Below are 57,671 nucleotides of genomic sequence, written 5' to 3' on the forward strand. Positions count from 1 at the left end.
CCGGCATTGTAGTTGAGCTCGCTCAAATCATTGCTGCCGATGCCGCTTATCTTGCCGTCGATGCGCAGCTTTTCGGCTCGGCCGAACAGATTGCGGTGGCCCCAATAGCCTTCGAGGCCGAGCCCCTCGGTGTTGGAGAAGGTGCCGCCGACGCCGAAATAGCGCGGCTTGCGCTCGCTGACCTGGACGCCGATCGGGATGTTGCCGTCGGCGTCGAGAGCGTCGGCTTCCTTCAGCGTGACACTATTGAACACCTCCAGCCCGAGCAGCCGATCACGGGCGTCGTCGATCTCATCAGGCGAATATTGCCGGCCGCGTTTCAGCCCGGTCATGTATTCGGTGAACTCGCGATCGACCTTCTCGGTCCCCTCGACGGTGGTGTCGCCATAGCCGGCTACCGGCCCTGCAGCCACCGTCAGCGTCACGTCGAGCGTCGAGGTGTCGTGCTGGGCGACGACCTGCCGGTCGGTGATCCGGGCAAGCGGCCGCCCCTCCTGCTTCAGCGCCCGCACGATCAGCGCCTCGGCCTTGAGCACGGCGCCGGACCCGGCATCGCCGCCCGCAATCAGGCCGAAATCGGCGCTCGCCAGCCCGGCGGCATCGCCTTCCAGCCTAATGTTGCCGAGGGTGAATTTCGGCCCGCTGGCGATGCTGATCACCACCGGAATCGGCTGCGGACCGGCAAATTCGGCGTCCGGCGGCAGATCGTCGAGCGCCTTGCCCTGGATGGTGATGGTGACGACGCCTTCATAGCGGGCATCCGAATAGAGGGCGGCGACCAGCTGCTCGCGGTCGCTGCGCGCCTTGGCCAAAAGGCCGAGCGAACCGGAAACCGGGCGCTCCTCGTCGGCTTTCAGCGTGGAGGCGTTTTCGAGCTTCTTGACCAGGTCCTTGTCGGCATCCGGCGCCTCGATGCTGACGGAGTAGCGCAGCGGGTCGACAATATCGGCGTCCTCATCGTTCGATGAGCCCCACAATTTGATGCCGAAGATCTCGAAGGCGGCCGCCGACCCTGATTCCAAGACAAGCACGGTCAAGCACGCCAACGCCAAAAGCAGCGCGCGCGAAAGCACGCGCTGTGGCGCGCCTCCCCCTGACATGTGCCTTTCATACGCCGGCATTAAGACAACCTAGATGACAAAACTAAAATTGGAATGAAGTTTTGAAGTGCTCGTAAAGGGGCCACAATCCAATTGTCTGAAATAGGCAGGGCTTGGAATTCACACCTTCTGCGTTGCCGCAAGAAAGCGTGATCCCTTTCCCTGTGGATGAAACATCTCACATACTGGCCATCGGCCGGCATGGGAACCCGTTGGCAGGCGTTAACCTGTCCGTCCTCGTGTTGACAAGCTTGACTGAAGCTTGAACATGCCGCGGACGTAAGCAGTGTCTGGAGGGTGTTATGGCAATGCGCGCGGCTCGTGGTCTGTCTATCCTGATCCTTCTCTTTTTCGCCTGGGGGGCAGTCGCGCAAGCGGCCGAAGCCCGCCGGGTTGTGACCTCAAACAATTCCGACTATTTCGGCTTCGATCTCAGATCGGACCAGAATGTCAGCCTCGATCAGTGCAAGACCACATGCCTTGGCGACCCCGCCTGCCGCGCCTTCACCTACAATAACAAGGCCAAGTGGTGCTTCCTCAAATCCGACTACAACCAGCTGAAACCGTTCAGCGGCGCTATCGCGGGCAAGGTCGTCAATGTCGATGGCGACCCCGATATCGGCGCCCCGCCGGAACTCGCCTTCTTCCCCAACTGGATGGCCGACCAGGCCCAGCAATATCGCAACAAGCTGACCGATCCGGCCTATGACAAGCCGACCGATGGGCTGGAAGCGCTCCGCGCCGCGGCCGAACAGGCCGCACTGACCGGCGACCATGCCCAGGCCATGAACAAATATGAGGCTGCCGTTTCGGTCCTGCCCGATGACGCCCAGCTGTGGCTCGGCCTGGCCCGCGAAACGCTTGCCCAGCAGCCGGCTAATGGCAGCTCGGGAGCTTATAATTTGCCGGTCAAGGGTACGTCCGCAGCCTTCAATGCCTACAAATTGCTGCGCACCACCAAGACCCGCGCCGAGGTGCTGGCGCTGCTCGGCAACGGCCTCGACCGCCGCGATCTCTACCGTCCGGCCCTGCAGGCCTATGAGGCGAGCCTTGCTCTGGTCAGCTCGCCGGCGGTCAAGGCCGAATATGAGGACCTCAAGGCCCGCAAGGGCTTCCGCGTCATCGATCACTCGGTCGATGCCGATACCAGCGCGCCGCGCATTTGCGCGCAGTTTTCCGAGGAACTGGTCAAGACCGGCGTCGATTACGCCCAGTTCGTCACTGTCGACAACCAGCCGCCCAAGGGCGTCGAAGCCAAGGACAAGCAGGTCTGCGTCGAAGGTCTGGAGCATGGCCAGCATTACGAAGTAACCTTCCGCGCCGGCCTGCCGGCGGCGATCGGCGAAGTGACTGCCGCCCCGGTTGTGCTGTCGATCTATGTCCAGGATCGCGCACCGTCCGCCCGCTTCACCGGCGACAGCTTCGTGCTGCCGGCCGGCGCCCGCCGCGGTATTCCGGTCGTCACCGTCAACATGACCGCCGCGCAGATGAAGCTCTACCGCATCGGCGATCGTTCGCTGGCGCAGCTTCTGTCCGGCTACCAGTTCCTGAAGCAGCTCGACGGCTACGACATCTCAAGCATTTCCGACCAGATGGGCGAGCCTGTCTGGGAGGGCCAGCTCGACATCGCCAACGACCTCAACAAGGACGTCACGACGTCGTTCCCGGTCGACGAGGCCTTGCCGCAGCGCAAGCCCGGCGTCTACGTGCTGACCGCGGAACCGGTCAACGAGAATGATGACGACAATTACAATTCGCTTGCCACCCAGTGGTTCGTCGTCTCCGACATCGGCCTTTCGACCTATACCGGCCAGGACGGGCTGAATGTGTTCACCCGCTCACTCGGCACCGCCAAGCCGATCGCAGGCGCGGAACTGACGCTGCTGGCCAGGAACAATGAAATCCTCGGCACCGCGACGTCGGATGCCGAAGGCCACGCCGTCTTCAACCCAGGCCTGACACGCGGCGACGGCGGCATGGTGCCGGCCGTGTTGATGGCCAAGCAGGGCGACAACGACTTCGTCTTCCTCGACATGGGCCGCGCCGGCTTCGATCTTTCCGATCGCGGCGTCTCCGGACGTGCCGCACCTGGTGCGCTCGATGTCTATGCCTGGACCGAACGCGGCATCTACCGCGCAGGCGAGGACGTGCATGTTGCAGCCCTTGCCCGCGACGGCGCCTCCAAGGCGGTCGAGAACCTGCCGCTGACCTTCATCTTCACCCGTCCCGACGGCGTCGAGAACCGCCGCATTGTCGCCGACGGCGTGTCGGCCGGCGGCTATGCCGTCGACCTGCCGCTCGAAGCCAATGCCATGCGCGGCACCTGGACGGTGTCGATCTACACCGATCCCGAGCAGGCCGCCGTTTCCAGCCAGATGTTCCTGGTCGAAGACTTCGTGCCGGATCGCATCGAATTCGACATGAAGTCCGACAAGCAGGAGATCGCACAGGGCGAAACCGCCAACATCGACATTGACGGCCGCTTCCTCTATGGCGCGCCAGCTGCCGGTCTGGCGCTCGAAGGCGAACTGACGCTGTCGACAGCTCGCGACTGGGACCGTTTCGCCGGCTATTCGTTCGGCCTCGCCGACGAGCAGTCGGCCGAGCCCTCGGTCACGCCCTTCACCGGTCTTCCGGTGGTCGGTGACGACGGCAAGGCGACCTTCCCGGTCAGCGTCGACCAGCTGCCCGCGACCACCAAGCTGGTCGACGCCAAGGTCACGGTCCGCATGCGCGAAACCGGCGGTCGTGCCATCGAGCGCTCGCTCAACATCGGCATTCGCCCGCAAGGCCGCATGATCGGCATCCGTCCGGACTTTGCCGACAATGAGGTGCCACAGGGCGGCACCGCCAAATTCAGCCTGATCGCGGTCGATCCCGACGGCAAGCGCGAGACGCTGAAAGGCGCGCAATGGTCGCTGGTCAAGGTCGAACGCAATTACCAGTGGTACCGCAACAACAACTCCTGGAACTACGAACCGGTGACCTTCACCAAATCTATCGCCAACGGCCAGGTCGATCTCAGCGCCGATGCCGAGGCGACCGTGACGATGCCGGTCGACTGGGGCCAGTACCGGCTCGAGATCGAGACTGCCGATCCCGAGGGTCCGGCGACCAGCTATGAGTTCGACGCCGGCTGGTATGTCTCCTCGACTTCCACCGAAACGCCTGATGGCCTCGAGATCGCCCTCGACAAGGATGACTACGCCGCCGGCGAAGTGGCCAAGCTGAAAGTGTCGCCGCATTTTGCCGGCGAACTGCTGGTCACCATCGGCGCCGACAAGCTGCTCAAGACCGTCACCGCAACCGTACCCGCCGGTGGCAGCACGGTCGACATCCCGGTCGGCGACGACTGGGGCGCGGGCGCTTACATCACCGCAACCCTGTTCCGGCCCGGCGACGCGCAGGAAACCCGCATGCCGGCCCGCGCCATCGGCGTGAAATGGCTGACGGTCGATCCGGGTTCGAAAAAGCTCGCCGTCACGCTCACGCCGCCGGAAAAGACGATGCCGCGCCAGCAGCTGTCGATCCCCGTTTCGGTGGCCGGCGCTGCACCCGGCAGCAATGCCTATGTCACGGTCGCTGCCGTCGATGTCGGCATCCTGAACCTTACCAACTACAAGGCGCCGGATCCGGAGGATTGGTATTTCGGCCAGCGCATGCTGGGGCTTGAAGTCCGCGATATCTATGGCCGCCTGATCGACGGTTCGCTCGGCACCACCGGCAAGCTCAGGACCGGCGGCGACGGCGCCGCAATGCAGACGCAAGGCAGTCCGCCGACCGAAAAGCTGGTCGCCTTCTTCTCCGGCCCGATCCAGCTCGACGCCGACGGCAAGGCAAGGGTCGACTTCGACATTCCGCAGTTCAACGGCACCGTGCGCGTCATGGCCGTCGCCTGGACCAAAGATGCCGTCGGCCATTCCTCGACAGACGTCATCGTGCGTGATCCGGTGGTGATCACCGCCGGCCTGCCGCGCTTCCTGGCGCCTGGCGACAATGCCGTCATGCGGCTCGACGTCGCCGACACTGACGGCCCGGAGGGAGACTATGCCCTGTCGATCGACACCACGGGCGACCTCTCGACCGGCGACAAGCCGCTGCCCGAAAAGCTGACGCTGGCCAAGGGCAAGCGCCAGACGCTGACGGTGCCGCTGATCGCCAGGACGGCCGGCAACGCTTCACTGACCATCAAGCTCGCCCATGGCGACGGCACCTCCGTCGAGCAGACGCTCTATGTGCCGGTGCGTCCGGCGCAATTGCCGGTCACCACTCGGCTGGTGGTCGACCTCAAGGGCAATGGCGGTTCGCTGCGCGTCGACAAGGAACTGCTCGCGGCAAGCCTGCTCGACGGCGCCTCGGTCAGCGTCGGCGTTTCGCAAGCAGCCGCCTTCGACGTGCCGTCGCTGCTGATGACGCTCGACCGCTACCCCTATGGTTGCGCCGAGCAGACCACCAGCCGCGCCATGCCCCTGCTCTACGTCAACGATCTGGCGTCATCCGTCGGCATGCAAAGCGATCCCGATCTGCACGACCGCGTCCAGGCCGCCATCTACAAGGTACTGAGCTACCAGGCTTCCGCCGGCAGCTTCGGCCTGTGGGGTCCGGGCTCGGGCGATCTGTGGCTCGATTCCTATGTCACCGACTTCCTGACCCGGGCGCGCGAGCAGAACTACGACGTGCCGGCGCTCGCGATGAGCCAGGCGCTGAGCAATCTGCAGAACTCGGTCGGCTACGACCAGGACGTCCAGGACCGCGGCAGCGAAATTGCCTACGCGCTCTATGTTCTGGCCCGCAACAAGAAGGCCTCGGTCGGCGATCTGCGCTACTACGCTGACACCAAGCTCGAAGCCTTCTCGAGCCCGATGGCCGTCGCCCAGTTGGCGGCGAGCCTGGCGCTCTACGGCGATGCGCAGCGTTCGGAAGCCACCTTCCAGACGGCGCTGCAACTGGCCAAGTCGACCACCGACTATGATTACTACCGGTCCGACTACGGCTCGCGGCTGCGTGATGGCGCCGCGATCCTGGCGCTCGCCGCCGAATCGAAGCCGGTGCCGACCATCGTGCCGGAGTTGATCCGGCTGGTGGCGAGGGAACGCGCCGATGCCCGCTGGACCAGCACGCAGGACGAGTCCTGGATGCTGCTGGCGGCCCGGGCGCTGAAGTCGGGCAACGACTCGATCAAGCTGTCGGTCAACGGCGCGCCGCATGCCGGTGGGTACTCCACCCAGCTCAGCGGCACCGATATATCCGACAGCCCGCTGACCATCGCCAACACCGGCTCGGCGCCGCTGCAGGCGGTCGTCACAACGGTCGCCTCGCCGGTCGAGCCGCTGCCGGCCGGCGGTGACGGCTTCACCATCGATCGCACCTACTACAAGCTCGATGGCACCGAGGCCAACGTCACCGAGGCGACGCAGAACGAACGCTATGTGGTCGTGCTCAAGATCTATGAGCAGAACCGCTGGCCATCTCGCCTGCTGATCACCGACCTGTTGCCGGCCGGTTTCGAGATCGACAATCCGGGCCTGGTTTCCAGCGCCCAGCTGTCGAACTTCACCTGGCTGGCGCAGACCGACGCTGCCCATCTCGAATTCCGCGACGACCGTTTCGTCGCGGCATTCAACCCCAATGACGGCGACGGCGACCGCAACATCATGCTGGCCTACGTCGTACGCGCGGTGACGCCGGGCACCTATGCTCATCCGGCAGCCACGGTGGAGGACATGTACCGGCCGCAATACTCGGCCCGCACCGCCACCGGCATGATGGAGATCAAGGCGCCGTAGGGCGCCTTGGCGAAGATGAGCGCGCCGACGGCAGTGATAGCCTCCTTCTCCCCGTCACGACACGGGGAGGTGAGGAATGGTCCGCGCAGCGGACGAAAAGCCAATTGCTTGGCTTTTCGAATGACGAACGCCCGAAGGGCCGTCGGCCCGGCAGGCGGATGAGGGGCACCACCATGCTCTCCAGAAAATTTCTCCGTCGAACAGGCATCGCCGTGGCTTCCCTCGCGGGCTTTGCGGCAATCGCTGCTGCTTCTCTCTGGGAACTCGACCGCGCCTTCCCGCCGCCGCTGCCCGAAAAACTCACCGTCTCCACCGAAGTCCAGGATCGCGACGGCCAGCTGTTGCGCGCCTTCGCCACACCGGACGGCTACTGGCGGCTCGACACAAGGCTCGACCAGGTCGACAAGCAGTTCGTCGACATGCTGGTCACCTATGAAGACAAACGCTTCTGGGACCATGATGGCGTCGACGTGCTGGCGCTGGCACGCGCCGCCGGCCAGTTCGTCACCAACGGCCATATCGTCTCAGGCGGCTCGACACTGTCGATGCAACTCGCCCGGCTGATCGAGCCGCGCGAAAGCCGCAACCTCGGCTCCAAGGTCAAGCAGATGCTGCGCGCCATCCAGATCGAACGGCGTCTGTCCAAGCAGGAGATCCTTGAGCGCTATCTGACGCTGGCGCCGTATGGCGGCAATCTCGAAGGCGTGCGCGCCGCCTCGCTCGCCTATTTCGGCAAGGAACCTAAGCGGCTCACCGTTTCGGAAGCCGCCCTGCTGGTTGCACTCCCGCAATTGCCGGAAAAGCGCCGGCCCGACCGGAATCTCGGCATCGCGCATGCCGCCCGCGACCGCGTGCTGAACCGGATGGTTTCATCAGGCCTGCTTGGCGAGCGCGAGGCCGCGCGCGCCGCCCTGGACGATGTCTCGGGCCTGCGCCGCAAACTGCCGGCGCTGGCGCCGCACGCCGCCTATGCCATGCTGCCCAAGGCCGTGCCCGGCAAGCCGCTGCAGCTGACCATCCGTAAAAGCGTCCAGCAAGGGCTGGAACAGGTGGCCCGCGATGCCGCCATCAAGCTCGGCCCTCGCCTTTCCGTCGCCATGGTCATGGCCGATGCCCGCACTGGCGACATTCTGGGCGAAGTGGGCTCGGCCGACTTCTTCGATGTCAGCCGCTCCGGCTGGATCGATATGACCAAGATCGTGCGCTCGCCCGGTTCGACGCTGAAGCCGTTCATCTATGGCCTCGCCTTCGAGCAGGGTCTGGTGGCGCAGGAAATGCTGATCGAGGACAGTCCCGTCGATTTCGGCGGCTACCGGCCGAAGAATTTCGACATGGGCTATCAGGGCGATGTTTCGATCCGCCAGGCGCTGCAGCTGTCGCTCAATGTGCCGGCGATTCGTGTGCTTGATTCTGTCGGCCCGGCACGGCTGATGGCGCGCTTCCGCCAGGCCGGCGTCAGTCCCGTGCTGCCGGTCAACGAGGCGCCGGGCCTCGCCATCGGCCTCGGCGGCGTTGGCGTGACGCTGCGCGATCTCGTCCAGCTCTATACCGGGCTCGCCAATGGCGGCAAGGCGAACACGCTGCACGACGGCACCGAGCCGGCCAATGCCGAACGCACCACCGCCACCATTCTCGACGCCCAGGCGAACTGGCAGATCACCGACATATTGTCAGGCGTCAAGCCGCCCGAAGGCGCCTTGCAGCGCGGCATCGCCTACAAGACCGGGACGTCCTACGGCTATCGCGATGCGTGGTCGGTCGGCTTCGATGGCCGCTACGTGCTGGGCGTATGGGTCGGCCGCGCCGATGCCGGCGCGGTGCCCGGCTTGTCCGGCTATGTCTCGGCCGCGCCCATCCTGTTCGAGGGCTTCGTCCGCTCAGGCCTCGCCACGGTTCCGCTGCCCGGGCAGCCGGCCGGCGTTGTCAAGGCGAAGCGGGAGGATCTGCCGGTGACACTGGCGCGTTTCGGCGCCGGCGCCGACGGGTTGGTGCAGGCAACCCAGACCGAGCCGGCGCCAACGATCATATTCCCGCCCAACGGCGCCCGCGTCGATCTCGCCACCAACTCCGCCGAGGCCTCACCGCTGGTGCTCAAGCTGCAGGGCGGCCGCGCGCCATTCCGCTGGCTCGCCAACGGCAAGCCGCTCGTCGGCATCGACCGCCGCCGCACCGCCACCTGGCTGCCCGACGGCGCCGGCTATTCGACGCTGACGGTCATCGATGCCGTGGGCCGTGCGGCCAGCGTGAAGGTGTTCGTTGAATAGAGTGCGGCAGGCGATTCAAAGCATTGGACTTTGCGTCCTGCAGCTAGTCGTCTTCGTTCTCCCCGCCTCCGCCGACCCCCTGCCCGCCGGATTTGTTCGCCTAGCCGATGTCGATCCATCGATCCGCCAGGACATCCGCTATGCCGGCCTGGAAAATTTCCTACATCACAAGGCCGACGGCTATGACGCACCGGTCTGCATCCTCACCCGGCAAGCGGCGGAAGCGCTGTCCGGCGTGCAAAGGGCACTCGCCGCCGAGGGCCTGACTCTGGTCGTCTTCGACTGCTACCGACCGGCGCGCGCCGTCGCCGACATGGGCAAGTGGACCAGAGAAGGCGGACCACCCGATCCGCAATGGTATCCCCAGGTCAAGCGCGGCGACCTGATCGCCAAGGGCTATATCGGCGAACTGTCCACTCATTCACGCGGCTCGACCGTCGATGTCGCCATCGCCCGCAGCGACGGCACGAGCAATTCATTCGCCACTTGCGGTGCGACCGGCGCCGGGACCCTCGATTTCGGCACCAGCTTCGACTGCTTCGACCCGGCAAGCGAAACCGCCCACCGCCCGCTGGCACCAGAGGCGGCGGCAAACCGCAAAAGACTGCTCGATGCCATGCGCGCCGGCGGCTTCAAGAATTATGCGCGCGAGTGGTGGCACTACACGCTGGCGAACGAGCCGTTCCCAAAGCAGCGCTTCGACTTCTCCGTCACTGCGAAGTGAAGCCACCCAAAATGCTCCGACGAATCTCCACCGTAGCGGCCTTGCCTCCGCGCGGCCCGCTTCTAAATAGCGCCCCACCGGCCTGGAGGCGGCTTGGGCTAATATGAGGAAAATGTTTCCCCTGAGCGCGCAATATCGGCGATAATTTGCTTCAGAGGGCCAAAAAAGGCAACGTTGAATGCATCTAATTTCTATCAATTCGATAGAGTTCAGCCGTCATCAACGGAGGCGGAAATGACCAACCCTCATTTCAAGAAACTGCTCGGCGCACTGGTCGCCACATCTGTCCAGTTCGGCACGCTCGGTTTCGCGTTTGCCGATACCACCATTCTCAACGTGTCCTACGACCCGACACGCGAACTCTACAAGGCCTATGACGAGGCCTTCGCCGCCCACTGGAAGGCCGAGACCGGCGAAACCGTGACCATCCAGCAATCGCATGGCGGATCGGGTGCCCAGGCCCGCGCCGTGATCGATGGCCTCGACGCCGATGTGGTCACGCTGGCGCTCGAAGGCGACATCAACGCCATCGTCAACAAGTCGAAGAAGATCAATCCGGACTGGCGCAAAAAGTTCGAGAACAATTCGGCGCCCTACACGTCGACCATCATCTTCCTGGTCCGCAAGGGTAACCCTAAGGGGATCCATGACTGGAGCGATCTGGTCAAGGACGGCATCCAGGTGATCACGCCGAACCCGAAAACATCGGGCGGCGCGCGCTGGAACTACCTCGCCGCCTGGGCCTACGCCAGCGCCAACGACGGCGGCGACGAAGCCAAGACCAAGGAATTCGTCGGCAAGCTCTACGCCAATGCTCCGGTGCTCGACACCGGCGCGCGTGGCTCCACCGTCACCTTCGCGCAAAAGGGTCTCGGCGACGTGCTGATCGGCTGGGAAAACGACGCCTATCTGGCACTCAATGAATTCGGCGCCGACAATTTCGAGATCGTCTACCCCCCGACCTCGATCCTGGCCGAGCCGCCGGTCGCCGTGGTCGATGCCAATGTCGATGCCAAGGGTACGCGCAAGGTCGCCGAAGCCTACCTCGGCTGGCTCTATTCCAAGGAAGCTCAGACCATCATCGCCAAGAACCACTATCGTCCGGCCAAGCCCGAACTGGTGGATCCGGCGGATGTTCCGAAGACGCCGGAAATCAAGCTGATCTCCATCGACGATCCGCTTTTCGGCGGTTGGAAGAAGGCACAGCCTTATCATTTCGGCGATGGTGGTATATTCGACCAGATCTACAAGCCGGCCCAATGAGCTAAGACCCGCGAGTTAAGATCAGGACGACATGACCACAGCACCCGCCAAGGCGGGGTGGCGATTCAGGCAGCCGAGCGTCATTCCGGGTTTCGGATTGACGCTCGGCTTCTCGCTTGCCTACCTCACGCTCATCATTCTCATCCCCTTGTCGGGGCTCATCTGGCGTTCGGCTGCCCTCGGCTGGGCCGATTTCCTTGCAATCGCCACCGATCGCCGGACCCTCAACGCGCTTGAAATCAGCTTCGGAACCGCTTTTGTCGCTGCTGCCGTAAACGTCGTATTCGGCACGCTCGTTGCGTGGGTGCTGGTGCGCTACCGCTTCCCGGGCCGCCGCATCGTCGATGCCATGGTCGACCTGCCCTTCGCACTGCCCACAGCGGTCGCCGGCATTGCGCTCACCACCCTTTACGCGCCCAATGGCTGGATCGGCTCTCTTCTGGCGCCGCTCGGCATCAAGGTCGCCTATACCCCGCTCGGCATCGTCGTGGCGCTGGTCTTCATCGGCCTGCCTTTCGTCGTGCGCACGGTGCAGCCGATCATGGAGGAGATCGACAAGGAGGTGGAGGAGGCCGCCGCCACGCTTGGCGCCAACCGTTTCCAGATCATCACCCGCATCCTTTTCCCGGGCCTGGCGCCTGCCATCGTGACCGGCTTTTCGCTCGCTTTCGCGCGCGGCGTCGGAGAATACGGCTCGGTCATCTTCATCGCCGGCAACCTGCCCTACAAGTCGGAGATCGCGCCGCTTCTGATCGTCATCCGGCTGGAGGAGTATAATTACCCCGCAGCGACTGCGATCGCGGCGATCATGCTTCTGCTGTCGTTCCTGATGCTCCTGATCGTCAATCTCGCGCAGTCATGGAGTCGCAAACGCTATGGCTGATCCCGAAATCAAATCCTACGAGCCGCATCACGAGAGCCAGTCGGCGGCGGTGACCGAGAGCCTGCCGGTGCGGCTGCTGCTGATGGCGGTGGCCTTCGCCTTCCTCGCGATCTTTGTGCTCCTGCCGCTGATCATCGTCTTCCACGAAGCGCTGGCCAAAGGCGTGGGCGCTTACTCGGAAGCGCTGTCCAATCCCGACACACGCTCGGCAATCCGGCTGACGCTGCTGGTGGCGGCCATCGCCGTGCCGCTCAACGTCGTCTTCGGGATTTCGGCCGCCTGGGCGATCGCCAAGTTCGAGTTCAAGGGGAAGGCGTTTCTCACCACCCTGATCGACCTGCCCTTCTCGGTCTCGCCGGTCATCTCCGGCCTGGTCTATGTCCTGCTGTTCGGCGCGCAAGGGCTGCTTGGCGGCTGGCTGAAGGAGCACGGCATCCAGATTTTGTTCGCCGTGCCCGGCATCGTGCTCGCCACCGTCTTCGTCACCTTCCCCTTCGTGGCCCGCGAACTGATCCCGCTGATGCAGGAACAGGGCAATGGCGATGAGGAGGCCGCGCTCTCGCTCGGCGCTAATGGCTGGCAGACCTTCTGGTATGTGACGCTGCCCAACGTCAAATGGGGATTGCTCTACGGCGTGCTTCTGTGCAACGCACGCTCAATGGGCGAATTCGGCGCGGTTTCGGTCGTGTCCGGCCACATACGCGGGCTGACCAACACCATGCCGTTGCATGTCGAAATCCTCTACAACGAGTACAACGCCGTTGGCGCTTTTGCCGTCGCTTCGCTGCTTGCCGGCCTGGCACTGGTGACGCTGGTCTTGAAAACACTTCTCGAGATGCGCTACGGCGCCGAGATCGCCGCGACACGCGGGCATTGATTGAGGGATTTGCATGGAAGTTCGCGTTGCCAACGTGCGCAAGGAGTTTGACCGGTTTCCGGCCCTCCATGACGTATCGCTTGACATCAAGTCGGGTGAGCTGATCGCGCTGCTGGGGCCGTCCGGCTCCGGCAAGACGACGCTGCTGAGGCTGATCGCCGGGCTGGAGCGGCCGACGCTTGGAAAGATCTTCTTCGGCGACGAGGATGCCTCGCAGAAGTCGATCCAGGATCGCAATGTCGGCTTCGTCTTCCAGCACTATGCGCTGTTCCGGCACATGACGGTCGCCGCCAATATCGGCTTCGGGCTGAAGGTCCGGCATGGACCGTCGCGGCCGCCGGCAGCCGAAATCCGCCGCCGCGCCTCGGAGCTGCTTGACCTCGTCCAGCTTTCCGGCTTGGAAAAGCGCTACCCGGCGCAGCTTTCGGGCGGTCAGCGGCAGCGCGTGGCGCTGGCGCGCGCCATGGCGATCGAGCCCAAGGTGCTTCTGCTCGATGAGCCGTTCGGCGCGCTCGACGCGCAGGTGCGGCGCGAACTCCGCCGCTGGCTGCGCGAGATCCACGACCGCACCGGCCACACCACCGTCTTCGTCACCCACGACCAGGAAGAGGCGCTCGAGCTTGCCGACCGCGTCGTGGTGATGAGCCAGGGCCGCATCGAGCAGGTCGGTTCGGCCGATGAGATTTACGACACGCCGAACTCCCCCTTCGTCTACTCCTTCATCGGTGAATCGAGCTCGCTTCCGGTCAAGGTCGAAAATGGCGAGATCTGGCTTGCCGACCGTCCGATCGGCGTGTCGGCCCCGCATGCGCCAGAGGGCGATGCGACGTTGTACTTCCGTCCGCACGATATCGAACTGCTCGACGGCTGCAGCGGCTGCATCGCCGGCACGGTCGCCGCCAGCCGTCGCGTCGCCGGCACCAGGCGCGTCGAACTCGAAATCGGCGGCGAACGCCAGCGGGTCGAGATCGAACTACCCGTCGACCATCCGGCGGCGCAGAAGAGCCGGGTAGCGTTCAGACCGAGGCGCTGGAAGCTTTTCCCGGCGGCATAGACGTCATCCATCAACGGGCCGAAGCGATTCAACTTGGAAGGAAATCCTACCAACCGGCTGTTTCGGCAATACTATTTCTCACCACTGGACGGCAGGCCGCGTCTGCATGTCTGGTCGCGCTGGACGTGGTCCTATTATGTTGGCGCATTATATCGATGCATTCGAACCGGCATTCCCAAGGAGTCCCTTTTCATGAAGCGATTTTTGCTCAAGCTTGCCACCGCCGCCGGCCTGGTCCTCGCATCCTCCCAGGCATGGTCGGCCGACAAATTGCTCAACGCTTCCTACGATGTCGGCCGCGAACTGTTCGTGCAGGTGAACAAGGCTTTCATCGCCGGCCATCCCGGCGTCAGCATCGACCAGTCGCATGCCGGCACCTCGGCGCAGGCGCGCGCCATTGCCGAAGGCCTTGGCGCCGATGTCGTCACCTTCAACCAGGTCACCGACATCGACTTCCTGGTCAAGAAAGGCCTCGTCTCCGCCGACTGGCAGAAGGATTTTCCCGACAACGCCTCGCCCTTCTATTCCTTGCCTTCATTCCTCGTCCGCGCGGGCAATCCCAAGCACATCAAGGACTGGAATGACCTCGTGCGCGACGACGTGCAGGTGATCTTCCCCAATCCGAAAACCTCGGGCAATGCGCGCTACACCTATCTGGCGGCGACCGCCTACGCCAAAGAGGCCTTCAAGGGCGACGACACCAAAGTGAAGGAGTTTGTCACCAAGCTGTTCAACAACGTGCCGATCTTCGACACCGGCGGCCGCGCTGCCACCACCACCTTCGTGCAGCGCGAGATCGGCGACGTGCTGATCACCTTCGAGTCCGAGACGCGCGGCATCCGCAAGGAGTATGGCGACGACAAGTTCGAACAGGTCACCCCTACCGTCAGCCTGCTCGCCGAATTCCCGGTGGCTATTGTCGACAAGGTCGCCGACGAGCATGGCAGCCGTGACCTCGCCAAGAGCTATCTTGACTTCCTCTACACACCGGAGGGTCAGACCATCGCCGCCGAAAATGGCCTGCGCGCCCGCAACACTGAAATCGCCGCCAAATACAAGGCCGATTTCCCCGATGTCCGCCTGCTGACGGTGGAAGACGTCTTCGGCGGCTGGGACAAGGTGCAGAAGGAACACTTCGCCGCCGGCGGCCTGCTCGACCAGATCTACGGCAGCCGCTGATATCAGCAGCGTCCGGACTGAAAACTGAACAAGAAAGCCGGCTCTTTGCCGGCTTTTTTAGTTTGGCACAGACAAACTGCTTCCCCGAACGATCAGCGCTATCCGTGAAAAACGTTACAAAGAATCAACGCCTTTGTGCCTAACCTCTCAACCGGGCGGCTTGTTCTACGCGAAACCCGGTTGTTCAGGCGAAACGTCATGATTTGCACACAAACAACCGCCAGATGCGGGTGGTTGGGGTTTTCATGAACTGAATCGGGCATGCTTACCAAAAAAGGCAAATACGGCCTCAAGGCCCTCGTGCATCTTTCCGGCCTGCCGGTCGGCCAGCTTGCATTCGTCAACGACATTGCTGTCGCCAACAACATCCCGAAGAAATTCCTTGACGCCATTCTGGGTGAGTTGCGCAATGCCGGCTTCGTCCAGAGCCGCAAGGGCAAGGAAGGCGGCTATCGCCTCGCCAGGCCGGCTTCCGAGATCAAGATCGGCCATGTCGTACGCGTGCTCGACGGGCCGCTGGCGCCGATCCCTTGCGCCAGCCGGACGCAATACCAGCGCTGCGAGGATTGCGACGAGGCGACCTGCCAGGTCCGGCACATGATGCTGGAGGTGCGCCAGGCCATCGCCGAGGTGCTGGATAACAGAAGCCTCGCCGCCATGCGTGATGCCGACAATGACGATTTTCCGGTCGAACTGACGTCGCAGATCTAATCAATTCCAGGAAAAGTGTGAAGCGGTTTTCCGTCCGGAATTGCGTAAAAACAAAGAGATAGATCTGATCTCTCTCAGACCAGACCGAGCCTGCCGGCCAGGCCGACCCGCTGGATCTTGCCGGTCGGACCCTTGGGTATCTCCTGCAGAAACAGGATGTGGCGCGGCACCTTGAACTCGACGATGCGGCTGCGCGCAAAATCGCGGATCTGCTCGGCATCGGCGGTAGCGCCCTCGGCCAGCACGATGGCAGCACCCACCTCCTCGCCGAGCATGGCGTGCGGCACGGCGAAGGTCACCGCCTGCGCCACCAGCGGATGATCGAGCAGCACATTGTCGACCTCAAGCGGCGATATCTTCTCGCCGCCGCGATTGATGATCTCCTTCAGCCGCCCGGTGATCTTGAGGTCGCCAACCTCATCGATCAGGCCCTGGTCGCCGGTGCGGAACCAGCCATCGGTGAAGGCAGCTTCATTGGCCGCCGGATTGTTGAGATAGCCATCATGGATGTTGGCGCCGCGCACAGCGATCTCGCCCTTCTGGCCCGCCGGCAGGATTGCCCCCTTGTCGTCGAGGATCGTCACCTCGGGACCGGCAGGCAGGCCGACCGAGCCCGGCTTGCGGCGCGCCGGCGGCAGCCCGTTCGACGTCATCTGGTGCGCCGCCTCGGTCATGCCATAGGCCTCGACCACCGGACAGCCGAAGACGCGCTCGAGGTCGCGGAACACAGTATCGGGAAGCGCTGCCGAAGACGATCGGATGAAGCGCAGCCGCGCTGCCGCAATCGTCTCGCCATTGCGCGCGGCGCGCGCCAGGATCGCCTGATGCATGGTCGGCACCGCGCTGTACCAGGTCGGCCGGAAGTCGGTGAGCCAGCCATAGAATTTGAGCGGGTTGAAGCCTGGCGTGCAGACAACGGCGCCGCCGACTGCCAGTTGTGCGCTGAGCGCCGCCATCAGCCCGTGAATGTGGAACAGCGGCATCACGTTGAGACAGATATCGTTTCCCGAAAGCGCCAGCGTGCGGGCGATGTTGGCCATCGATGCCTTGAGATTGCGTTGCCGCAAGCCGACGATCTTCGGCCGCGCCGTGGTTCCCGATGTGTGCAGGACCAGCGCGAAATCGTCGGGTCCGTTGAGCTGCGCGTCGCCGACGCCGGCAAGCTGGGCGTTGCCCGAAAGCACAAACTCGCCAGTTCTCGCACCTTCAGGCACGACGACATCGAGCACGGCAATGCCGAGCCCCTTTGCGGCGTTGCGCGCGGCCTCGCCCATCCCTTGTCCGCACAGCAGAAGCTCCACGTCGAGATCGCCGAGATAAAAGCGAAATTCGTCTTCGCCGTAAGCTGGATTGAGCGGCGCCGCCGTCGCCAGCGCCGAGACCGCCAGGAAACACGTCGCCATTTCCGGGCCGTTGGGCAAGACGATGCCGACAGCCGTGCCCCGGCGAACGCCGCGCCTGGCGAGATCGCCGCAGAGTTGGTCGACAAGATTGGCGAGCCCGGCAAAGCTGAGCGGAGTCCGGTCCGGCGCCATCAGCGCCACCGCAGCCGGCTGCCAAGGCGCCAGTTGCGGAAGTGCTCCCGATAGGGCCTGTTTCAAGCTCGAACCCTGAATGCCGTTCACCGTGGGCTGCCGGCGCCGATTGCGCGCCTGTGGCAGACGCAGTAAAGCGATTTTAGGACGCGCGCAAGAACAGGTGGACACCGATCGGATGAGGCTGCCGTGGCTGGGAAAATCCCGGAAAGCCGATCGGACACCATCGTCCGCCGTCATCTACCACACGGAAATCATTGCCGACGTGCTGGTGCCCGAACGCGCCGAGCATGTGCGCTTCTTCAGCCGCAAGGTGGTTCGCCCCGGCAAGTTGCGTACCTTCAACAACAGGGATCTTCGCGAGTGCCTTCTGGCCGCCTTCTATCTCGGCGTCGCGGCAGTGCTGCCGGTCGGTTGGTGGGCCGCGATCTGCAGCCGCGTATCGGGGCTGCGCCTCAAGCGCCATATCCGCAAGGATTTCGTGCGCTACGCCGCCGCGACGCGAGCGGTGCTCGGCAACGGCATCGATGCACAAAAACAGTTCAGGGCCCTGCTCTACGCCAACCATCGCCGGCGTCTGCTGCTTGCCGTGCATCTCGTCGGCCGCCGCTGGTCACCCGACATCCGGCTGGAGGGCCTGGAAGGCCTGCAAGCGGCGCTGAAGCGCGGCCACGGCGCTATCATCTGGTGCGATCAATTCACGGCCCAAACCATTATCGGCAAGCGCGCGCTCCATGAAGCCGGCATCGAGGCGCACCAGCTCAGCGTCAGCGCTCACGGCATATCCGACTCGACCTTCGGCCTGCGCTTCCTGAACCCGCCGATGGTCCGGGTCGAGAATCGTTTCCTGAAAGGCCGGATCGTGTTCGATCGCAGCGACGCCTACCAGGTCACCGCCCGGATCCAGAAGATCCTTGGCAACAACGGCGTCGTGCTGGTGACCAACACCGTGCATGCCGGCTCGACATTCGCCGAAGTCGGCATTGGCGAAAGCGGCTGGACCCACCTCGCCTCGGCGCCGACGAATTTTGCCGCCAGAGGCAAGGCGGCGCTGTTTTCCATGTCGACTTTCGAGACCGACCCATTCCGCCAATACCGTGCTGTCCTGAGCCCCGAACTGGTGCCGGCACCGGCGAGAACCGGTGAGCCTACGACCAGAGCCGGCGCCAAGAATATGGCGTTGCAGGCCGAGTACATCCTGCTCAAGCGCGACCGCCTGCTGGAGGCGCTGAAACTCTATCCAGAGCAAATGATGGTCTGGTCCGGCCACGACCGGTTCACCGAACGGCCGGAAAGCGCCTTGCCCGATGACGGTGGTTCATGATTTTGCGCCGGCCAGCAGGCTGGCAACGGCGGTGACGATGCCGGCCACAGGAAGTGTGGCATCGACCGTCAACGCCTGCTCGTCGGCGCCAGGTGGCTCAAGGATGGCGAACTGGCTTTCGACCAGGCTGGCCGGCATGAAATGCCCCTTGCGCTTGGCGACGCGCCGCTTGGCGGTGGCGGGATCGATCTTCAGATAAACGAAAACGATGTCCCGGCGGAAGCCACGCAGCCGATCGCGGTAGCTGCGCTTCAGGGCCGAACAGGCGGCGACCACGCTTTGGCCGCTGCCGGCCAGGTCCGCGATCTGCTCGCCAATGGCATTGAGCCAGCCTTCGCGAAGCTGATCGGTGAGCGGCTCGCCGCCCGCCATGCGCGCGACGTTTTCGGGCGGGTGCAGCCTGTCGCCTTCGACAAAGACGGCCCCTTCCGCCGCTGCCAGCGCCTTGCCGACGGCCGACTTACCGCAGCCGGCGACGCCCATCACTACAATGGCCCGAGGCACCGGGCCGGGAGCGCCCATTGGCGCTTTTGCCGTCTTTTCGTCCACGGTCAGCGGCTTGCCGGCGCGCGGCCGTAGAGCAGGAGCATGGCGACGATGACAACACCGTAGATAATCTGCCGCCCCGCCTCCGGCATCTGCATGACCGAAAGAATGGACTGCAGGAGCGTGATCAGGATGACGCCGGCGACGGTGCCGAGATAGGAACCGCGACCGCCGAGGATCGAGGTGCCGCCCAGTACCACGGCGGCGATCGACGGCAGGAGATAGGCGTCGCCCATCGACTGCGCCGCCTTGGAAGCATAGCCGGCGAGAAGCACGCCGCCAAAGGCCGATAGGCCACCCGATATGGCGAAGGCGATCATCACCACGCGTCTTGTGTCGACGCCGGAGAGATAGGCGGCACGCTCGCGGTTGCCGATGCCGTAGACTGTGCGGCCGAAGCTGGTGCGGGTCAGTACGAACACCATCGCAGCACCGATCAGCGCCCAGATGATGACGGCGTTGGGCACGCCCGGAATGGTATAACCTGTCGCGAGATAACGCATGGCGCCGGTGGCCGAATCCTGTGGCGAGAAGCCACCTGTATAGACGACCATGAGCCCTTGCGCGACGGCGTTGGTGGCGAGTGTGATGATCATCGAGGGGATGCGCAGATAGGCGACGCCGATGCCGTTGACGATGCCGATCATGATGCCGCAGAAGATGCCGAACGGGATGGCAAGCGCCACGCCGACCGGGCCGTAGGCCGCAGCCGCGGCCGCCATCATGGCGCCGACCGCCACCGACCACGGCACCGACAGATCGATCTGGCCAAGCAGGATGACCAGCATCATGCCTGTGGCGATGACCCCGAGGAACGACGCCACCTTGAGCTGCTGCAACAGGTATTCCGGCGACAGGAAGCTGCGCGAATAGAGGCTGCCGAGAAACAGCAAGAGCACGATGCAGGCAAAGGCGGTGACAACTGCCGGATCGGCGCGGCGGATGAATTTCGGCATGCGGCCGGCGATGCCCCCGATGGTCGTCTCACTCACAGGAACCACTCCAGCCGGTTGCGGACCCGAAACAGGGCGAAGGCGCCGAGGCTGACCGCAATCAGCAGGACAACGCCCTGGAACAGCGGCTGCCACAGCGGGTCGAAATCGAAGACGAACAGCAGGTCGCCGATGGTGCGGAAGGCGAGCGCGCCGAAGATGGCGCCGATGGCACTGCCCTTGCCGCCGAACAGCGAGACCCCGCCCAGCACCACGGCGGCGATCGAAAACAGCGTATAGGCGTTGCCGCTGGCATAGGCGGCATCGCCCGTATAGGTGAAGAAGGTCAGGAACAGCCCGCCGATCGCCGCCAGCAGCCCGGCAAGCGCGTAGGCGGCGAACTTGCCGCGCCGGATCGGCACACCTGACATGTAGGCCGCCGTCTCGGAGGAGCCCGCTGCGTAGGCGGCACGGCCCAGCACCGAACGGCTGAATGGCACCCAGACGATCAGCACTACGGCGAACAGCGTGACCAGGCTCGCCGGCACGATGCCGAAGAGGCGCCCGGTGAGCGCATCGGCCAGATCCTCATTGACCGAGCCGCCCGGAAACGGCCTAAGCAGCAGTGCGATGCCGAAATAGACGGCACCCGTGGCGATGGTGGCCACGATCGGCTGCAGTCGGCCGTAGATGACGATGGCGCCGTTGATCGCGCCGCACAGCAGCCCGGTGCCGAGCACGGCGACGACGCCGAAGGCGGTCTCGAGGCCGGTGCCGATGACCAGCCAGGAGGCCAGGCAATTGGTCAGCGTAAAGATCATGCCGACGGAAAGGTCGATGCCGGCGGTGATCACCACCAGCGTCTGCGCCATGGCGACGAAGGCGAGCAGCACGCCCTTGTTGGAGGCCGTTTGCACGACATTGGCGGTAAATCCCGCCGGATGGTTCGCGGTGTAGATCGCGAACATGACGATGAAGATGGCGAACGCCAGCAGCGTTCCGCGTTGTTCGGCAAGCCAGTAGCGCCAATCCTTCACGCGTCCGCTCCATGCCTAGGGGTGGCGTCGCCGCCATGGATGTTGAGCGCGCTGGCGATCAGCGCCCGTTCGGTGATCTCGGCGCCGACCAGCTCTCGCTTGACCGCGCCGTCATAGAGCACCAACACCCGGTCGCAGCAGCCGATCAGCTCATCATAGTCGGTCGAGTAGAACAGGATCGCTGCACCCGCGTCCGCAAGCTTGCGCATCAGTTGATACAGCTCCTGCTTGGTGCCGACATCGATGCCGCGCGTCGGATCGTTGAGCAGGATGATGCGTGGTTGCCGCATTAGCCATTTGGCGATGACGACCTTCTGCTGGTTGCCACCCGACAGCGCGCCGACCGGAATGTCGAGGCCGGCGGTCTTGATCGCCAGCAGCCCGACCATGTCGTCGATCAGCCGCTGTTCGGCGGCGCGGTCGATGATGCCGGCTTTCGACAGCCGGTCGAGGGCGGCGAAGGAGAGGTTCTCGCGCACCGTCATCGGCAGCATCAGGCCTTCGGTCTTGCGATCTTCCGGGATCAGCGCCATGCCGACCCTGTTGTCGCGCGCCGCTGCCGGGCTGGCGATCGAAACCGGCTTGCCGTCGATAAGGATCTGGCCGCCGAGGCCGCGCAGCACACCGAAAAAGGCAAGCAGCAATTCGCGCTGGCCTTGCCCGTCCAGCCCGCCGAGACCGACGACTTCGCCAGCCCTGACGCTGAGCGAGATGTCGTCCAGCCGGTCCGTCCAGGATAGCTTGCGCGCCTCAAGAACCGGAGGGGCGGTGTCGAGCACCCGCGCCGGCTTCGGCGGAAAGATGTGGCTGTATTCACGGCCGATCATCAGCTCGACAACTTCATTGTCGCTCTTGGTGCCTGCCGCATAGGAAGCGACGGTGCGACCGTTGCGAAACACCGTGCACTGGTCGGCGAGTTCGGCGATCTCGTTCATCCGGTGCGAGATGTAGAGCAGCGCCAGCCCTTCCTCACGCAGCCGCTTCAGGACCGAAAAGATCTTGGCGACATCGGCGGCAGCCAGCGCCGACGTTGCCTCGTCGAGGATCAGAATGCGCGGCTTCCTGGCCAACGCCTTGGCGATCTCGACCATCTGCCTTCTTGAAAGGGGAAGATCCTTGACCAGCGCCAGCGGATGGATGTCGGCCGCACCCGCGCGTGCCAGCGCCTCTTCGGCAATGCGGCGCTGCGCCTTGCGGTCGATCATGCCGAACCGTGTCGGCGGATCGGAAATGACGATGTTGTCGGCGACGCTGAGCTCGGGGACCAGCGACAGTTCCTGGAAGATGCAGACGATGCCGGCCTGGTTGGCCGCGGCCGGCGAGGCAAAGCTGACCTCACGCCCGTCCAGCGTCATCGTGCCCTCGTCGGGCGCCACCACGCCGGCCATGACCTTGATTAGCGTCGATTTGCCGGCGCCGTTTTCGCCGAGGATGCCGTGGATGCTGCCCGATGTGACCGAAAGTTCGGCCTTCTCCAGCGCACGGACGCCGCCATAGCGCTTGGAAATGCCTTCCATGCGAAAGAGTGGAACTGCACCGTCCATCAGCCCTCCGGGGCAGTTTTATGGATTGAGATGGCAAGCGGTTCGGCGCCGCGGAGCATCCCGCGGCGCCGATTGTGCAGCCTATTGGTCGGCCTTGGTCTGGCCCATGATTTCCTGCGCGGTGAAATTGATGCCGCAGGTAGGGAAGGAATTGCCGACGAAGAAATTGTCGGACTGGTCAGGGAAGTAGTCCTGGCCTTCCTTGAAGTTCGGATCCTCGACGATGGCGAGCGGCAGCTTGACCGATTGCGGTACGACCTGACCCTCAAGCGCGGCAATCGCCGTCTTGATGGCGACCGCCACCTGGGCAGGGCCAGTGCCGGCCGAGGAGCACTTCAGGCCGTCTGCCGCGTGCGCCGCGCAGAACTTGCGGAAACCGTTCTCGGTTTCGCCGCCGAACGGCACGAACGCGTGCTTGGCGTCGATCATCGCCTGAACGATGCCTGTGTCGCCGCCCTGGCCGGTGATGCCGACGAACGGTCCATTGGTGGCGATCGCGTCAGCCGTGACCTTCTGCGCTGTCGGATCATCCCACTTGCCGGCGACTTCGGTGACGTCCCATTTCTTGCCCGAGGCGTCGAAGACCTCATGGATGCCGTTGTGGCGGTCGGTATCGACCGACGTACCGGCAACGCCGCGCACTTCAAGTATCTTGCCGCCATCCGGTATATGGTTGATTAGCCATTTGGCCCACAGTTCGCCAAGACCCTTCTGGTCCACGTTGACGTTGATGGCGTCCTTGGTGTCGAGGATGTTGTCGAAGGCGACCAGTACGACACCGGCTTCCTTGGCGCGCTTGATGACCGGCCCGAAGGCGGTCGGATTCTGCGCGTTGACGACGATGGCGTCAAAACCGGAATCGATGAAGTTATTGATCGCCGAGATTTGCGCCGGCACATCCTCGCCGGTCGATACGACCTTGAATTCTTTCAACTTTGCCGCGACGTCCTTCTGCGCAGCATAGGCCTTGGCCGTCTGGATCATCTGGATGCGCCAGGTGTTGGCGATATAGCCGTTGGCGAGCGCGATGCGGTATGGGCCTTCCTTCTTGGGGAATTTGAAGAACTGTGTATCGGCCGCCCACGGCGCGAAGCAGTCGGGCTCGGCCGCTGGTCCCTTGACGACTTCAGGTTCGGCCATCGCCGACGAACTCAACATGACGAATGCAGTGGCGGCAACGATGCCGCCAACGAATGACTTGATCATCGATATTCCTCCCGTTTGCAGTTCTGTTTGATGCTGCTGCTTGATGCTGTTTGTCGTGGTGATTTTCCACGTCCGGCGACGGCTCCGCAGCCTTACCGGTGGCACGTCTCAAGGGCCCGATGCCGGCCCGATCCCCTCCCCCTCGCCGCCTCACGGGCGAGAAATGAAACCTAGCATATTATACATAATAAACAAGATGAGCTGTTGCTTATGTATAATAAACAGGCTTGGCTCCCTCCACCAAAGTGCCTGCCTGTCAAAAATGGTAGCGCTACCATGACGTTGTGTAAAGCACCATTTGCTGAAGGCTCGAAAGCATTTTCAGCGTGCCGTGCTCAAGCGCGGCTTGAGCTCGAAACCAAGGTCGACGACCCGCTGCTCGGGCCTTCGCCCAGCGATCGCCGCCAGCGCCATGGCAACGGATCGACGTCCGATTTCATAGCGAGGAGTGCGGATGCTGGTGAGCGGCGGGAACGCCGCCTGCATCATCTCAAGATCGTTGAAGCCGACAATGCCGATTGTCTTCGGCACGTCGAGTGCGGCGCTATGGCATTCGAACAGAACGCCGAGCGCGATATCGTCATTGTTGCAGAAGACGCCGTCGAGCGCCGGCATCTTGGCCAGCGCATCGCGAAGCAGCTCGCGGCCGAGCGTCACGCTGGACAACAGCGGTGTGGTGGTGATCAGCCGTGGATCGAACAGGCTGGCCTTCTCCATTGCCGCGCGATAGCCGGCAAGGCGCCGCTGCGAGCGCGGATCCATGCGCGCGCCGATGAAGCCGATCCGCCGGTAACCCGCCTCGATCAAATGCTCGGTCGCTGTCCTGCCGCCGTCGAAATGCGAGAAGCCGACCAGCATGTCGACCGGGTCGGGCCCGGTCTCCATCACCTGCACCACCGGACAGCCGGCGCTCTCCAGCAGTTTTCGCGAGGTCGGCGTCTGGTCGATGCCGGCCACGATCAGCGCCGCCGGGCGCTGCGGGGCAAACACCTGCAGCAGGCGCTCCTCCTCGAGGCCGGAATAATGGGTGTTGCCGAGTTGGACGCGGAACGGGCCGTCCGACAGGCTGTCATAGATGCCGCGCACCACTTCGGCGAAGACGTTGTTGGTCAGCGACGGCACAAGCACACCGAACACATCGGCACGCGCCGAGGCCAGCGCTCGCGCATTGGGATCCGGGACATAGCCGAGCTCGTCGACGGCGGCCAGGATCTGGCGGCGCAGATCCTGGCTGACGCGGTCGGGTTCGCGCAGCGCCCGCGACACGGTGATGGCGCCGACGCCGGCCTTGCGCGCAACATCGGAGATCGTCGGGCGGCCGCCGCCGCGGCGCGAGCGTGGCTTGGTCATGGCCCTGCCCCTTGCGTCGCGCGCGATTGCGGCTTCGTCGTCTCTGTCGCCATGTTTGTCCGGCTTCCCAACTGCGCCATGCCCGCTTGGCGTTGCGCAGCACCTGACGATTGTCAAGCCAACGATGGGTTGCGGCCGCCGGCTGACGTCCTCAGGCCGTAACCATGGCCGGGCGCCCTGCTCTCCACATCAGCAAAAGGATGGCCGCCACGTTGACCAGGTTCCACGCGATGCCGTTGAGGAACGCTGCCGCGTAGGAGCCAGTCAGGTCGTAGATCCAGCCCGACATCCAGCCACCGATCGCCATGCCGAAGATGGTCGCCATCATGACGATGCCGATACGCTGGCCGGCCTCCCTGGCCGGCAAATATTCGCGCACGATGATGGCATAGCAAGGCACGATGCCGCCTTGCGACAGGCCGAACACCAGCGACACGACATAGAGCGAGGCGAGCCCGTCGAACGGGATGTAAAACAAAAGCGACAGGCATTGCAGCACGGAACCGATAAGCAGGGTTTTCACGCCGCCGATGCGGTCGGCGACAAAGCCGGAGGCGAGCCGGCTGACGACGCCTGCCGCCATCATGATCGACAGCATGTCGGCGCCATGGGCGATGCCGTAACCAAGATCCATGCAATAGGCGACGATGTGCACCTGCGGCATCGACATTGCCACGCAGCAGCCTAAACCCGCGACGACCAGCAACACCTGAAGCGCCGCCGGCGAGATTGAAATCGGCTGCACAGGCCGGCTTCCGTACGAGCCTGCCGCCGCCGCGTCGGGAGCGCCGCGCCGCAGCAAAAGCACCAGCGGTATCATGGTGAGCAGACAAAAGATGCCGATGGCAGCATAGGTAAAGCGCCAGCCTTCCGCCTTGATCAGTGTCGGCATGATGGTTGGCCACAGCGCTCCGGCGAGATAGTTGCCCGCAGCCGCAGCCGTGACGGCGACGCCGCGCCGACGGTTGAACCAATGCGAAATGTCGGCGATCAACGGTCCAAAGATCACCGATGAGCCAAGGCCGATCAGCACCCCCTGGGCAAGGGTGAATTGCAGGATCGACGTCGATGCCGCCGCGAGCAGCAGTCCGGCGGCGAGTGCCACCGAGGAGATCAGCGCCGGGATCCAATAGCCCATGCGGTCGATTGCGCGGCCAACCAGCACATTGCCGGCGGCAAAGCCCACCATGGTGGCGGTGTAGGGCATCGATGCCGCCGCGCGGTCAACGCCGAACTCCGCCTGCACGGCCGGCAGCACCACCACGACGGCCCACATGCCGACAGCGCCGATCGTCGCCAGCAGCATCGAGATGGCAAGCCGCATCCAGGCATAGGAGCTGTCGATGCCGGGGGGGCTCGCCTGATTGGCGACGATTGGGGTCAAGGCGTTTCCTGTCTGGGGTTCCGGGAGTCGACCACGCTGGCGCCACTATCGGCACATTCGCAGCGACGGGCAGCGCCACAGCGCTCCGATCCGTGGCTCCAGCGCCAGGCGATTTTTTTCGGGAACCGGCAACACCGTGCCGAGTTTTCGACGGGAAGGAGTTTGCCATGACCGCGAAGAAAAAATGGTCCGCCGACGTGACCGAACACAGCGATGCGATGGACCTCGAGGCGCACATCTTCGAAGCCGACGATGCCAAAAAGATCGCGGCGTCGCTCAAGCGTTCGGCCGAACACAGCGACCGCCGCAAAGCCGAGCCCTTCCAGTCAGCCATGTCGATGCTCAATTTCTACATCAACCGTGCCGGCAGGAACCTGCCGCAGGAGCGCCGGAAAGTGCTCGAGGACGCCAAGGACGAACTGCGCGCTGCCTTCGGCCGGCCGGAACGGATCCGGATTGGCTCTGCCAAATTCGCTTGAACTGGACCTAGTGACAGGTCCTCTTTCCCTCCAGTTTGCAGCCTCGGCATTGCGTTCCCCCAAGCCTGCAAAGCAGCGGCATGACGGTCAAGATCGGCATCAATCCCATCACCTGGAGCAATGACGATGTTCCCGAACTCGGCGGCGACACGCCGCTCGAGACCTGCCTGTCGGAAACCAGGCAGGCGGGCTATCGCGGCACCGAGCTCGGCGGCAAATTCCCCAGGCGAAGCGACGAGCTTGGACCGATCCTGTCTTCCTACGGGCTGGAGCTCATTTCCGGCTGGTATGATGGCCGCATACTGGACCGAACGGTCGACGAGGAATTCGCCGCCATCACCCCGCATCTGACGCTGCTGCGCGACCTCGGCGCCAAGGTCGTCGTCTATGCCGACACGTCGCGCGGCCGCCATGACGGCATCTTCGCGCCGATCTCGCAGCGCCCTCGTCTCGCCGATGGCGAATGGGCAGCCTATGGCGAGAAGCTGACCGAGCTCGCCGACCGCATGGCCGTCTTCGGCGTTGGCATGGCTTTCCATCACCATATGGGCACCATCGTCGAGACCGACGACGAGGTCGGCAGGCTGATGGCAACGACAGGAAAAAGCGTCGGCCTGCTGTTCGACACCGGCCATTGCCTGTTTTCGGGCGGCGACCCGGCCTCTCTGTTGCACCGGCATCTCGACCGCATCGTGCATTTCCACTGCAAGGACGTCCGCGCGGCCGTGCTCGAAAAGGCTCGGCATGAAGACATGAGTTTCATGGCGGCGGTGATGGAAGGGATCTTTACCGTGCCCGGCGACGGGTCCGTCGACTTCCTGGCATTGCTGAAGCCTCTCGCAAAGCGCGGCTTCGAAGGCTGGATCGTCGTCGAGGCCGAACAGGACCCGACCAAGGCAAACCCCTTGACCTATGCCACGAAGGGTTACGCTTCGCTTCTCGCCACGGCCCGCAAGGCCGGGTTCGAGGTAGCGACACGAGACTTGGCCTGACCACCGCCGAGGGGGGGCTGGTGGTTGGCCGGTTGGGCGCGCGCCTCGGTAGGGGTAGCGACGCGAAAGCGCCCGGCGATCCGCGCCGCCATCCTCCCCTGGCGGCGCGGATCGCATAATTCGGCTTGGGGAGGTCGGACTTCCCAAGGAGTTTCCAGCTTGAGGCTGGCGGCAAGCCGTGCCTTGATGCAGGTGGAGGAGCGACATGGCATTCGAGGCGGCACTCGGCATGGAACGGCTTTGCACCATCCGTGAGATTGCGCAAAAGGCGGAACTCGGCGCGGCCACCGTGCATCGCGCGCTGAAGAACAGCCGCGAAGTCCGTGCCGAAACCAGGCGGCTGGTGCTCGAGACCGTCTGCCTGCTCAACGAAGAAAAGATCGCCCGCGCAGCCAGGTTCGTCGGAGACTAGCTTGGCCGACCACATGCGCCTTTCCCTCGACATCATGTCGGTCGACCGCGCCTCGGACGAGCCGATGCACCGGCAGATATACGGTGCCTTGCGGCGTTTCATTCTGGACGGCCAGATCCAGCAGAACACGTTGCTGCCATCGACCCGCTCGCTGGCCGAGGATCTGAAGGTCGGCCGCAACACGGTGATTGCCGCTTACGACCAGCTGCTCGCCGAAGGTTTTATCGAGGCGCGCGCCGGGTCCGGCACCTGGGTGGCGCCGATCCAGCAGAAACGCCCGCCGGCCTCGCTTCGCGCCGGTCTCGCCGCTCCGCAAAAACTGTCCCGGCGCGGCCAGACCATCGTCAACGGCCCGCAGCCGCCGCGCAACGCCGGCGTCATCAACTTCCACCCCGGCGTACCCGAGACCGCGTCCTTCCCTTTCACCATCTGGTCGAGCTTGCTCACGCGCAATGCGCGCAGCCGCGACGAAAACCTGCTGGGATATCTCTCCTTTGCCGGCCATCCCGGCCTGCGCCAGGCCATCGCCTCGACCATCAGCCTGTCGCGCGGCATCAACTGCACCGCCGACCAGGTCATCGTCGTTACCGGCGCGCAGGCAGCGCTCGATCTCGCCTCGCGCGTGCTGATGGACGAGGGCGATCATGTCTGGATGGAGGAGCCCGGCTATCTCGGCGCCAAGAGCGCCTTCCTCGCCAGCGGCGCCAGGCTCGCGCCGTTAAAGGTCAACCGGCATGGCTGGTACCTATCCGATCCCAATCTGCCGCCGCCGCGGCTGATCTATGTGACGCCGTCCTGCCAGTGGCCGTTCGGCACCATCATGCGCATCGAGGAGCGGCTGCAGCTGCTCGACATCGCCGAACGCCACGGCGCCTGGATCGTCGAGGACGATTATGACGGTGAATACCGTTTTCGCGGCCGGCCGGTGCCGGCTTTGCGCGGCCTCGATCACGCCGACCGCGTCGTCTATATCGGCTCCTTCGGCAAGACGCTGATCCCGGCGCTACGCATCGGCTACCTCATCGTGCCGCGCGAATTGTCGGTGCCCTTCGATCGCGCCGTCTCGATCACCGGCCAGTTCGCGCCGCTGATCCTGCAGGCAACGGTCAACGACTTCATCACGCAGGGCTATTTCGCCACGCATCTGAAGCGCATGCGCCGGCTCTACGCGCGCCGGCAGGCGAATTTCGTCAAGCTGTGCCAGGAGCATCTGGCCGAATGGCTGGCGGTGACCGAGAACGATTCCGGCATGCAGTTGCTGGCCAGTTTCACCAGGCCCTACAAGGACAGCGACGTCGTCGCCGCCGCCGTCAAGGAAGGGCTCGACGTGCAGGGCATCTCGATCAACTACCACTCCGGCGAGCCGGAGCACGGCCTGCTGCTCGGCTATGCCGCGATGGACGAGCGCCAGATTCTGCGCGCAGTGCTGGCGCTGCGTGCCGCCTTCATGCGGCTGGACCGGCAGTAGGCCGGGCCCAGCCGGCGTGCCTCAATTCACACTGTCGAATTTCTGCAGATCGACGGGGGCGGCCTTGCGCACCTCGACATCGTCCAGCGAGACGTGTTCAAGCGCTACTCGCGCGGCCGCGTCGATGTTGTGTGTCATGTCGTCGATCTCGGCATCGCTGTGTGCCGGGTTCATCGCCACCATCACCGTGCGGTTGAGGATATCGAGCGAACCTTTGCCGAGATCGTCGGCATAGGTCAGCCGCAAGCCCTTGTTTTCCGGCAGCGTGTAAGGATTGAGCGCCGGATGGTGTGCGCCCTCATGCATCAGCACCTGGTCCCACTGGGTGAAATTGTGGCGGCCCGTCTTGCCGGCAATGACGCTCGGAATGGTCTTGGAGAAAGTCTGCGCCGCCTGTTCGCTGGGCAGCAGATACATCACCTGCGCCGCGCAATCGTCGTCCGGGCTGTTCATCGGCGACGGCGTCAGGCCTAGATTGCCGAGATGGCGCGTGCCGGCCAGTACCTTCTTCTTCTCCGCCCGCATCGCCTCGATGATGCCGTCGAGACGATCGAGCTGGACATTGAGCATCGCCCCCATAAGTTCCGAAGCGCGCGCGCCGATGCCGGCGAACGGCTTGATGCTGTCATTGCGGCCCTGCCAGTAGAAATGGCAGGGATCGATGGCGCAGCGCGCACGCTCCGCCACCTTCGGATCGCTGGTGGCGATGCCGCCGCCTTCGCCCGAGGTCATGTTCTTGAAGTAGTTGAAGGAGTAGGCGCCGGCATGGCCGATGGAGCCAAGCTTCTTGCCCTCATAGCCGCCGCCAATGCCCTGGCAGACGTCCTCCAGAACCAGCAGGCCGTGCTTCTTGGCGATGTCCATGATGGCATTCATGTTGCAGGCGGCGCCCCACATGTGCACCGGGATGACCGCCTTGGTGCGCGGGCCGATGGCGTCGCGCAGCGCTACCGGATCGATGGTCAGGCTTTCGTCGATATCGACGATGACCGGAATGGCGCCGACTGACAGCACGGCCGTAGCGGTCGCCATGTAGGTGTGCGCCGGCACCAGCACTTCGTCGCCAGGCCCGATGCCTAGCCCGATCAGGCCGGCGGCGAGCCCATAGGTGCCGCTGGCGGCAAGCGCAAAGTGCTCGACACCGAGATGCCTGGCGTAGCGCGCCTCGAAGCGGTCGCACTCGCTGTTGTCGCCATAGCGAAACAGTGCGCCGGAACGGATCACCCTGGCAATGGCTTCGATCTCTTCTTCGCCGGCGGTGTACATGACAGCTCTCCACTTGATGGTGGCACAGGTCTACGCTTGCCGGCGCGGTTTGAAAGAACCACTCCGCCGCGATCGAACCAAGCCATCCCGGCCTTTGGTAAAATCGTACCCATCCGAATTCGCTGAAGTGGCCCTGTTGGAACAACCAGTTTGGGCGTTCCATCGCGTCCAGTTGGGCAAACGGTCGGTTCCATGCAGGACGGGACATACTTTGGAAGACCCTCGCGAGCGGCATGCCGGATAGGCGGTGCCCGTTCATGAATGCCCCTGCCGCTTCCAGACGACAGATCGTGCTGCATGAAGACGATGTCGGCATGTGCCACGGCGCCAACAGCGCCTTCCTCGAACTGACCGGATTGGGCGCCTGCAGCTCCGGCGCGGTGATGGTGCCCTGTCCGTGGTTCCCGGAGATGGCCGAGGCGGCGGCGGCAGACCCCGCCCTCGATCTCGGCGTCCACCTGACGCTGAACAGCGAAAAAACGCACTACAAATGGCGGCCGCTGACGTCCCCCTCGCGCGCCGCCGGCCTGACCGACGAGTTCGGCTATTTCTGGCCCGATGTCGCAACCACCCGCCGCAAGGCAGCACCTCAGGCGGTCGAGACCGAACTGCGCGCCCAGATCGACACCGCCTACCGCGCCGGCATCGACGTCACCCATCTCGATGCGCATATGGGCGCGGCCCTATCGCCCGAGTTTTGCGACATCTACATCAGGCTCGGCCTGGAATATCGCCTGCCGGTGCTGTTAACCAAAACGCTTTCGGCCTATTCACCCAACGACAATCTGGTCGGCGTCACCGAAGCGGCGTTCCAGCGCGGCGTTGCCGAGGCCCGCGCCAAAGGCTTTGTCATCTTCGACGCCGCTATCCAGACGACCTGGGGCCGTCCGCGTTCGAAGCCGATAGAGCCGGCCTACAAGGTATTGGTCGAAGGCGTGCGTGAAGGCCTGACCTTCTTTTGTCTGCACTTCAACGCGCCGGGCGAACTCGAGCTGATCGAGCCGCGCTCCGCCTATATCCGCACCGAGGAGTATGAACTGTTCCGCGACCAGGCTTTTCGCAACTGGCTCGGCGCGCAGGACATCGACACGATCGGCATGAAGCCGTTGCGCGAGGATCTGCGCGCGCGGCTCGGAGCATCGACACCGGCAAAGGCCCGCAAAGCGGCCACCCGGTCAGCGCTGTAAGCCGAACCGTCGGCTTGCGGCGCAAAGAGGGAATTGGAACTGCAACGACAATGGGAGAATGACATGAAGACCGTTCTGAAACTGGCGCTCGGCGCGCTCGTCTCGGCAAGCATGATGGCAGGCATTGCCCATGCGGCCGGGCTGAAAGACCCGAAGGATGTCCGCATCACCTTCGTGGTGCATGGCTCTGCCTCCGACCCCTACTGGTCGGTGGTCAAGCGCGGCGTCGACGATGCGGCCGCACTGACCGGCGCCAAGGTCGAATACTACGCGCCGCAAGTGTTCGACGTGGTCGAGCAGGCGCGTCTGCTCGACGCTGCCATCGCCACCAATCCCGACGGCATCGCCGTCTCCATTGCCGACGCCAATGCGCTCGGCAAATCCGTCAAGGCGGGTCTTGCCGCCAACATCCCGATGGTGGTTCTCGATTCCGGCGAGAAGGAAGGCGCCGAACTCGGCACCACGCTCTATGTAGGCACCGTCTCCGAATATGATTCCGGCAAGAAGGCCGGCGAGCGACTGGCCAAGGACGGCACGCTCAAGGTCGTCTGCATCAACCATGAGGTCGGCAATGTCAGCCTCGACCAGCGCTGCCAGGGTTTGAATGACGGGTTGAAGCCTTCAGGCGGCGGCACCGAAGTGCTGACCGTGTCACCGGATCCGGCCGACATCCAGCGCCGCACCGAGGCCTATCTGTCGGCCCATCCCGACACCCAGGCCGTGTTCGCGCTCGGCGCCACCGCGGCCAATCCGCTGATCCCGTTCTTCCGCCAGAAGGAACTGTTCGGCAAGATCAAGCTCTACACTTTCGACATCAGCCCCGAGGTCCTGGACTCGGTGGTCGCCGGCGAAATGGGCTTCGGCATGGACGCCCAGCAATATCTGATGGGTTACCTGCCGGTGATCTATCTGGTCGAGCACGCAACGCACGGCTTCTGGCCGCAGAACAATGCCTATACCGGCCCGCTGTTCATCGATACGCCCGACAAGGCCAAGGCGATCCTGGCTCTGGCCAAGGACGGCATCCGCTAAGGCCTGAACGATCTCTGCAGGGAAGGCCCAGTGGCGCTTTCCCTGCAGTTATCGACGTTGCGAATTGAGCGATTGGGGAGCCTAATGGCTGTCGTGGAAGACAAGGCGATACCTTCGGAAGCACCCGCCAAAGACCGCTTCGGCATGACGTCGAAGCGCGCCGCCGGCGCCGATGAGCGGCTGGCCAAAACCGGCCGGCTGACGCAATGGCTGCGCCGACCCGAAGCGGGCGCCGCCGGTGGCCTGATCGCCACAATCGTCATCTTCGCGGTGCTGCCCGGTGCGTCGAACCTTTATTCGCTGCAGGGGTCGATGACCTTCCTGACCCTGGCGGCGGAGCTCGGCATTATTGCCACCGCCGCCGCTTTGCTCATCATCGCCGGCGAGTTCGATCTCTCCGTCGGCTCGATGGTCGGTTTCGCCGGCGTCGTCATCGGGCTCACGGTGAAATACTGGGGCCTGCCGCTGTGGGGCGGCATCGCCTGCGCCTTCGCGGTCGCCATCCTCACCGGCTACCTCAACGGCCTGATCGTGGTGAAGACCCGCCTGCCCTCCTTCATCGTCACCCTGGCCTCGCTCTACATCCTGCGCGGCCTGTCGATCGGCATCACCCGCGCCGTCACCGGCCGCACGCAGATCCCCTATATCCTCGACGGTGCGCCGGACCCGGCTACATCAGGCCTGTTCAACGGCCATATCCTGACCGGCTTCTTCCACTGGATGGGCACGCAGGGCTGGATCGCCACCCGCAGCGACGGCATTCCCTTCGTCGTCGGCATTCCGATGTCGATCGTCTGGTGGCTCGGCCTGACCGCGCTTGCCGGCTACGTCCTCACGCAGACCAAATACGGCAACTGGATTTTTGCGACCGGTGGCGATCTCAACGCCGCCCGCAATGTCGGCGTGCCGGTCGACCGGGTGAAGATCGCACTGTTCATCTACACCGCCTGTGCGGCGACCTTGCTTGCCACCATCCAGGTGATGGAGGCCGGCTCTGCCGACACCACGCGTGGCCTGCTCAAGGAGTTCGAGGCCATCATTGCCGCGGTCATCGGCGGCGTGCTGCTCACCGGCGGCTACGGCACCGTCTATGGCGTGCTGTTCGGCGCGCTGATCTTCGGCCTGGTGCAGATGGGCATCTTCTACACCGGCATCGACACCGACTGGTTCAAGGTCTTCCTCGGCATCGTCATCCTGATGGCCGTGCTGGTCAACAACTACATTCGCCTCAAGGCGCTCGGACGCGGAGGCGGCAAATGACCAATCCGGCCCAAAACATCCAGCCGGCCCATACCGTCCAGCCAGCCATGGAATTGCGCGGCGTCTCCGTCAATTTCGGCTCTGTGCGCGCGCTGCAGGACATCGACATCAAGGTCTATCCCGGCGAGGTCCACTGCCTGCTCGGCGACAACGGCGCCGGCAAGTCGACGCTGATCAAGGTGCTGTCGGGCGTGCACCGGCCGACCAAGGGCGAGATCTTCGTCGACGGCAAGCCGGTCGCCTTCCGCAGCCCGCGCGACGCGCAGGACCTCGGTGTCGCCACCGTGTTCCAGGACCTCGGCATGATCTCGCTGATGTCGATCACCCGCAATTTCTTCCTCGGCCGCGAGCCGACGAAGAGCAGCCTGCCCTTCTCGCGCATCGACAAGGACCGCGCCAACACCATTGCGCGTCAGGCGATGGCCGATATCGGCATCGACGTGCGCGACCCGACGCAGGCCGTTGGTACGCTATCCGGCGGCGAGCGCCAGTCGGTGGCGATCGCGCGCGCCGTGCATTTCGGCGCCAAGGTGCTGATCCTCGACGAACCGACCTCGGCGCTCGGCGTGCATCAGGCGGCGATGGTGCTGAAATTCATCATCGAGGCGCGCATGCGCGGACTGGCCGTCATCTTCATCAGCCACAACATCCACCACGCCTACCCCGTCGGCGACACTTTCACCTTGCTCAACCGCGGCCGCAACCGCGGCACCTACGCCAAGTCGGATATTTCCCGCGACGAGGTGATTTCGATCATGTCGGGCGGCGAGGATTTGAAGGCGGTGGAAGCCGAGATCGCCGGGCTCTTGGCGCAGATCGGCAATCGGCCATCGGCGTCGCCGTGACGTTTCAGACCATCAAGAGAGATATTGCATGAGCCGGATACGGGTCGGCGTCATCGGCGCCGGCATGATTTCGCAGGTCGAACATATTCCGAACCTGTTGCGGCTCGGCGATCTGTTCGAACTGGTCGGCGTTGCCGACCCGTCGAAAATCTCGCGCCAGTTCGTCACAGATATCCACGGCATCGCCAATTTCGAAACGCCGGAGCAGCTGTTCGACCAGAAGCTCGACGCCGTCGTCATCGGCTCCCCCGACCCGCTGCATCACGAGCAGGTGCTGGCGGCTCTCGAGCGTGGCCTGCATGTCTTCTGCGAAAAGCCGCTCTGCTATTCACCGAAGGAGATCGCCGAGATCGTCGCTGCGCGCGATAAGGCGGGCAAGGTCATGCAGGTAGGCTACATGAAGCGCTTCGATCCGAGCTACCGGCTGGCGCTGGCCTCGCTGCCCGGCACCGCGAAGACGCTGCGTTCCGTCTCGGTCGAGGTCAACGATCCCGACGCTTGGCCGTTCATCGCACACCAACACTACAAGCGCGGCAGCGATACTCCCAAGGAGCTGATTGCCGCCGCTCAAGCCAGGCAGAAGAAACAGGTCGAGCACGCCATTGGCCTGCCCCTGATCGAGCTTGCTTTCCGTGGATTTACCGGCGCTTACAGCTCCGCATTGATTCACGATGTCAATGCCGTGCACGGCCTGCTCGACGCGCTCGGCGTGCCAGATGGCGAGGTTGTCGGCGCGCAGATCTTCGCCAATGGCGACGGCGGCCAGGGCGCGGTGAAGCTGCTCGATGGCCAGGCACTGTGGACCATGACGCATCTGACGGTGCCGAAACTTGCCGACTACAAGGAGCGCATCACGCTGTTCTTCGACGATGCCAGCCTCGAGCTCGAATTCCCCTCGCCCTGGCTCAACCATCATCCGACCCGGCTGACGGTGAAAACATCGGACGGCCACACACTCTCGACGAAGGATTTGCGCGCCGGCTACGGCGAAGCGTTCGTCGAGGAACTGCGCGGCTTCTGGGGTGCGATCGTCAGTGGCAATGAAGTGGTCAACCGCCCCGAGCACGCCGCCCGCGACCAGGCTTTGCTGATAGCGCTCACCAAGCAGCATTTGGCAGGATAGCCTTCGGGGCCCTGCTTCTATCTTGAATTGATGACGCCGTCGGTGTTGGCGAGCAGCTTGCGCACCGCGCTGCGGGCAGCTTCCGGCCGCTGCAGACGGATGGCCTTCTCGATCGCCTCATGCAGCTGCTGGGCGTGCGCCAGATCGTCGAGCTCGCGCGTCGTGTAGGTGAACAGATGATCGAAGGCGGATTCGATCAGCACGCCGAGCGGCACCAGAAGATCGTTGCCCGACGCCCGCAATATTGCGAGATGGAAGCGCGTATCGGCGCGCGTGCGTTCCTGCAGGCTCGTCGCCTCGCCCATCTCGCGGCAGGCCTGGCTGATCTCGGCCATCTGCTCGTCGGTACGCCGCATGGCGGCGAAGGCGGTCGCTTCCGGCTCGATGATGTGGCGGAATTCCTGCACCGTTTTCAGGAACACTTCGCGGTCGGGCGAGGTCGCGTACCAGGCGAGCACATCGCGGTCGAGCAGGTTCCAGCGTTCCCTGGGTTCGACCCAACTGCCGATCTTGGGGCGCGACGCCAAAAGGCTTTTCGCCATCAGCATCTTGATTGCTTCGCGCACCGCCGAGCGGCTGACGTTGAAGGTCTCGGACCATTTGGCTTCATTGGGCAGGATGGTGCCCGGCGGATAGTCGCCACGCACGATCCTCAGCCCGATTTCGCTGGCCAGCGAGGCATGCACGCTGGAGCCGGGCACCCGGGTTGCGTCGGCCCGACGAAGCGCCGCCGGGCGCTCGGCGGACGCCGCCTTGTCGGGCTTGTTTCCCTTATTCGGCTTTCCGTCCCTCATGCATCCACAAAGTCCGGATTTCGAAGGCTGTCAAGCGGTGCCGGCCACGCCGGCGGCAAAGCCTGGGGCTGTGCACAGATCAGCTTACAACCTCGCCCCGGACAGCCCTATTTGACGTATTTGCGCCAGCTGTGCTCGGGACGGAAGCCAAGCATGTCCCGGGCCTTGCGGTTGGACAGCAGCGTCTCATATTCGCCGAGCTTCGTCTTGACCGGCACATCGGGGTAGAACCGCTTCAACAGTTCAGCCGTCGGCAGGTCGGATGAGGTGTCGTCATTGGCGGCGTTGAACACCTGGAAGCCGAGCCCGTCCTTTTCGACGGCGCGCAGTGTGATCTGGCCGAGATCCCGGGCATCGACATAGCTCCAGGCGATACGCTTGCGGAAACCCGGATCGGCGAACCATTTCGGAAACAGGGAATATTCGTGCGGCTCGATGACGTTGCCGATGCGCAAGGCGTAGATGTCGGTGCCGTTGCGCTGCGCAAAGGCGCGCGCCGTGTGTTCGTTGACGACCTTGGAGAGCGCGTAGCTGTCCATCGGATCGACGTCATACTCTTCGTCGAGCGGGAAATATTTGGGATCGCGCGGCTCGTTGGCGAACACCACGCCATACGTCGTCTCGCTGGAGGCAATCACCACCTTCTTGATGCCGAGCTTCACCGCCGCTTCGATGACATTGTAGGTGCCCACCGCATTGATGCGGAACACCTCATTGTCGGTCGTGATCATGATGCGCGGGATGGCGGCGAAATGCACCACCGCGTCGACCGGCTGCGGCCGTAGCGACGGGTCGAACTCGTGCAGACCCATATAGCTCGACAGCGCGTTGAACACCTGGCCGCTGTCGGTGATGTCGGTGATCAGCGTGCGCACCTTGGGATTGTCGAGCGGCTTGGTGTCGATGTTGAGCACCTGGCAACCCTGCTCGACCAGATACTGCACGACATGGCGCCCGGCCTTGCCGCTGCCGCCGGTGAACATGATCCGCTTCGTCATTTTCGCCTCCAATGCCTAGGATTTCTGTGTATTGTCAGACAATATAGCGTTTCGCAACCACCCTCGCCCGCAAAACGGCGGCGCCAGATATCAATCATTGCAAACAGGACGACACGACATGAATACGACCGCCGCGCGCGAAAAGATCGGCTTCATCGGGCTTGGCCTGATGGGGCACGGCATCGCCAAGAACATCGTCGACAAGGGCTACGGCCTGACCTTCCTCGGCCGCAAGAACCGCAAGCCGGCAGACGACCTGCTTGGCCGCGGCGCCAAGGAGGCGGCAACCTCTCGCGATGTTGCAGCGGTGTCCGATATCGTCTTCATCTGCGTCACCGGCTCGCGCGAGGTCGAAGCCATCATCCGCAGCCCCGGCGGCCTCAAGGAGGGCCTCAAAAAGGGCTCCGTCGTCGTCGACTGCTCGACCTCCGATCCGGTCTCGACCGTGGCGCTGGCGGCGGAACTGAAAGAGATCGGCGTCGACTTTGTCGATGCCCCGCTCAGCCGTACACCGAAGGAAGCCTGGGAAGGCACGCTCGACGCCATGGTCGGCGCGCCCGACGCGCTCTTTGCCCGCGTGAAGCCGGTGATCGAAACCTGGGCCGGGCGCATCGTCCACATCGGCGACACCGGCGACGGCCACCGCATGAAACTGCTCAACAACTTCATTTCACTGGGCTACGCCGCTATCTATTCCGAAGCGCTGGCGCTGGCCGAGAAGGTCGGCATCTCGCCGCCGCGTTTCGACAGCGTCATCCGCAACGGTCGCATGGATTGCGGCTTCTACCAGACCTTCATGCGCTGGACCCTGGAAGGCGACCGCGACGCGCACAAATTCACAATCGCCAATGCCTTCAAGGACCTGACCTATCTGGAATCGATGGCGGGTGCTGCCGGCATCGCCAACCCGCTCGGCAATGCCACAAAGAATTCCTTTGCCGGCGCCCATGCCACAGGCCCGGCCGAACAGTTCGTGCCGATGCTGGCGACCCATATCGCCAAGGTGAACGGCGTCGACCTGATGCCGATGAAGGACGGCAAGAAGCAGACGATCTGAGCTCAGCGATACGCGCCCCGCGCAGGCCTCACTCCTGGCTGCCGTCTGAAATCACCGCCGCGACCGCTCGACAACCTCGTCGGTGTTGGCAAGCAGCCTGTGGACCGCGTTGCGGGCGGCGGCCGGGCGTTTGAGGCGAACGTTCTTTTCGATCGCCTCATGCAGGGACTGCGCCCGCCGCTGGTCGCTGTGCTCGCGCGTGACGAAGACGAACAGGTGGTCGAGCGCCGATTCTATCAGCACGCCGAGCGGCACCAGGAGATCGTTACCCGAAGCCCGCAATATTGCGAGATGGAAGCGCGTGTCGGCACGGATGCGCTGCTGCAGGCTCGTCGCCTCGCCCATCTCGCGGCAGGCCTGGCTGATCTCGGCCATCTGCTCCTCGGTGCGCCGGATTGCGGCAAAGGCGCTGGCTTCCGGCTCGATGATGTGGCGGAACTCCTGTACGGTGCGCAGGAAGGCCTCCCGGTCCGGTCCGGCCGCATACCAGGCCAGCACATCGCGGTCGAGCAGGTTCCAGCGCTCCCTGGGCTCGACCCAGCTGCCGATCTTGGGGCGCGACGCCAAAAGGCTTTTGGCCATCAGCATCTTGATTGCTTCGCGCACAGCCGAGCGGCTGACGTTGAAAATCTCGGACCATTTGGCTTCATTGGGCAGGATGGAGCCCGGCGGATAGTCGCCGCGCACGATCCGAAGCCCGATTTCGCTGGCCAGAGAGGCGTGCACGCTGGAGCCGGGGTTCCACGCCATATCCGGCCGTCGAACGGCCGTTGCGGGCGGGCTGACCGGCGCTTGCGCCCTGGCGGGTCGCTTTCTGGATGTGTCGTCCGGCATCTTGTTCCGGCATCGGCAATATGTCGCTGGGAAATCGTCCGGAATTGTCCGTGCCCGGCATCTCTTCGCCGAAAACCAACCTTCGTCGAAGCAAAGGCGCATGGGCCCGTCAAAGCCGGAGCTAGCCGCCCCGACAATGCTGCCTGTCCTTGTCCCTGAGGGATGTGACGGGGCGCCCACAAAGGACGCCCCGGTATTGCCGAAATTACTTCTGGATGCAGGTGTCGACCGTATCCTTGGTGCATTCGTCGAGGCCGGTGAACACCGGATCGTCGACCTTCTTGCCTTCGATCAGATCGATCATCACCGACGGCGCCTTGTAGCCCATTTCGAACGGCCGCTGGCCGACCAGCGCGGTCACCAGCCCATCCTTGGCGATCGCCACTTCGTCGCCGATCGTGTCGGCGGCGCCGATGACGAAATCGTTGCTGGCGATGCGGTCCTTAAGCGGCCCGAACAGGTCGCGATAGGGCTGCGGCGCGCCGAACAGCGGCCAGCCGCCCATGATGCCGAACGCGTCGAGCTTGGGGTTGGCGGCGAGGATGTCGGTCATCGCCTGCACGCCCTTGGCGCCGTCGTCATTGGTGAACACCGGGCATCCCGCGACTTCTGTCCAGCCGCCTTCGCCGGCAAGTGCCGCGAGGCCTTCCTTGCCCGACAGCGCGTCACGCATGCCTTGCGCGCGGCGCAGGATGTTGTCGGCCGCCGGATTGCCTTCGATGGTGCAGATCGTGCCGCCGTTCGGCTTGCCCTTCTTGATGTACTCGCCGATCTTGTGACCCATCAGATAGTTGTCGGTGCCGAGATAGGTCTTGCGCAGCGCCGCATCTTCCTTGGCGAGGTCCGCGTCGAGCGTCATGATCGGGATCGTCGGATTGGCGGTCTTGATCGTCTGCGCGATCAGCGGCGCGTTGGACGGCGAAATCGCCATTGCCACCGTATCGGCCTTGCTCAGCATGTCCTGGACGATTTGCGCCTCGCCGGCCTCGTCGGAAGTCGACGCCGGGCCGGTGTAGAAGCATTCATATTCCGAGCTGGCGTTTTCCTTGTTCCACTTCTCGCAGCCCTGGTGGATGGCCTCGAAGAACGGATTGTCGAGACCTTTCACCACGATGACGAGCTGCTTCTTGGCCAGAGCCGGCCCGGCGCCCAGCGCCATGGCGGCGACGGCAGCGAGCAAAAGTGTTTTCCTCATGTCAGTCCTCCCTTTGCAAACAAACGGACACGGCGTGCCCGCCACACAGACCAACCCGGATGCGGCGGACCGAGGATCGTCATGCGAGCGCTCGTGTGGCCAGGCCGGATCGATAAGCATTTTCAATTCGGTCAGTGAGGTTCGAATGGAACCTGCAACGACCGCACACCCCTGCTGACCCGCCCGGCAAGCCGGCGCGGGGTCGGCTGGATGCCCTCCAGCACACAGCTAATATCGGCTCGCGGCCAACGTCAATCCTATTTGTCCTACAAAACTGATTTTTAGATTCCAGCGGCACAAACCATTCGATATAAGCTGCTTTCTTATTCGTCTGACAATTGACGACCGCACAGGCTTTGCGTAAATGCCGGTTATCGCTGCCTCTGGGAGGACGTTGAGATAGCGAAGGCTGAGGCAAACGACCGGCGGCCAAAACATGGGAGGCAAAGTCTGGTGGCGGTTCTCGAACTCACCAACATTTCGAAGCATTTCGGCGCCATCCAGGCGGTCAACGATGTCTCGTTGGCGATCGAGCCGGGACAGGTCGTCGGCCTGATGGGCGATAACGGCGCCGGCAAGTCGACGCTGGTCAAGATGATCGCCGGCAATTTCCACCCGAGCCACGGGATCATGCGGCTGGAAGACAAGGAACTGATCCTGCACAAGCCGGCGGATGCGCGCCAGCACGGCATCGAGATCGTTCACCAGGACCTGGCGCTGTGCAACAATCTCACCGCTGCCGCCAATGTCTATCTCGGCCGCGAGCTGCGCCGGGGCGTCGGACCGTTCCGCGTCCTCGACTACGCCGCCATGTACAAGCGAGCCGGCCAGCTTTTCGCTCAGCTGAAATCGGAAACGCGGCCCCGCGACCTCGTCAAGCAGATGTCGGGCGGCCAGCGCCAGGCGGTGGCGATCGCCCGCACCATGCTGTCGCAGGCCAAGATCGTGCTGATGGACGAGCCGACGGCGGCTATTTCGGTCAGGCAGGTGGCCGAGGTGCTCAATCTGATCCGCCATCTGCGCGATCAGGGCATCGCAGTCGTGCTGATCAGCCACCGCATGCCCGACGTCTTCGACGTGGCCGATCGCGTCATCGTCATGCGGCGCGGCCGGAAGGTCGCCGACAAGACCATCGCTTCAAGTTCGCCCGAGGAAGTCACCGGGCTGATCACCGGAGCCATCGAGCAAGTGGCATGAGCATGATGCAGTCAACCACGCCGGCGCACTTGGCCATCGGCAGGAGAGGTCGATAATGGCAGTCACCCTTGACCAGACGATCGCGCAGAAACAGCACACTTTTCTGTCGCGCATGTTCTCCAACCAGACCTTCTGGGTGGTGATCGCCGTCATCCTTGCCTGCATCTTCCTGTCGTTTGCCACCGACGCCTTCGCCACCTCGAAGAACCTTTACAACATCACCCGCAACATCACCTTCGTTGCCATCATCGCGCTGGGCATGACCTTCGTCATCATCACCGGCGGCATCGACCTGTCGGTCGGCTCGGTGCTGTGTCTGTCGTCCATGGTGCTGGCCGTCACCATGCATGCCGGCTATTCGATCGAGATCGGCATCCTCGCCTCGATTGCGACCGCGCTCGCCATCGGCGCTTTCAACGGCGTGCTGATCGCCTATCTCGGCTTTCCACCCTTCGTGGTGACGCTGGGCATGCTGTCGATCGCGCGCAGCCTGGCCATGGTCGCTTCCAACAACACCGTGGTCTTCCAGTTCGGCCCCGACCACGACAAGCTCTTGGCACTGGGCGGCGGCGCCTGGGTGTTCGGCATCGCCAATCCCGTGCTCTACATGATCATTTTGGCGCTGATCACCGGCTTCACCTTGCGCTGGACCAAGTTCGGCCGGCACATCTTCGCCATCGGCGGCAATGAGCATGCGGCGACGCTGACCGGCGTTCCGGTACGCCAGATCAAGGTCGCCGTCTACATGATCTCGGCGCTCTCGGCAGGCATTGCCGGCATCATACAGACCGGCTGGCTCGGCGCCGTCACCACCAACCTCGGCAACGGCATGGAACTGCAGGTGATCGCCGCTACCGTCATCGGCGGCGCGGACCTCGCCGGCGGCGTCGGCACCGCCTTCGGCGCGATTGTCGGCGCTGCGCTCATCGAGGTGATCCGCAACAGCCTGGGTCTGCTCGGCATCAACGCCTTCTGGCAAGGTGTCTTCATCGGCGGCGCCATCCTGCTCGCGGTGTTGTTCGACCGCATCCGCAACTTCAGGCGCAACGACTAAAACCTTTCGCTGGAAACCATTGCTTTGACGTCGAAATCCCTGTTCAGCCTTGGCGGGCGGCTGGCACTCATCACGGGCTCCAGCCAGGGCATTGGCCTGGCGCTGGCGCGCGGCCTTGCCGAACATGGCGCAGGCGTCGTGCTCAACGGCCGCGAGGCGGACAAAGTCGCCAATGCTGTCGCCGGCTTGCGCGATGCCGGCTTCAAGGCGCATGCCTCGACCTTCGACGTGACGGATTTTCGCGCGGTGGATGCTGATGTCGCCCGTATCGAGGCCGAGATCGGTCCCATCGACATCCTGATCAACAATGCCGGCGTGCAGTTCCGCGCCCCGCTCGAGGATTTTCCCGAGGAGCAGTGGGAGCGGCTGTTCAAGACCAATGTCTCCGGTGCCTTCCATGTCGGCAAGGCGGTGGCTCGTCACATGATCGCGCGGGGCAAGGGCAAGATCATCAACATCGGCTCGGTACAGAGCGAACTCGCCCGGCCCAACATCGCCCCCTATACCGCAACCAAAGGCGCGATCCGCAACCTGACCAAGGGCATGTGCACCGACTGGGCGAAACATGGCCTGCAGGTCAATGCGATTGCGCCCGGCTATTTCCGCACCGAGATGAACCAGGCCCTGGTCGACAATGCCGAATTCTCCGCCTGGCTGGAAAAGCGCACGCCGGCCGGCCGCTGGGGCACTGTCGACGAACTGATCGGCGCCGCCGTCTTCCTGGCGTCGGACGCATCGTCCTTCGTCAACGGCCACACTCTTTATGTCGACGGCGGCATGACGGCTTCGGTTTGAAGTTCCACTTCCCTTCCCCCTTGTGGGAGAAGGAGAAACCAGCGTCAGCGCTATTCTCTTTTCTACCTATCGCTCAGTCTGAAAATCGGCCGGCATGGATCAGCATCGGCGCCCATCCAAACCCCCATACCTTGACGCGAACCTAAACTCAGCCGCACAATCGCCAATGCAGGCGAAGGGAGGCCAGTCGTCTGCGGGAGGATAAACCCATGACGGACGCGATCAGGCTCTATTGGGGCCGGTTCGGACATGTTTCTGTCCTGAATGTCGCCAGCGACTTCGTCACCCATGCGCATGTCGAGGCCCATATCATCATTTGGCTGGAAGGCACGGCCGGCGAAATGACCATCGGCCGCGAGACGGTGGCCTTGGGTCCCGGCACCGCGGCAGGGATCAACTCTTTCCAGCCGCATAGCCATATCCTGTCGCAGAATGGCAGGCCGGGTCTGTTCCTCGCCTTCTACATCGATCCCGACTGGGCTCACCGGCGCCGCGACCTGCCTTCGTCGGCGCCGCTGTTTGCGCAGGCCGCGATCACGCTCGAACCCTGGTTGCACCAGGCAGCCGCCAATCTGCTCGATCATCTGAACGACAATGAAAGCGTCGACGACATCGCCAATTACGAGATCGAGCGCTTCATCGACTCCGTGCTCGACGCCGCCGACGCTTCGGCGCCGCAAGAGGCGCGCATCCGCATCAACACCATGCAGGATTTCCGTGTCCGCAAGGCGATCCAGCTGATGAAGGCCAATGTCTGTGAGCGCATTTCGTTCGATGACGTCGCCCGCAGCGTCGGCCTGTCGCGGCCGCATTTCTTTGCGCTGTTCAAGGAACAGACGAATTTGACGCCCAACGTGTACTGGAACACGCTGCGCATGGAGGAAGCCGTGCGGCAATTGCAATGGTCGCAGGAACCGCTGATCTCGGTCGCCTGCAATCTCGGCTTCACCACCCAAGGCAATTTCTCGCGCTTCTTCCGCGATCATGTCGGTGTGCCGCCGACGCTTTACCGCGAGGCGGCGCGGGCGATGGCCTAGGCGATCTGCTCGTTTTTCAGACTCCTTGATAGGGCCGCAAGACCCATTGATAAGTGCCGCGCTGGCCGCCGCCCTACCCTTGAATGCAAATTTGATTGCAAGGGAACGAGCCCATGGTTGATGTCACCATATCCAGCGTCATCGACGCGCCGGTCGAAAAGGTCTGGGCGCGTATACGCGACTTCAACGGCCTCCCAGGCTGGCACCCACGCATGGTGGAGAGCCATATCGAGGACGGCAAGGACGCCGGCACCATAGGCTGCGTGCGCAATTTCGAGCTCGCCAGCGGCGCGCGTATCCGTGAAGAACTGCTCGACTTTTCCGATGAGAATTTCCTCGTCAGCTACTCCATCTTGGAGACGCCGCAGCCGCTGACCAATCACAAGGCGACGCTGCAATTGCGCCGGGTGACCGACGGCGACCGCACCTATGCCGAATGGACCGCCAGTTTCGACGCCGCGCCCGAAGAGGCCGACAAGATCGCCGCGGGCATGGGCGCCAACGTCTTCCAGGGCGGCTTCAACGCGCTGAAGAGCCATTTCGCTGGCCAGAGCTGAGCCAAGGAGCCCGCCATGGCGCTTGCCCTCCAGGCAGTCCCGACAGTGAAGGACGCCAACGCAGCCCTGAAGGCCGCCGGGACGCGCTATCTCGGTGGCGGCACGCTGGTGATACGCGCTGCCAATGAAGGCGATGTCTCCATCACCGGCCTTGTCCGTTCCGCCGATCCGGCCCTGTCCGGCATCACTGTATCGGGCGGCACGGCCCGCATCGGCGCTTCGGTGACGATGGCGGCGATCGCCCGCCATCCGGACCTCGGCGACATTGCCAAAGCCGCGCGCGCCGTTGGCGGCCCGGCGATCCGCAACATGGCCACCGTCGGCGGCAATCTATTTGCGCCCGCGCCCTATGGCGACTTCACTGTCGCCCTGCTGGCGCTCGACGCCACCATTGGCACCGATGATGGGGAATTATCTTTGGAGGATTTTCTGGCCAAGCGGGACGACAGACGCGCCATCGTTACGTCAGTGAGCTTCGCGCTTCCAAAGGATGGCAGCTTCCGCTTCCTGAAGATATCGCGGGTCAAGCCGAAGGGCGTCTCGGTCCTCGTCATCGCAGCGATGCTCGAACAGGCCGCCGACGGCACACTGTCGTCAGCGCGGATTGCGCTGGGCTGCATGGCAGACCGGCCGATGCGCGCCCGCGCAGCGGAAAAGGCGCTGATCGGCAGGAAACTTGACCAGGACGGCATCGCGGCGGCGCTTGCCGTCGCGGGCGAAGGCACCTCGCCCATCACCGATCCGATCGCCAGCGCCTGGTATCGCACTGAGGTCCTGCCGGTCCATCTCGGCCGGTTGCTGCTCGCATAGTCACAAGGGGGGCGCGCGTCTGCCCCTCGGGGCAGGCGCGCAAGGGAGGAAACATGGCAAAGGTCCCGGTCCAGTTCACGCTCAACGGCTCCGAAAAGGCCGAATTCGTCGAGAGCGGCACGACGCTGCTGCATGCGCTCCGTGACAAGATCGGCGACACATCGCCCAAAGGCGGTTGCCATCAGGGCACCTGCGGCGCCTGCTCGGTGATCATCGACGGTGAGTTGCGGCTCTCCTGCCTGACCTTGGCCGAAACCTGCGGCGGCGCTGACATCCGCACCACATCAGGCCTCGCTGAAGCCGGCGTTCTGCATCCGCTGCAGCGCGCCTTCCTCGACGCCTTCGCCACGCAATGCGGTTTCTGCACGCCGGGTATGATCATGGCGGCCAAGGTGCTGCTTGACCACACGCCCAACCCCAGCCGCCAGGACGTGGTCGAGGCGCTGTCCGGCAACATCTGCCGCTGCACCGGCTACGAACCGATCATCCAGGCGGTGCTGACCGCCGCGCGCGCAAATTCGCAGAACGCCGCCTGAGGGAGCAGAAGAATGGAATTGCGCAAAAACTATTTCGCCGATCAGCGCAAGGACGGCCTGCACGAGATCGGCCAGGGGCGGCCACGGCTGGATTCGCCGGGCCATGTCACGGGGAAAACCGCCTATTTCGCCGACCGCAATTTTCCTGACATGCTGCACCTGAAGATGGTGCGCAGCCCGCATCACCACGCCCGGATCCGCTCGATCGACACGTCGGTGGCGGAGAAGCATCCGGGCGTGGTGAAAGTCCTCACCGCCAAGGATGTGCCGCACAATGTCTACACCATACTGATCCTGATCCAGATCGGGCCTGAGGACGAGACGGTGCTGGCCGATGGCAAGGTGCGCTGGAAGGGCGAGGCCGTGGTGGCGGTGCTAGCCGAAACGGAGCGCGCGGCGCAAGAGGCCGCAGCGAAGGTCAAGGTCGACTATGAGGTGCTGCCGGCCGTCTTCGACATGGAGGAAGCGCTGAAGCCGGGGGCGCCGCTGGTCAACGAATATCACGGCCAGAACTATTATCTCTATGACAGCGGCGAATGCCGCAAGGTGCGCTTCGGCGATGTCGAGGAAGGTTTTGCCGGGGCCGACCATATCCTCGAACAGAGCTACCAATCCTCGCCGATCGAGCATGCGCCGACCGAGACCACGGGCTGCGTCGTAGTGCCTGAAGGCAATGACCGTTTGACCTGCTACACCAACACGCAGGCGATGTTCTTCACCCTCGACAACGCCTCGATCATCCTGCAAATGCCGGGCTCCAAACTGCACTTCGTCGGCGGCACGGTCGGCGGCGGCTTTGGCGGCAAGGTCGACGTGATCGTCGAGCCGATCGCCATTCTCGGCGCCAAGCTCACCGGGCGTCCTGTCTCGTTCATCTACAGCCGCGAGGAGGAGATGCAGATTTCCTCACCGCGCGCGGCCGAAAAAGTCGTCATCAAGGACGGCGTTATGAAAGACGGCCGCATCGTCGCGCGCAAGGTGACGGGGTATACCGATGCCGGCGCCTATTCGCGCCATTCGCCCTATGGCGCGCAGAAGGGCGCCGCGCACTATCCCGGGCCATACACGATCCCGAACGTCTGGATCGACACCTATTGCGTCTACACCAACCGCACGCCCTCCTCGGCCATGCGCGGCTTCGGCGTCACCATCGGCGATTTTGCGCTGGAGGTGCAGATGGACAAGCTGGCCCGGCTGATCGGCATGGATCCGCTCGAATTCCGCTTCATCAACGCCTACCGCGATGGCGACATGAAGGCGCATCGCCAGCCGACCGAGGGGGCAGCCCTGATCGAATGCATGCAGGAGGCCTCGCGCGCCGCCGACTGGCCGGTGGCGGAGAAATACATGGCGATGTCCTCCTACAAGACGGGAGCTTGAGATGGCGATCCGGCGCGGGCGCGGCGTCGCCGCGATCAACTATCCCACGGGCATGAATCTCGGCGGCGACCCGACGCAGGCGCTGGTGCATTCGACCCCGACCGGCAATTTCATGGTGACGCTGTCATCCGTCGATCTCGGCCAGGGCCTGAAGCAGATCATGGCGCAGATCTGCGCAGAGACCATCGGGGTGCCGACCGACCGCGTCACCATCGACACAGCCGATACCGACACCGGCCCGCACTGCATGGGCACCTTCGCCTCGCGAGGCACCCACCGCGCCGGCAATGCCGTCATTCAGGCGGCCAAGGAAGCCCGCCAGGTGATGCTGGAAGTGGCCGCCGAGGAGTTGGAGGTGAACGCCTCCGACCTCGAGACCGACGGCCAGGGCAACATACTGGTCAAGGGAGCACCGCAAAAATCGATCTCGATCTTCGATGTCGCGCTGTCGGCGCATTTCAAGCGCGGCCGGTCGATCTCCGGGCGCGGCATGTTCCTGATCCCGCGCTCCTATCCTGAGAAAGAGACCGGGGCGATGAAGCCGTCGACCTGCTACGCCCATGCCTGCACGGTGGCCGAGGTCGAGGTCGATGACGAGACCGGCGAAGTAACGGTGCTGACGGTCAAGAACATCTTCGAGATCGGCCGCGCGCTGAACCCGAAGATGGTCGAGCAGCAACTGGTCGGCGGCTCGTGGATGGGTATCTCCCATGCGCTCTACGAGACGACAGAGCCCTACTATCCCCATCGCGACCATGGCGGCACCGACTTCAACCAGTACCTGATGCCGGGACCCGGTGATCTCGCCCAAACCGAGATCATCGTGCTGGAGCGTCCATCGGCGGATGGCCCCTATGGCGCCAAGGGACCGGGCGAGATGTGCGCCAACCCGCAAATACCCGCCGTTGCCAATGCCGTCTTCGACGCCGTCGGCGTCCGCATCGACACGCTGCCGATCACGCCGGAGCGCATTCTGCGCGCGCTCAAGGCGCAAGCGCCCGGCTGAGGACGCGATGATTGAAGCAAGCGCCGAGCAGCTCGCAGCCTCACCCGAGGCGATTGCCGATCGCCTCGCCGCTTCGCGCTATCTGGCGGATGAAAGCCTGGCCACCGCGATCTTCCTGGCCATCCGCTTGGGCAAGCCGCTGCTGCTCGAAGGCGCGCCGGGCGTCGGCAAGACGGAAGCGGCCAAGGCAATCGCCGAATTGCTCGGCCGCGATCTGGTGCGGCTCCAATGCTATGAAGGCATCGACGCCGCGCATGCGCTCTACGAATGGAACTACCAGCGCCAGCTGCTCGCCATCCGCCATGCCGGTGAGCACGAAATCGACATCTATGACGATCGTTTCCTGATCGCCCGACCGCTGCTGCAGGTGCTGCGGGCGCCTCGGCAGCGCGTGCTGCTGGTCGACGAGATCGACCGTTCCGATCATGAATTCGAAGCCTTGCTGCTCGAATTTCTCTCCGATTTCCAGATCAGCATTCCCGAACGTGGCACCATTCGCGCTGAAGCGCAGCCCATCGTCATTCTGACCTCAAACCGCACCCGCGAACTGGCCGAAGCGCTGCGCCGGCGCTGCGTCTATCATTGGATCGGCTATCCCGATGCCGAGCGCGAGGCCGCCATCATCATGCTGCGCGCCGGCGATGTCGCGGAGGCAACGGCTCGAGCCGTAGCGGCTGCCGTGCAGACCATCCGTGCCCGCCCACTCGCGAAGCCGCCCGGCATCGCCGAAGCGGTGGAGTGGGCCAATGCCGCGACCATCCTAGAGAAGGGCGGCAGCCCGTGGCCGGAAGCCTTCCGCCGCGCCATCGGTGTGCTGATCAAGGACGAGGAGGATCTGGCCGAGATTGCGCCGGAGCTTGGCCGGATTGTCGAGGAGGCGCTGGGGTGAGCCGGGACCTGGGTGACCCCTTCGCCCCGTTTACGGGAAGAAGGTGCCCTGAAGGGGCGGATGAGGGGCAGCGCCAACCTTCAATGTCGGCGTCGCCCCTCACCTGCCTATCGGCATCCTCTGCCCGTAAACGTGGAGAGGAGAGCTTTCCCCGCGCCGCCGCGCCCTTCCTGGATTTCGCACGCTTGCTGCGCGGCCACGCGTTCGCCATCTCCCCCGAACAAGTCTCCAGCTTCATGCAAGCCGTAACCCTGCTCGGCCCACGCTCCATGAACGACATCCGCGAGGCGGCTCTTGCGACGCTCGCGCCTCCACCCGACCGCCGCAATGAATTCGAAGCGCATTTCCGCAGCCACTTCCATGGCAATGGCCAACCTTCCGTCGAAGGCGAAGAAGACGAGGAAACACGCATCAAGGACGATGGCGGCAGGCGCGAGGAAGAGAACCGGGCCACACGCCAGGAAAAAGGCGGCGAGCTGTCGTCGGCCAACGAACAACTGAGCACCCGCGATTTCCAGCGCGACGACGATGACCTCGGTTCCTTTCGCCGCAAGCTCTCGTCCGCCTTGCCCGCCCGCCGCTCCTTCCGCACCGTGCGCACCCATTCGCGCGGTAAGCTCGACCTACGTCGTTCGCTCAGCGAAATCGTCAGCGCCGATGGCGATATCCCCTCGCCGCAGCTTCGCCGCCGACAGACGGTGCCACGCAAGCTGCTGATGCTCATCGATATCTCCGGCTCGATGAAATTGCACACCGCCGATTATCTCAAGCTCGCGCATTCAGTGGTGCAAGGCGCGGATCGCGCCGAAATCTTCACCTTCGGCACGCGGCTCACCAGCATCACCTCGGCGCTGCGCATTCGCGACCGCGACCAGGCGTTGGCGCGCGCTGCGGCCCAGGTCGACGACTGGGATGGCGGCACCCGCATGGGACCGACCTTGCTCGCATTCTTGTCCGTGCCACGGTTCTCCGCCTTTGCGCGCGGTGCCGCAATCGTCATCCTTTCGGACGCGCTGGAGCGCGGCGATCATGGCGCCTTGGTAACAGCGATGCGCCGGCTGAGCGCCCGCGCCTTCCGGCTGTCGCTTGCCACACCGCTGGCCGGCGATCCACGTTTCCACCCTGAAACAGCAGCACTCAAAGGCATCCTGCCTGACCTCGACGATCTCATCGACGGCTCGTCGCTCAGGAGTCTGACCGATTTCATCCTGTCGCTCGCCCGCCCCGCCCCGGCGGCTTCGACAATCTGGAAAAGAGTATCGTGATGCAGAAAGCCATCGACGCGCATTTTCACATCTGGCGCCAGCAGGATCAGCCCTGGCTGGTCGGGCCGATGGTGCCGCGCATCTTCGGCCCTTACGAGCCGATCCGCCGCGACTATCCGATCGGGGAATTCCTCGAGGACCAGAAAGGCTCGGGCGTCGAAAAGGCGGTCTATGTCCAGACCAACTGGGCCAGGGAAGATTTCGAAAAGGAAGTCGCCTTCCTGCAGAAGACCGCTGACGAAACTGGCTGGCCGCATGCCATTGTCGGTTATGCCGACATGACAGTGGACGACGTCCGCCACCAGATCGACCGGCTGATGAAATACAAACTGCTGCGCGGCGTGCGCATGCAACTGCACTGGCACGAGACGCCGGCTTTCCGCTTCGCCGCCTCGGCCGATCAGGTCATCGACCCGAAGGTTCGCGCCAATGTCGCTCGGCTGAAGGGCTACGGCCTGTCCTTCGACCTGCAGCTTTTCCCCGCCCAGATGAAGGACGGGCTGACGCTGGTCGGCGAGAACCCTGAAACCAATTTCGTCCTCACCCATGCCGGCATGCTGACCGGCACGGATGAGCAAACCACCGAGGCTTGGAAAGCCGGCCTGCGCACGCTCTCGGCAGTGCCGAACTTCTACGCCAAACTCTCAGGCCTGGGCACTTTCGTCCACCGCAACGACCCGGATCTGATAGCCTACATCGTCGACAATGCGATCGACATTTTAGGCGCAGAGCATTTGATGTTCGGCTCGAACTTTCCGATCGAGAAGCTCTGGACCAGCCACGCCGAACTCATCAAGGCGCACCGCGCTGCGGTGGCCAAGCACGGCGCGGCGGCTGAGGCGGATATCTTCTGGAACACGGCAGAGAAGGTGTATCGGCCGGTGTAGTTGCGCCCCTGCCTTCTCCCCTTCTCGTGGGAGAAGAGTAGTGCCGCCGCCTCTATTTCACATCGAATTGCGGATCGACCGGGATCTGCATTGCCGTCACCAGATGGTTGGTCTGGCCGGCGAGCCCGATGATCGACATCAGTTCGCCGTGCTGCGCATCGGTCATGCCTTTGGCGCGTGCCGCGGCCGTGTGCGAATGGACGCAGTATGAGCAGCCATTGGCAGTCGACACGGCGATGTAGATCATTTCCTTGGTCAGTGGATCGATGGCGCTTTCGGTGGCCATCACCACCTTTACCTGTTCCCATGTCCGTTTCAGCAACACCGGATCATTGGCCAGCCCGCGCCAGAAATTGTTGACGAAATCGGATTTGCGCGTCGCACGGATATCGTCGAAGACGGCTTTGACCACCGGGATTGTCTCCACCTCATCATCGCCGAGAAGTCTTGTGGTGGCCATGGCATTCCCTTTCGTTCGCCGCTCGATTGAATCAGATGTTGAGCAATTCCGGCTAAGCATCCCGAATGATTCATATACGGCCCGCTGGAAGCAATGCTCTAAGTCAATTGCTCGATGCGTGGCCGGAAACCTCCGCGCCCGCTGCCTGCGGTAGCGCGAGGAACCGCAACGCCGCGACCAGCCCGATGGCACCGATCACCAGGAAGGCGATGCGAAAATCGACGAGGTCGAGCGCCAGCCGGTCCCTGGCGATCTGCGACAGGTTGAGGATCGCCGCCGCGACCGCGACGCCGAACAGCATCGATATCTGTTGAAGCATGGAGGACAGCGTTGCCGCCGAGCTGCGCTGCACAGCGTCGATATCGGCGAAGGCCAGCGTGTTCAGCGCCGTGAACTGCATCGAACGCGACAGGCCGGCGACAAGCATCAGCGCCACCACCAGAGCCTGCGGTGTGTCAGGGGAGATCGCGGCGCAGGCAATGATAGCGACCGAGGCGATCAGGCCGTTGACGACCATCACTGTGCGGAACCCGAAACGCCGCAGCGTCGGCGTCGTCACCGTCTTCATGCCGAGATTGCCGAGGAAATAGGCCAGGATCATCAAGCCTGCATCGACAGAGCTGAGACCGAAGCCAACCTGGAACAGCAGCGGCAACAGGAACGGCGTGGCGTTGATCGCCACGCGAAAAATCGTCCCGGCGGCAAGCGTGGAGATGGCGAAGGTCTGCACCCTGAACGCACTGAGATCGAGCAGCGGATGCGGCGCGCGCCGGAGATGCCGCACCGCCAGCCAGCCGATGACGATACCCGCCGCAATCAGCAGCACCGTCGGCAAGGCGCCGCCCTCCGGATGCGCGATGCGTTCCAGGCCGTAGAGCAGCAGCGCGAGCCCCAGCGATGTCAGGAAAAATCCCGGCCAGTCCAGTGGCTTGGGATCGGCCTCGCGGTCACCCGGAATGAAGCGCGCAACCAGCGCCAGCCCGATCAGCCCGAGCGGGATATTGATGAAGAAATTCCATTGCCAGGAGAGATAGGTGGTGATGAAGCCGCCAAGCACCGGCCCGACGACAGGCGCAAACAGCGCCGGCCAGGTGATCAGCGCCGTGGCATTGAGCAATTCCGACTTCGGCGCATTGCGCAGCACAAGAATGCGGCCGACCGGCGTCATCAGCGCGCTGCCAAGGCCTTGCACGACGCGGGCGGCAACGAATTGGGCAAGGCTCTGCGAAAAGCCGCAGGCAAGCGAGGCAAGCGTGAAAAGCACAATCGCCAACAGGAAAATGTTGCGCGCGCCAAAACGGTCGGCGAGCCAGCCCGACAGCGGCACGAACACCGCCATGGTCAGCATATAGGCGGTGATGCCGATGCTCATCGCCACCGCCGGCACGCCGAAGGATTCTCCCATCTGCGGCAGCGAGGTCGAGATGATCGTCGAATCCAAGAGCTGCATGAAAAACGCGATGGCGACGATCAGCGCCACGCGCCGCGCATTGCTGGCGGTTGCGGCCGAGGCCTCGGTGTCGGGAACGGCAGTCATGACGAACCGCGTTGAACAGCATATGGCTGGCCCAGTCCAGAGCCTAGCCAACAAACTTCCGTGTCGGCGCGCAGCCTGCTATGGGATGGGCGGGGTGATGGAGGGAGCGCGCGCATAAATGAAGCCGATCTATATCGACTACCTCAATGCCCTCGATATCGAAGCCCTTGATATGACCGACGGCGAAATCATTACCGCCGTGGAGGCCGGACTGGTCGCGCAAGGCAATGGCCAGACGGTCATCGAGCCGCGCGTCCACCTCGAACCCGATCCCTCCTTCCACGGCCATTTCAACGTGTTGCGCGGCTACGTCGCGCCGCTCGACGCGGCAGGCGTAAAAATCGTCGGCGACTATGTCGACAATTATCTGCACGGCCTGCCCTCGGAATTCGGCATCCTCAACCTGTTCGATCCGCGCACCGGCACGCCGCGCGCCATTCTCGACGCCACCGTCATCACCGACATGCGCACTGGCGCAGTCACCGCCATCGGCGCCAAACATCTGGCGCGCAAGAACTCCAAGGTTCTGGCCCATATCGGGGCGCGCGGCACCGCCTACTGGAACGTGCGACTGCTCGACCATCTCTTCGACTTCGACGAGATCCGCGTCCATTCGCGCCGCCCGGAAAGCCGCGACGGCTTTGCCGCTAAATTGTCCGCCGATCTCGGCAAGACAGTCACGGCGGTGGCCGACTGGGAGAGCTGCGTCAAGGGCGCCGATATCGTCGTCGAGGCCTCACGGCTTTCGGAACCGCAGCCGCTGCTCAAGACCGAATGGATCAAGCCCGGCGCGTTCGTCGTGCCCTATGGCACGATGAGCGCGGTGGAGATATCACTGACCGACATCATGCAAAAAATGGTCGTCGACGACTGGGGCCAGTGCAAGGGTGGCAAGTTCGGTTCGCTGCGCGCGCATGTCGAGACCGGACGACTGAGCGAAACCACGCTGCATGCCGAGCTCGGCCAGATCGCCGCCGGCCTCAAGCCGGGCAGGCAGAGCGACGACGAGACGATCCTGTTCTGGCATCGCGGCCTGTCGCTGTCCGACATTGCGCTGGGCAAGGCGATGCTTGCCAAGGCCGCTGATAAGGGAATTGGCCAGAGGCTGCGCTTCGCATGAGCGCGCTCGTCCTCAACGGCGTCGGCATCAGCGTCGAGGACGTCGCGGCGGTTGCCCGTGGCGGTCGCAAGGTCGAGGTTGAGCCCGCCGTCATCGAGAGGCTCGACAAGGCCCGCAAGGTGCTTGACCAGGCCGCCGCGTCCGGCCAGCAGATTTACGGCCTCAACACCGGGCTCGGCGCCAATCTCGGCACCACGGTCGAGGGCGATGGCAGCGCCTTCCAGCGCCAGTTGCTGGAAGGGCGCAGCGGCGCCGTCGGCGAACCCTTGCCGCAAGAGGCGGTGCGGGCGACCATGCTGGCGCGCGCCGCGATGTTCTCGGTTGGCGGTTCGGGTATTTCGCCGGCGGTTTTGACCGCCCTTGTCGACGCGCTCAATGCGGGAGTGCATCCTGTGATGCCGTCTCTAGGTTCAATCGGCGCGGGCGACCTGCTGCTGATGACCGCGATAGCCCGCACGCTGATTGCGGAGGGCGATGCCGACTACCAAGGCCGGCGCATGCCTTCGGCAAAGGCGCTGATGATGGCGCGGTTGGCGCCGGTCACTCTGGCTCCAAAAGACGGACTGTCGTTGATCAACGCTTCGGCGGTCTCGACGGGCGCCGGCGCGTTGGCGCTCGCCGACGCCCTCTCAGCCTTTGAACAACAGCAACAAGCCGGCGCACTGACGATGGAGGCACTTGGCGCCAACCGCACCATCCTCGATCCGCGTCTGCATCTGGCGCGGCCGGCGGCCTGCCAGCAGCTTGCGGCAAAGGAGCTACGCGATCTGCTCGCCCGCGACGAGCAGCCGCCGCCCACCACCTTGCAGGATCCGCTTTCGGTTCGCTGCATGCCGTCGATACACGGCGCGCTGATCCAGGCGATCGACAATGCAAGGCTTGCGGTAGAAATCGAGCTCAACGCGGCAGCCGACAATCCGCTGGTACTCGGAGAGGACAATCTGGTGTTGTCGACCGGCAATTTCCACACGGCGTCAATGGCACTCGCTTTCGAGACGCTTGGCCTCGCCATCGCGCAGGCCTCAGCCGCAACGGCCGCACGCTTCGTCCAACTCACCGGCTCTGGCCGCAACGGCCTGCCCAAATATTTGTCGCCAATCGGCGGCGCGTCCGCCGGCTTCGTGCCGCTACAAAAGACAGTCACGGCGATCCTCGCCGCCATCCGCCACAAGGCCAATCCCGTGATGCTCGACTTCCTTCCGGTCTCGGAAGGCGTCGAGGACCATGCGACACAGACGCTGCTCGCTGTTACGAAATGCTCCGGCATGATCGCCCTGTGGCGACGGTTGATCGCCTTTGAACTGATGGCGGCAGCGCAGGCGGTCGATTTGCGCCAAGGCCTGACGCTGGCGCCGGCGACAGGAGTCATCCATGCGGCGGTGCGCGCGCACGTGGCGAGCCTCAGGGAAGACAGGCCGCTCGGCCCGGACGCCGAGCCGCTTTACGCCTCGCTCGCCAACGGCGGTTGGCGGGCGTAACAGCGACCAGCCAGATCGGCGA

The 57,671-nt window shown here is 63.8% G+C and carries 50 protein-coding genes (1 of these 50 running past the window's edge); 34 read left to right on the forward strand and 16 right to left on the reverse strand.

Translation table 11 applies throughout. The features are described from left to right. Positions 1-1,121, reverse strand: the 5' portion of a protein-coding gene (locus ACWGTI_RS00255) for an autotransporter assembly complex protein TamA (protein ID WP_454585261.1). It extends 808 nt beyond the left edge of the window; the window shows 1,121 of its 1,929 coding nt (coding positions 1-1,121); it begins with the start codon at positions 1,119-1,121; the stop codon falls past the left edge of the window. A 281-nt stretch (positions 1,122-1,402) separates the two neighbouring features. Between ACWGTI_RS00255 and ACWGTI_RS00260 the strand changes: the two genes are divergently transcribed. The 9 genes from ACWGTI_RS00260 to ACWGTI_RS00300 all read left to right on the forward strand — a co-directional run bounded on the left by ACWGTI_RS00260 (position 1,403) and on the right by ACWGTI_RS00300 (position 15,841). Beyond that, positions 1,403-6,886 (forward strand): MG2 domain-containing protein, encoded by a 5,484-nt coding sequence (locus ACWGTI_RS00260; RefSeq protein ID WP_454585262.1) that lies wholly within the window; start codon positions 1,403-1,405, stop codon positions 6,884-6,886. A 173-nt stretch (positions 6,887-7,059) separates the two neighbouring features. Then, positions 7,060-9,150 carry a penicillin-binding protein 1C gene (gene pbpC, locus ACWGTI_RS00265; protein WP_454585263.1) on the forward strand — a complete coding sequence of 697 codons (2,091 nt, stop codon included), beginning with the start codon at positions 7,060-7,062 and terminating at the stop codon, positions 9,148-9,150. A 1-nt stretch (position 9,151) separates the two neighbouring features. After that, entirely contained in the window at positions 9,152-9,874 is a 723-nt protein-coding gene (locus tag ACWGTI_RS00270; RefSeq protein WP_454585264.1) for a M15 family metallopeptidase, read from the forward strand. A gap of 234 nt (positions 9,875-10,108) precedes the next feature. Continuing rightward, positions 10,109-11,137 (forward strand): sulfate ABC transporter substrate-binding protein, encoded by a 1,029-nt coding sequence (locus ACWGTI_RS00275; protein ID WP_454585265.1) that lies wholly within the window; start codon positions 10,109-10,111, stop codon positions 11,135-11,137. Positions 11,138-11,168: 31 nt separating this feature from the next. Then, positions 11,169-12,020: a sulfate ABC transporter permease subunit CysT gene (gene cysT, locus ACWGTI_RS00280; RefSeq protein WP_454585266.1), complete on the forward strand. Its 852-nt coding sequence runs from the start codon at positions 11,169-11,171 to the stop codon at positions 12,018-12,020. Further along, positions 12,013-12,897, forward strand: a complete 885-nt coding sequence (gene cysW / locus ACWGTI_RS00285; protein ID WP_454585267.1) for a sulfate ABC transporter permease subunit CysW — start codon at positions 12,013-12,015, stop codon at positions 12,895-12,897. The genes cysT and cysW overlap by 8 nt, the downstream gene beginning before the upstream one ends. Before the next feature lie 13 nt (positions 12,898-12,910). Then, on the forward strand, positions 12,911-13,951 hold the full coding sequence (locus ACWGTI_RS00290; RefSeq protein ID WP_454585268.1) for a sulfate/molybdate ABC transporter ATP-binding protein: 1,041 nt from the start codon (positions 12,911-12,913) through the stop codon (positions 13,949-13,951). 192 nt (positions 13,952-14,143) lie between these two features. Beyond that, on the forward strand, positions 14,144-15,130 hold the full coding sequence (locus tag ACWGTI_RS00295) for a sulfate ABC transporter substrate-binding protein (protein WP_454585269.1): 987 nt from the start codon (positions 14,144-14,146) through the stop codon (positions 15,128-15,130). Positions 15,131-15,391: 261 nt separating this feature from the next. Beyond that, a complete protein-coding gene (locus tag ACWGTI_RS00300; protein ID WP_006202816.1) occupies positions 15,392-15,841 on the forward strand; it encodes an RrF2 family transcriptional regulator in 450 nt (149 codons plus the stop codon). Between the two features lie 74 nt (positions 15,842-15,915). Here the strand turns inward: ACWGTI_RS00300 and ACWGTI_RS00305 are convergent, their stop codons facing one another. Continuing rightward, a complete protein-coding gene (locus ACWGTI_RS00305) occupies positions 15,916-17,442 on the reverse strand; it encodes an acyl--CoA ligase (RefSeq protein WP_454585270.1) in 1,527 nt (508 codons plus the stop codon). Between the two features lie 112 nt (positions 17,443-17,554). Here ACWGTI_RS00305 and ACWGTI_RS00310 point away from each other — a divergent pair, with 112 nt between their 5' ends. Continuing rightward, positions 17,555-18,700, forward strand: a complete 1,146-nt coding sequence (locus ACWGTI_RS00310) for a hypothetical protein (protein ID WP_454585271.1) — start codon at positions 17,555-17,557, stop codon at positions 18,698-18,700. Here ACWGTI_RS00310 and ACWGTI_RS00315 read toward each other — a convergent pair. The 7 genes from ACWGTI_RS00315 to ACWGTI_RS00345 all read right to left on the reverse strand — a co-directional run bounded on the left by ACWGTI_RS00315 (position 18,695) and on the right by ACWGTI_RS00345 (position 26,639). After that, entirely contained in the window at positions 18,695-19,222 is a 528-nt protein-coding gene (locus tag ACWGTI_RS00315) for a gluconokinase (protein ID WP_454585272.1), read from the reverse strand. The genes ACWGTI_RS00310 and ACWGTI_RS00315 overlap by 6 nt on opposite strands. A 29-nt stretch (positions 19,223-19,251) precedes the next feature. Continuing rightward, positions 19,252-20,238: an ABC transporter permease gene (locus ACWGTI_RS00320; RefSeq protein ID WP_454585273.1), complete on the reverse strand. Its 987-nt coding sequence runs from the start codon at positions 20,236-20,238 to the stop codon at positions 19,252-19,254. Next, a complete protein-coding gene (locus ACWGTI_RS00325; protein WP_454585274.1) occupies positions 20,235-21,215 on the reverse strand; it encodes an ABC transporter permease in 981 nt (326 codons plus the stop codon). The genes ACWGTI_RS00320 and ACWGTI_RS00325 overlap by 4 nt, the downstream gene beginning before the upstream one ends. Then, positions 21,212-22,759, reverse strand: a complete 1,548-nt coding sequence (locus ACWGTI_RS00330; protein WP_454585275.1) for a sugar ABC transporter ATP-binding protein — start codon at positions 22,757-22,759, stop codon at positions 21,212-21,214. The genes ACWGTI_RS00325 and ACWGTI_RS00330 overlap by 4 nt, the downstream gene beginning before the upstream one ends. A gap of 81 nt (positions 22,760-22,840) precedes the next feature. Then, positions 22,841-23,965 carry a sugar ABC transporter substrate-binding protein gene (locus ACWGTI_RS00335; RefSeq protein WP_454585276.1) on the reverse strand — a complete coding sequence of 375 codons (1,125 nt, stop codon included), beginning with the start codon at positions 23,963-23,965 and terminating at the stop codon, positions 22,841-22,843. Between the two features lie 321 nt (positions 23,966-24,286). After that, the gene (gene gntR, locus ACWGTI_RS00340) at positions 24,287-25,315 is read right to left on the reverse strand and encodes an HTH-type transcriptional regulator GntR (RefSeq protein WP_454585277.1); all 1,029 of its coding nucleotides are present in this window, start codon (positions 25,313-25,315) and stop codon (positions 24,287-24,289) included. A gap of 151 nt (positions 25,316-25,466) precedes the next feature. Beyond that, positions 25,467-26,639, reverse strand: a complete 1,173-nt coding sequence (locus tag ACWGTI_RS00345) for an MFS transporter (protein WP_454586449.1) — start codon at positions 26,637-26,639, stop codon at positions 25,467-25,469. Between the two features lie 227 nt (positions 26,640-26,866). Between ACWGTI_RS00345 and ACWGTI_RS00350 the strand changes: the two genes are divergently transcribed. From ACWGTI_RS00350 to mocR, 4 genes are all read left to right on the forward strand, one after another. Next, on the forward strand, positions 26,867-27,178 hold the full coding sequence (locus ACWGTI_RS00350) for a DUF3175 domain-containing protein (protein ID WP_454585278.1): 312 nt from the start codon (positions 26,867-26,869) through the stop codon (positions 27,176-27,178). An 80-nt stretch (positions 27,179-27,258) separates the two neighbouring features. Then, positions 27,259-28,170, forward strand: a complete 912-nt coding sequence (gene iolE / locus ACWGTI_RS00355; RefSeq protein ID WP_454585279.1) for a myo-inosose-2 dehydratase — start codon at positions 27,259-27,261, stop codon at positions 28,168-28,170. 205 nt (positions 28,171-28,375) lie between these two features. Continuing rightward, the gene (locus ACWGTI_RS00360; RefSeq protein WP_454585280.1) at positions 28,376-28,582 is read left to right on the forward strand and encodes a LacI family DNA-binding transcriptional regulator; all 207 of its coding nucleotides are present in this window, start codon (positions 28,376-28,378) and stop codon (positions 28,580-28,582) included. Between the two features lies 1 nt (position 28,583). Beyond that, positions 28,584-30,050: a rhizopine catabolism transcriptional regulator MocR gene (mocR, locus tag ACWGTI_RS00365; RefSeq protein ID WP_454585281.1), complete on the forward strand. Its 1,467-nt coding sequence runs from the start codon at positions 28,584-28,586 to the stop codon at positions 30,048-30,050. A 21-nt stretch (positions 30,051-30,071) separates the two neighbouring features. Here the strand turns inward: mocR and ACWGTI_RS00370 are convergent, their stop codons facing one another. Continuing rightward, complete coding sequence (locus ACWGTI_RS00370; protein ID WP_454585282.1) at positions 30,072-31,316, reverse strand: DegT/DnrJ/EryC1/StrS family aminotransferase; 1,245 nt, start codon at positions 31,314-31,316, stop codon at positions 30,072-30,074. A 257-nt stretch (positions 31,317-31,573) separates the two neighbouring features. Between ACWGTI_RS00370 and ACWGTI_RS00375 the strand changes: the two genes are divergently transcribed. The 5 genes from ACWGTI_RS00375 to ACWGTI_RS00395 all read left to right on the forward strand — a co-directional run bounded on the left by ACWGTI_RS00375 (position 31,574) and on the right by ACWGTI_RS00395 (position 36,763). After that, on the forward strand, positions 31,574-32,503 hold the full coding sequence (locus ACWGTI_RS00375; RefSeq protein WP_454585283.1) for a ChbG/HpnK family deacetylase: 930 nt from the start codon (positions 31,574-31,576) through the stop codon (positions 32,501-32,503). A 63-nt stretch (positions 32,504-32,566) separates the two neighbouring features. Beyond that, positions 32,567-33,535 (forward strand): rhizopine catabolism ABC transporter substrate-binding protein, encoded by a 969-nt coding sequence (locus ACWGTI_RS00380; RefSeq protein WP_454585284.1) that lies wholly within the window; start codon positions 32,567-32,569, stop codon positions 33,533-33,535. 144 nt (positions 33,536-33,679) lie between these two features. Beyond that, entirely contained in the window at positions 33,680-34,795 is a 1,116-nt protein-coding gene (locus ACWGTI_RS00385; RefSeq protein ID WP_454586450.1) for an ABC transporter permease, read from the forward strand. Continuing rightward, a complete protein-coding gene (locus ACWGTI_RS00390; RefSeq protein ID WP_454585285.1) occupies positions 34,792-35,640 on the forward strand; it encodes an ATP-binding cassette domain-containing protein in 849 nt (282 codons plus the stop codon). Before ACWGTI_RS00385 ends, ACWGTI_RS00390 begins: the two co-directional genes overlap by 4 nt. 28 nt (positions 35,641-35,668) lie before the next feature. Continuing rightward, positions 35,669-36,763, forward strand: a complete 1,095-nt coding sequence (locus tag ACWGTI_RS00395) for a Gfo/Idh/MocA family protein (RefSeq protein ID WP_454585286.1) — start codon at positions 35,669-35,671, stop codon at positions 36,761-36,763. A gap of 17 nt (positions 36,764-36,780) precedes the next feature. Here the strand turns inward: ACWGTI_RS00395 and ACWGTI_RS00400 are convergent, their stop codons facing one another. Both ACWGTI_RS00400 and ACWGTI_RS00405 read right to left on the reverse strand, forming a co-directional pair. Continuing rightward, the gene (locus ACWGTI_RS00400) at positions 36,781-37,557 is read right to left on the reverse strand and encodes a FadR/GntR family transcriptional regulator (RefSeq protein ID WP_454585287.1); all 777 of its coding nucleotides are present in this window, start codon (positions 37,555-37,557) and stop codon (positions 36,781-36,783) included. A gap of 107 nt (positions 37,558-37,664) precedes the next feature. Further along, entirely contained in the window at positions 37,665-38,555 is an 891-nt protein-coding gene (locus ACWGTI_RS00405; protein WP_454585288.1) for an NAD-dependent epimerase/dehydratase family protein, read from the reverse strand. A 97-nt stretch (positions 38,556-38,652) separates the two neighbouring features. Here ACWGTI_RS00405 and ACWGTI_RS00410 point away from each other — a divergent pair, with 97 nt between their 5' ends. Further along, positions 38,653-39,612, forward strand: a complete 960-nt coding sequence (locus tag ACWGTI_RS00410; protein ID WP_454585289.1) for an NAD(P)-dependent oxidoreductase — start codon at positions 38,653-38,655, stop codon at positions 39,610-39,612. Between the two features lie 51 nt (positions 39,613-39,663). Here ACWGTI_RS00410 and ACWGTI_RS00415 read toward each other — a convergent pair whose 3' ends face one another. Both ACWGTI_RS00415 and ACWGTI_RS00420 read right to left on the reverse strand, forming a co-directional pair. Continuing rightward, a complete protein-coding gene (locus tag ACWGTI_RS00415) occupies positions 39,664-40,446 on the reverse strand; it encodes a FadR/GntR family transcriptional regulator (RefSeq protein ID WP_454585290.1) in 783 nt (260 codons plus the stop codon). A gap of 205 nt (positions 40,447-40,651) precedes the next feature. After that, positions 40,652-41,641: a sugar-binding protein gene (locus ACWGTI_RS00420; RefSeq protein ID WP_454585291.1), complete on the reverse strand. Its 990-nt coding sequence runs from the start codon at positions 41,639-41,641 to the stop codon at positions 40,652-40,654. 453 nt (positions 41,642-42,094) lie between these two features. Between ACWGTI_RS00420 and ACWGTI_RS00425 the strand changes: the two genes are divergently transcribed. The 12 genes from ACWGTI_RS00425 to ACWGTI_RS00480 all read left to right on the forward strand — a co-directional run bounded on the left by ACWGTI_RS00425 (position 42,095) and on the right by ACWGTI_RS00480 (position 53,054). After that, positions 42,095-42,838, forward strand: a complete 744-nt coding sequence (locus ACWGTI_RS00425; protein ID WP_454574789.1) for an ATP-binding cassette domain-containing protein — start codon at positions 42,095-42,097, stop codon at positions 42,836-42,838. 55 nt (positions 42,839-42,893) lie between these two features. Next, positions 42,894-43,892, forward strand: a complete 999-nt coding sequence (locus ACWGTI_RS00430; RefSeq protein WP_454574788.1) for an ABC transporter permease — start codon at positions 42,894-42,896, stop codon at positions 43,890-43,892. A gap of 24 nt (positions 43,893-43,916) precedes the next feature. Next, positions 43,917-44,687 (forward strand): SDR family oxidoreductase, encoded by a 771-nt coding sequence (locus tag ACWGTI_RS00435; RefSeq protein ID WP_454585292.1) that lies wholly within the window; start codon positions 43,917-43,919, stop codon positions 44,685-44,687. Positions 44,688-44,896: 209 nt separating this feature from the next. Continuing rightward, on the forward strand, positions 44,897-45,724 hold the full coding sequence (locus ACWGTI_RS00440) for a helix-turn-helix domain-containing protein (protein WP_454585293.1): 828 nt from the start codon (positions 44,897-44,899) through the stop codon (positions 45,722-45,724). A gap of 113 nt (positions 45,725-45,837) precedes the next feature. Next, positions 45,838-46,281: an SRPBCC family protein gene (locus tag ACWGTI_RS00445; RefSeq protein ID WP_454585294.1), complete on the forward strand. Its 444-nt coding sequence runs from the start codon at positions 45,838-45,840 to the stop codon at positions 46,279-46,281. 15 nt (positions 46,282-46,296) lie between these two features. Next, the gene (locus ACWGTI_RS00450) at positions 46,297-47,091 is read left to right on the forward strand and encodes an FAD binding domain-containing protein (RefSeq protein ID WP_454585295.1); all 795 of its coding nucleotides are present in this window, start codon (positions 46,297-46,299) and stop codon (positions 47,089-47,091) included. Between the two features lie 53 nt (positions 47,092-47,144). Continuing rightward, positions 47,145-47,627: a (2Fe-2S)-binding protein gene (locus tag ACWGTI_RS00455; RefSeq protein WP_454585296.1), complete on the forward strand. Its 483-nt coding sequence runs from the start codon at positions 47,145-47,147 to the stop codon at positions 47,625-47,627. A gap of 12 nt (positions 47,628-47,639) precedes the next feature. After that, positions 47,640-49,007: a xanthine dehydrogenase family protein molybdopterin-binding subunit gene (locus tag ACWGTI_RS00460; protein WP_454585297.1), complete on the forward strand. Its 1,368-nt coding sequence runs from the start codon at positions 47,640-47,642 to the stop codon at positions 49,005-49,007. A gap of 1 nt (position 49,008) precedes the next feature. Beyond that, positions 49,009-50,013, forward strand: a complete 1,005-nt coding sequence (locus ACWGTI_RS00465) for a xanthine dehydrogenase family protein molybdopterin-binding subunit (protein WP_454585298.1) — start codon at positions 49,009-49,011, stop codon at positions 50,011-50,013. Between the two features lie 7 nt (positions 50,014-50,020). Continuing rightward, positions 50,021-50,902: an AAA family ATPase gene (locus tag ACWGTI_RS00470; RefSeq protein WP_454585299.1), complete on the forward strand. Its 882-nt coding sequence runs from the start codon at positions 50,021-50,023 to the stop codon at positions 50,900-50,902. An 83-nt stretch (positions 50,903-50,985) separates the two neighbouring features. Beyond that, positions 50,986-52,167 carry a vWA domain-containing protein gene (locus ACWGTI_RS00475; RefSeq protein WP_454585300.1) on the forward strand — a complete coding sequence of 394 codons (1,182 nt, stop codon included), beginning with the start codon at positions 50,986-50,988 and terminating at the stop codon, positions 52,165-52,167. Continuing rightward, positions 52,167-53,054: an amidohydrolase family protein gene (locus ACWGTI_RS00480; protein ID WP_454586451.1), complete on the forward strand. Its 888-nt coding sequence runs from the start codon at positions 52,167-52,169 to the stop codon at positions 53,052-53,054. The genes ACWGTI_RS00475 and ACWGTI_RS00480 overlap by 1 nt, the downstream gene beginning before the upstream one ends. 52 nt (positions 53,055-53,106) lie before the next feature. Here ACWGTI_RS00480 and ACWGTI_RS00485 read toward each other — a convergent pair whose 3' ends face one another. Beyond that, complete coding sequence (locus tag ACWGTI_RS00485) at positions 53,107-53,514, reverse strand: carboxymuconolactone decarboxylase family protein (protein ID WP_454585301.1); 408 nt, start codon at positions 53,512-53,514, stop codon at positions 53,107-53,109. Positions 53,515-53,617: 103 nt separating this feature from the next. Further along, positions 53,618-55,051 (reverse strand): DHA2 family efflux MFS transporter permease subunit, encoded by a 1,434-nt coding sequence (locus ACWGTI_RS00490; RefSeq protein ID WP_454585302.1) that lies wholly within the window; start codon positions 55,049-55,051, stop codon positions 53,618-53,620. 118 nt (positions 55,052-55,169) lie between these two features. Between ACWGTI_RS00490 and ACWGTI_RS00495 the strand changes: the two genes are divergently transcribed. Next, complete coding sequence (locus ACWGTI_RS00495; protein WP_454585303.1) at positions 55,170-56,171, forward strand: ornithine cyclodeaminase family protein; 1,002 nt, start codon at positions 55,170-55,172, stop codon at positions 56,169-56,171. After that, a complete protein-coding gene (locus ACWGTI_RS00500; protein ID WP_454585304.1) occupies positions 56,168-57,649 on the forward strand; it encodes an HAL/PAL/TAL family ammonia-lyase in 1,482 nt (493 codons plus the stop codon). Before ACWGTI_RS00495 ends, ACWGTI_RS00500 begins: the two co-directional genes overlap by 4 nt. The last annotated feature ends 22 nt before the right edge of the window (positions 57,650-57,671 follow it).

This window comes from Mesorhizobium sp. ArgA1 (assembly GCF_053714375.1).

Bases quoted from the DNA above. Each gene is read 5' to 3' on its own strand.
- ACWGTI_RS00420 (WP_454585291.1), bottom strand. From the start codon at position 41,641: ATGAGGAAAACACTTTTGCTCGCTGCCGTCGCCGCCATGGCGCTGGGC.
- cysT (WP_454585266.1), top strand. From the start codon at position 11,169: ATGACCACAGCACCCGCCAAGGCGGGGTGGCGATTCAGGCAGCCGAGC.
- ACWGTI_RS00300 (WP_006202816.1), top strand. From the start codon at position 15,392: ATGCTTACCAAAAAAGGCAAATACGGCCTCAAGGCCCTCGTGCATCTT.
- ACWGTI_RS00360 (WP_454585280.1), top strand. From the start codon at position 28,376: ATGGCATTCGAGGCGGCACTCGGCATGGAACGGCTTTGCACCATCCGT.
- ACWGTI_RS00490 (WP_454585302.1), bottom strand. From the start codon at position 55,051: ATGACTGCCGTTCCCGACACCGAGGCCTCGGCCGCAACCGCCAGCAAT.
- ACWGTI_RS00385 (WP_454586450.1), top strand. From the start codon at position 33,680: ATGACGTCGAAGCGCGCCGCCGGCGCCGATGAGCGGCTGGCCAAAACC.
- ACWGTI_RS00480 (WP_454586451.1), top strand. From the start codon at position 52,167: ATGCAGAAAGCCATCGACGCGCATTTTCACATCTGGCGCCAGCAGGAT.
- ACWGTI_RS00400 (WP_454585287.1), bottom strand. From the start codon at position 37,557: ATGAGGGACGGAAAGCCGAATAAGGGAAACAAGCCCGACAAGGCGGCG.
- ACWGTI_RS00395 (WP_454585286.1), top strand. From the start codon at position 35,669: ATGAGCCGGATACGGGTCGGCGTCATCGGCGCCGGCATGATTTCGCAG.
- ACWGTI_RS00485 (WP_454585301.1), bottom strand. From the start codon at position 53,514: ATGGCCACCACAAGACTTCTCGGCGATGATGAGGTGGAGACAATCCCG.
- ACWGTI_RS00310 (WP_454585271.1), top strand. From the start codon at position 17,555: ATGAGGCTGCCGTGGCTGGGAAAATCCCGGAAAGCCGATCGGACACCA.
- ACWGTI_RS00430 (WP_454574788.1), top strand. From the start codon at position 42,894: ATGGCAGTCACCCTTGACCAGACGATCGCGCAGAAACAGCACACTTTT.
- ACWGTI_RS00415 (WP_454585290.1), bottom strand. From the start codon at position 40,446: ATGCCGGACGACACATCCAGAAAGCGACCCGCCAGGGCGCAAGCGCCG.
- ACWGTI_RS00500 (WP_454585304.1), top strand. From the start codon at position 56,168: ATGAGCGCGCTCGTCCTCAACGGCGTCGGCATCAGCGTCGAGGACGTC.
- ACWGTI_RS00390 (WP_454585285.1), top strand. From the start codon at position 34,792: ATGACCAATCCGGCCCAAAACATCCAGCCGGCCCATACCGTCCAGCCA.
- ACWGTI_RS00455 (WP_454585296.1), top strand. From the start codon at position 47,145: ATGGCAAAGGTCCCGGTCCAGTTCACGCTCAACGGCTCCGAAAAGGCC.
- ACWGTI_RS00350 (WP_454585278.1), top strand. From the start codon at position 26,867: ATGACCGCGAAGAAAAAATGGTCCGCCGACGTGACCGAACACAGCGAT.
- ACWGTI_RS00290 (WP_454585268.1), top strand. From the start codon at position 12,911: ATGGAAGTTCGCGTTGCCAACGTGCGCAAGGAGTTTGACCGGTTTCCG.
- ACWGTI_RS00405 (WP_454585288.1), bottom strand. From the start codon at position 38,555: ATGACGAAGCGGATCATGTTCACCGGCGGCAGCGGCAAGGCCGGGCGC.
- ACWGTI_RS00330 (WP_454585275.1), bottom strand. From the start codon at position 22,759: ATGGACGGTGCAGTTCCACTCTTTCGCATGGAAGGCATTTCCAAGCGC.
- pbpC (WP_454585263.1), top strand. From the start codon at position 7,060: ATGCTCTCCAGAAAATTTCTCCGTCGAACAGGCATCGCCGTGGCTTCC.
- ACWGTI_RS00465 (WP_454585298.1), top strand. From the start codon at position 49,009: ATGGCGATCCGGCGCGGGCGCGGCGTCGCCGCGATCAACTATCCCACG.
- ACWGTI_RS00375 (WP_454585283.1), top strand. From the start codon at position 31,574: ATGAATGCCCCTGCCGCTTCCAGACGACAGATCGTGCTGCATGAAGAC.
- iolE (WP_454585279.1), top strand. From the start codon at position 27,259: ATGACGGTCAAGATCGGCATCAATCCCATCACCTGGAGCAATGACGAT.
- ACWGTI_RS00380 (WP_454585284.1), top strand. From the start codon at position 32,567: ATGAAGACCGTTCTGAAACTGGCGCTCGGCGCGCTCGTCTCGGCAAGC.
- ACWGTI_RS00315 (WP_454585272.1), bottom strand. From the start codon at position 19,222: ATGGGCGCTCCCGGCCCGGTGCCTCGGGCCATTGTAGTGATGGGCGTC.
- ACWGTI_RS00295 (WP_454585269.1), top strand. From the start codon at position 14,144: ATGAAGCGATTTTTGCTCAAGCTTGCCACCGCCGCCGGCCTGGTCCTC.
- ACWGTI_RS00460 (WP_454585297.1), top strand. From the start codon at position 47,640: ATGGAATTGCGCAAAAACTATTTCGCCGATCAGCGCAAGGACGGCCTG.
- ACWGTI_RS00260 (WP_454585262.1), top strand. From the start codon at position 1,403: ATGGCAATGCGCGCGGCTCGTGGTCTGTCTATCCTGATCCTTCTCTTT.
- ACWGTI_RS00275 (WP_454585265.1), top strand. From the start codon at position 10,109: ATGACCAACCCTCATTTCAAGAAACTGCTCGGCGCACTGGTCGCCACA.
- ACWGTI_RS00470 (WP_454585299.1), top strand. From the start codon at position 50,021: ATGATTGAAGCAAGCGCCGAGCAGCTCGCAGCCTCACCCGAGGCGATT.
- ACWGTI_RS00445 (WP_454585294.1), top strand. From the start codon at position 45,838: ATGGTTGATGTCACCATATCCAGCGTCATCGACGCGCCGGTCGAAAAG.
- ACWGTI_RS00475 (WP_454585300.1), top strand. From the start codon at position 50,986: ATGTCGGCGTCGCCCCTCACCTGCCTATCGGCATCCTCTGCCCGTAAA.
- ACWGTI_RS00345 (WP_454586449.1), bottom strand. From the start codon at position 26,639: ATGCGGCTTGCCATCTCGATGCTGCTGGCGACGATCGGCGCTGTCGGC.
- ACWGTI_RS00440 (WP_454585293.1), top strand. From the start codon at position 44,897: ATGACGGACGCGATCAGGCTCTATTGGGGCCGGTTCGGACATGTTTCT.
- ACWGTI_RS00335 (WP_454585276.1), bottom strand. From the start codon at position 23,965: ATGATCAAGTCATTCGTTGGCGGCATCGTTGCCGCCACTGCATTCGTC.
- cysW (WP_454585267.1), top strand. From the start codon at position 12,013: ATGGCTGATCCCGAAATCAAATCCTACGAGCCGCATCACGAGAGCCAG.
- ACWGTI_RS00495 (WP_454585303.1), top strand. From the start codon at position 55,170: ATGAAGCCGATCTATATCGACTACCTCAATGCCCTCGATATCGAAGCC.
- ACWGTI_RS00450 (WP_454585295.1), top strand. From the start codon at position 46,297: ATGGCGCTTGCCCTCCAGGCAGTCCCGACAGTGAAGGACGCCAACGCA.
- gntR (WP_454585277.1), bottom strand. From the start codon at position 25,315: ATGACCAAGCCACGCTCGCGCCGCGGCGGCGGCCGCCCGACGATCTCC.
- ACWGTI_RS00370 (WP_454585282.1), bottom strand. From the start codon at position 31,316: ATGTACACCGCCGGCGAAGAAGAGATCGAAGCCATTGCCAGGGTGATC.